This window comes from Pseudomonas sp. GL-B-12, assembly GCF_019955895.1.
Lineage (GTDB): Bacteria > Pseudomonadota > Gammaproteobacteria > Pseudomonadales > Pseudomonadaceae > Aquipseudomonas.
Genome location: NZ_JAHBCX010000037.1, coordinates 1 through 56,896, shown reverse-complemented (window position 1 = coordinate 56,896; position 56,896 = coordinate 1). Strand labels below are relative to the sequence as shown.

The following is a 56,896-nucleotide window of genomic DNA, read 5'->3' as shown; positions in this document are numbered from 1 at the left end:
GAAACCGACTGCGCCTTCAACGAGTTCGACGCCGATGCGGTGATCCGCGCGCTATTGCCGGCCATGCTGCCGGACGAACCCGAAGCCCTGAACATCCTGCGCAACGCCGCGCAAAACCGTGGTGAGTTCCAGCGTATCTTCGCCCTGATCATCGAACGCTGGCTGGCCGGCACCTATGACACACCGGGCCTGGAAAGCTGGCTGGGGTTTGTCGAGCGGGTGCAGGCCGGCTTGCATCGCATCCTCGACCAGGCCGACAACACCCAGAAAATCGCCGTGTTCACTTCCGGCGGTACCATCACCGCTCTGCTCCACCTGATTACGCAAATGCCTGCCCGGCAGGCCTTTGAATTGAACTGGCAAATCGTCAACACCTCGCTCAACCAGCTTAAGTTTCGTGGTCGCGAGGTGTCCCTGGCTTCCTTCAACGGTCATGCGCACCTGCAACTGTTGAAGGCCCCGGAACTCATCACGTTTCGCTGAGTCCGGACTATTGTGACCCTGGCTGTAATCACCCAGCTCTTATTACCCAAGAAAGGATCGAACCATGACCTCCGTAGCAGACGCCGTACAAGCAATGAAAGCCAAGTTCAACCCAGCCGCTGCTGCCGGTCTGGACCTGGTCTTCGGTTTCCGCATCGACGACACCAAGAACTTCTCGCTGATCGTCAAGAACAGCACCTGCGAACTGCAGGAAGGCGAGAACCCGGACGCCCAGGTGACCCTGGTGATGGACGGCGAAACCCTGGAAGGCATCGTCGACGGTTCGACTGACGGCATGCAAGCGTTCATGGGCGGCAAACTGCGCGCTGAAGGCGACATGATGCTGGCGATGAAACTGTCCGAGCTGTTCCCGTCGTAAGCACTTGGCTCCCGGCCTTCGGGAGCGTGCCTGCTGCAAACGAATCCCGCCCTTAGTGGCGGGATTCGTTGTTTTTGAATCCCGACCTGTGGCGAGTGGTACCAATGAGGTATCCGCTCTTACAATGCGAGCACTTACAACACCGGCCACCCCATGGACATCGACCTCGCCCGCACCTTCCTCGAAATCGTCCGCCATGGCAGCCTGGCTGCCGCCGCGGAAAAACTCCATGTCACCCAGACTGCGATCACCGCGCGGGTGCAAAAACTCGAGAGCCAGCTGGGCAGCACCCTGTTCGTGCGCAATCGTGCCGGCGCCCGCCTGACGCCCAACGGCGAAGCGTTTGTGGTGTACGCCAATCAACTGGTGCAAACCTGGGAAGCCGCGCGGCGTGATTTGCCGTTGCCCGAGGGTTTTCACGATGTGCTGCACATCGGTGGCGAGGTGAGCCTGTGCAACCCGCTGATGCTCGGCTGGGCCGGCGAAATCCGCAAAAACATCCCCAGCCACGCCCTGCGCATGGAAATCCGCGACGGCGAAAACCTGCTGCGCCAACTGGAGTTGGGCGTTCTGGATGCCGCGCTGGTGTATCAGCCCGAGTATTGGCCGCGCTTGCAGGTCGAACAGATTCTCGAAGAAAAGCTGATCCTCGTGCGCCTGGCCGGCAAGCCCGATCCTTATGTGTACATCGATTGGGGCGGCGAATTCCGACGCCAGCACGACGCAGCCCTGCCGGAAAAAGCCAAGGCCGCGCTGAGTTTCAATCTCGGCCCGCTGGGCTTGCAGTACCTTCTCGAAAACGGCGGCAGTGGCTACTTCCGCACCCGCGTCGTGCAGAGTTATCTGGAAAACGGCGCCCTGGAACGGGTGCCCAAGGCTCCGGAATTCAGCTATCCGACCTATCTGGTCTACTCGCGCGATCGTGACTCGCCGACACTGCAACGCGCCTTCGACCTGCTGCGCAAGGTCATCGACTCCGACGAAGACTGGTCGCAACGCTGGGATCCGCTGACCTGAGACCGGTTTGCACCGGATCATGGCCGTTGTGTCCTCAAGGTTCGGCCCGTCAAATCACCGGGATCGGCTAATCTGAAAGAGATAACAAAAACGACAGGTGATTGCAGTGAGGCAGACCACCGAAGGATTCCGCAGCCGTTACCGCGCCGACATTCATCCGCTCTACAACCCCTGGCTGCACGGCGCGTTTGTGCTGATGTTCGGGGCACTGGCGATCAGTGTCTTCTGGAGCAACGTACATCAGGTGCGGCCAGCAGAATGGCTGGCGGTGCCCGTCACGCTGCTGTTGTTCAACCTCGGCGTGTACATGGTGCATCGCCACCTGGGGCATCATAAAAAGAGCTTCGCCCGGCTGTTTTATGCCCGTCACGCAGTCGACCACCACAGCTTTTTCACCCCCGGCCACATGACCTACGACAGCGCCCGCGACTGGCGGGTGATCCTGTTTCCGGCGTGGCTGATCGTGCTGCACACCCTCGCCGTCGCCCTGCCCCTCTGGTGGCTGCTCAAGCATATCAATACCAACGTCGCCGGATTGGTCGGCGGCCTTCTTGTCCTCGGTTACCTGGCTTATGAAGTGTTTCATGCCTGCGAGCATCTGCCGTCGCGCAACCCGCTCACACGGCTGCCATGGATCCGCCAGATGCGCCGGCTGCACGAACTGCACCACCGCCGCGAACTGATGCAGGGGCGTAATTTCAACATCGTTTTCCCGCTGATGGACTACCTGTTCGGCACCCTGTATTGGGAGCCGGAACCTGCGCCGCTCAACCCGACGAGAACGCCCATGACCCGCATGCAGCATCAGGTTGTCATTGCCGGAAACCCGGTCCAGGTACTTGCCTACGCCAGCACCGTGACTCTTTGGCCGCAATGGCATCCGTCGTCGCTACGCATCGATGGTCCAAAAGGCCCGTTGTATGCCGGCGCACGTTTCGAGGAGGACATCCGTGCCGGCGGGCGCGACGGGCACTTGAGATGGAAGGTGGCGGAGTACCTGCCCGGACGGCGCTGGAGTGCTGAGGCCCGGGGTGATCACGGCCTGTCGCTGGTGGTGACCTATGAATGCGATGCCACAGGCGAGGACACCCGTTTCGTTCGCACCCTGGAATATCAATTCAACGGCCTGGCGATGCGCATTGCCAACCGGTTGTTGCTCAAGCGGCGCATCGATCGGGAATCGGCGGCGTCGATGCTGGCGTTGCGCGACATGGCGCAGAAGTATCTGGCGGCGACGGGGGTCGGCGCGTGAGCAGAACCTCCAAATGTCTGTTGCTGGCCATCGTCGCCGTCGGCGCCTTCCTGCTACTGATGCCGACCAAGGTGCGACCGGTGGCCTGGACACCTCAACCTGCGCCGTCCCTCACCAGCGGAATCTACGCCGACAATCAGCGGCTCAAGGGGGTGGAACGCGTCGGTGCCGCCGACATCGACGGGCCGGAAGCCTTGTTGCTGGAAAACGACACGCTCATCACCGGCCTGCACGACGGACGCCTGATCCGCACGAGCCTGGACGGCAAGACCACCAAAGTCCTGGCCGTTACCGGTGGCCGGCCACTGGGCCTGGCCCGGCATCCCAATGGTCTGCTGGTGATCGCCGATGCCGTCAAAGGCTTGTTGTCCCTCGACGCTCAGGGGCGTCTGGTGGCCTTGACCACAGAGGCCGGCGACGTTCCTTTCGGTTTTACCGACGATGTGGCCATCGATAAACCCGGTCACTACGCTTATTTCAGCGATGCTTCGAGCCGCTTCGGCTATGGCCACGACGGTGAGGCCGTGCTCGAACACGGCGGCGACGGTCGACTGCTGAGCTACGACTTCCAGACCGGCAAAACCTCCGTTGTGCTGGACAAGCTGGAGTTTGCCAACGGCGTGACCCTGGGACCGGACGATGCCTATGTACTGGTCAATGAAACCGGCGCCTACCGCATCAGCCGTTATTGGCTCAGCGGTCCGAAGGCCGGCACCCATGACCTGTTCATCGACAACCTGCCGGGGCTGCCGGACAACCTGTCGTTCAATGGCCGAGACCGCTTCTGGGTGGCACTGTATGCCCCCCGAAACGCCTTGCTCGATGGTACGGCGGCACATCCATTGGTGCGCAAGATGATCGTGCGGGCCATGACTGTCTTGCCCAAACCCGTGGAAAATCGCGGGTTTGCCCTGGGTCTGGACCTTGAGGGCAAAGTGATCGCCAACCTGCAGGACGGCAGCAGCGACAACTACTCACCGATCACCACGGTGCGCGAGTATGGGGACTGGTTGTATTTCGGTTCGCTGAAAGCACAGAACATGGTGCGATTGCCGTTGAGCAAGGCATTGCAATGAGCGGCACCACTATCTGAATACACTGAAGACCCAATGTGGGAGCGAGCCTGCTCGCGATGACTGAGGCACATTCAACAACACTGGTGACTGACCCTCCGCTATCGCGAGCAGGCTCGCTCCCACAGGGACAGCGTTCAGTTCACTGGGATATTCGGGCTGGGTCATGAGGCACCTCGTTGAGAGCCGTAACATCGGTCTCTGAGCATTCGAGGTGCCGGTTCTGGTTGCCGTTCCAACTTTCCGGCCACCGGTCGTCGGTGGCAGCACGCTGGGTCAGGATGTCGAGCCCAGTTGCTTGACGATCTTGTCCTTGACCAGCAGGCGAGCCTCCTTGAGTTTCCTTACGGTGTCATCGTTGGACTTGGCCTCCTCTGCTTTCACCACTTCGGCATCCGCCTGGGAATACTTGTTAAGCAGTGAATCCAGTAACGGATCCTTGGTGCGTTTCTGCTGGACTTCTTCCTTTGAGCGTTTCAGATCCTGATAAAGGTCATGGGGCACCGGCATGGAACACCTCCGTTTGTTGATCGGCAGCGAAACGCGATCAATTGCGTTCACCAACTATCAGAATGGCCTCGGTTAGCCCGTTCTGTCGACCATCTGTCAGACCAGCGGTGTCCGTTCGTCGTCCTATCTCAAATGCGATAAAACCTTGCCTTTACCGGCGCCTCCGCCGGTTTCAGCCGTTAAGCACCGTGCGCACCATTTGCCTGAGTGCTTCGGGATTGTAGGGTTTGCTCAGCAGGTGGGTGTCGGGGCTGAGTTGGTGATTGCGCGAGATGATGTCGCGGGTATGTCCCGAGGTAAACAGTACGGCCACCGGTGGTTCTTGCACTTTCGCCCAGGCCGCCAGGTCCGAACTCTTGATCAGGCCGGGCATGACCACGTCGGTGAATATCAGGTCCACCGCCAGCCCTTCCAGCAACATTTGCATGGCGACGTCACCGTTGGTGGCCGTGAGGATCTGATAACCCTCTTCGCGCAACAACTCCACCGCCGATACCCGCACCGCCTCATTATCTTCCACCACGAGGATGCGCTCGTGGCCACCCCGTTGCGGCACTTCAGGGTTCGGTGTTTCGCTGGGTGCCGAGCGCAAGGTGCGCGGGAAATACAGCTGCACCCGGGTGCCCTGCCCGACGTCGCTGACAATTTCGATATGACCGCCACTCTGTTTGACGAAACCAAACACCATACTCAAGCCCAATCCGGTGCCCTGGCCATCGGCCTTGGTGGTGAAGAATGGCTCGAACGCCTGGGCCAGCACCTGCGGCGGCATGCCGACGCCGGTGTCCGCCACGGACACCCGTACATAGTCCCCGGCGGCAATGCCCTTGCCGGCGCAAAATTGGCGACCCAGGACGATGTTGTCCGCGCAAAGATCAATGGTCCCCTCACCCTGCATGGCGTCCCGGGCATTGATCGCCAGGTTGAGAATGGCGTTTTCCAGTTGATTGCGATCGACAAACACATTCCAGGAATCCTCAGGCGCTGCCATGTGCACTTGAAGGGTTTCCCCCAAGGCACGTTGCAACAGCTCCGCCAGGCCATCGAAAATCTGCCGCAACGTGAAGACCGCGGGCGACAACGGTTGGCGACGGGCGAATGCAAGCAATTGCGAGGACAGCTTGGCACCGCGCTCGACCGCGGCAATCGACGCCGATACCCGGCGCTGCACATTCGGGTTATTCGGCTCATGGCGTGCCAACAGGTGCAGGTTGCCAGCGATCACTTGCAACAGGTTGTTGAAGTCATGGGCCACACCGCCAGTGAGGCCACCGATGGCTTCGAGTTTCTGTGACTGGCGCAGTTGCTCTTCCGCCGCCAGCCGCGCCTCGACCTCATCGGCCACCCGCTGCTCCAGGTTACGGGTGAACTTGAGCAGGGATTCTTCGGCGGTCTTGCGTTCGTGAATATCGATCAGCACGCCGGGGAAACGAAATGCCTCCCCTTGCTCATCGAATTCGCAGCAACCGCTGGCGAGCACCCAGAAGTAACTGCCGTCGGGACGCTGGATCCGGTACTCGACGTTGTAGGGTTCGCCAGTCTCGACCGACAGCGTGACCCGTTCCTGGACCCAGCTACGGTCGTCCGGATGGATCCGCCCTTCGACGATCTCTTGAGACAGGTTGCCCAAGTCTTGCCCGGGTGGATAAGAGAACGTGCGAGCGAATCGCTCATCACCCGACAGCACGTTGGTCTTGATGTCCCAGACAAAGGAGCCGAGCAAGGCACCGGCGTTCAATGCCAGGCGTACCCGTTCGTTATCCGCACGATAAGCGTCTTCAGCCACTTGTCGGCGTTGCTCGGATATCACCCGTTCCGTGGTTTCCACCACCATGGACATGACCCCGGCCGGACGTCCGTCATCGTCAGCCACCGGGCTGTAGTAGAGGTCCATCCAGACATCTTCCGGAACCCCATCACGCAGCAGCACCAGTTCTTTGTTGCGATAGGACAAGGTGCTGCCCGCCAGGCAGGTGTCGACTACGTGGCGATTGAATTCGGCGACTTCTGGCCAACCCAGCTCCACTGTAGAACCCAGCAGGTACGGATGACGCCCACCAGCAAACTTCGAGTAGGCGTCGTTGTAAATCATGTACCCGGACTGCCCCCAGAGCATCACCATCGGCAGCGGGGACGCGAGCATCAACTGCACCGCGCTGCTCAGGCTCTTGGACCATGAATCGAGCGGGCCAAGCTCGGTCAGGCTCCAGTCGAACGCACGAATGCGCCCGGCCATTTCGCCGTTCCACCCGGAGCACCCGTGGCTATCCTCTAGAAACTGCATGGCTTGGCTCTATCCCGGTAAGTTGCACCCGTTTGTTTCGAGCATCCTGCACACTATTCGCTTCATAGAGGTATAGCTGATTCTGAGGCTTCCTTGTCGAGCAGGGAATCAGTGGCCAGGAAACTGCAACCTACACCTCAATCAAGTGCTTGAGCGGGTTGTAACTGCTTTTCAGCGTGGCCGCGACATCCAGAATGGCCTTCTCGATACCATTCAAATGCATGCAGGTCAGCTCTATGGCCGCGCTCTGGTTCCCCGCTTCGATGTACTCGATCAGCCGCAGGTGTTCGTCGTCGCGGCAGACCTCGTGGCTGTCGTCATCCAGCGCGGCGGCATACAGCGATGCCCGGGAAATCAGCTTCTGGAACCAGTCGAGCAGCACCGGGTTGTTCAGGCTGCGGGCCAGTTTGATGTGGAACTCGCCGAGCAGATGGATCAGCCGTTCGTGATCACCGCTCTGATGCGCTTCATCTTCCAGCAGCAAGTGATCGCGCAGATCCTGGGTCACCGCGGTATCACGCCGACGACACAGCTCGCTGACGATACCGATCTCGATCAATCGCCGGGTTTCGAACAGCGAACGGATCTCTTCGTCACTCGGCAACGACACCGACGCACCTTTATTGGGCTCGGTGGTGACCAGTCCGTCGGCCTCCAATTGCTTGAGCGCGGCCCGAACGGACGTGCGGCTGACATTAAACAGCTCGGCCAAAGAGGCTTCGCCAAGCTTCATGCCCGGACGCAACGAGCGTTTGCTGATCGCTTCGTAAACCCCTTGGTAGACGCGGTCGACCGTGGTTTCCAGTTTCTTTTCCGTCATTCATCAACTCCTTGCGCCCTGTGCAACCGACCCTGGCGAATGAACAGCCATTGAAAAAGGGGCTTGCACGGGCAGATTAATCCGGGTATTTCTAAATTGCATCCAGATTTTGCATACAATAATTATAGGAATGCACCATTATGGGTCATCCAGTTGCAATTGAAGTGCGAAACGTCTCAAAACGATATTCAGACGATCCAGGGCTTGCTCCAGCCCTCGACAATGTTTCTGTCGACATTGCCGACAACGAATTCTTCACCCTGCTCGGCCCCTCCGGCTGCGGCAAAACCACCCTGCTGCGCACCATCGCCGGCTTCGAGCATGTCAGCGACGGTGAGATCCGCCTTGCGGGCGAGCCGGTCAACGATTTGCCGCCGTTCAAGCGTCGGGTCAACACGGTGTTCCAGAGTTACGCGCTGTTTCCGCACATGAGTGTTGCGCAGAATATCGCCTTCGGCCTCGAGATGCAGGGCCTTGATCGCAAACTGATCCCCCAGCGCGTCAATGAGATGCTCGCGCTGGTGCAAATGCAGCACCTGGCCAAGCGCAAACCGGCCGAACTGTCCGGCGGCCAACAGCAACGGGTGGCTCTGGCCCGGGCCCTGGCGCCGAAACCCAAAGTGCTGTTGCTGGACGAACCGCTGTCGGCCCTGGACCTCAAACTGCGCAAGGAAATGCAGGTCGAACTCAAGCGCGTGCAGAAAGAAGCCGGGATCACCTTCATTTTTGTCACCCATGATCAGGAAGAAGCCCTGACCCTGTCCGATCGCATTGCCGTGATGTCCGCCGGCAAGATCCTGCAAATCGGCACCCCCAATGAAATCTACGAGCGTCCGCAACACCAGTTCGTTGCGCAGTTCATCGGCGACATCAACTTCCTCCCCGGCCACCTCAAGCGCGGCCAGCAGAACGAAAAGCTCTTCGTGCCCAACGGCATGCCCGTGGAAATCCCCTGCCCGGCCCAGGGCTTTGACGGCAGCAAGGTGCAACTGGCGTTCCGCCCCGAGCGCTCGCAACTGGTCGAACCGACGCAGCCGCATCACCTGCGCGGCGTGATCGAGGCCGTGCTGTATGTCGGCACGGCCACGCTCTATCAATGCCGCCTGAACAACGACATCAAGGTCATGCTGCGCGAGAACAACGAAGGCCTGAACCACGGGCGGGTGGTGGGTGATCGCGTCGCGGTCAACCTGCCGCCCCACGCCTGCCTGTTGATGGAGGCCTGAGATGAGCGTCAGCAGCACGTCCCCAGCCCTCAACCGCGCGCTGTTGCTCAGCCCGGTGGTCCTGACCCTGCTGGCCCTGATCGCCATTCCGCTGGGCATCATGGGCTACATCAGCCTGCTGCCGCGCAACGTCTATGGCGGCGTCGACTGGCAGGCCAACTGGCAATTGCAAAGTTACGTGCAGCTGTTTTTCCAGGAAGGTTTCGACGGTGAACTGGAACTGAACTGGGTCTACGCCCAGGCACTGATCCGCTCGGTGTTCCAGGCCGGTGGCACCACGGTCCTGTGTTTCCTGTTCGGCTTTCCGGTGGCGTTGTGGATGTCGAGCCTGACACCTCGTCGGCGCAACCTGATGGTATTGCTGATCACCATCCCGTTCTGGACCAACTTGCTGATCCGCAACTACGCGTGGCTGATCATCCTGCGTGAACACGGCTGGGTCGCCCAGAGCCTCAACGCGCTGTTCCCGCAAGCCGGTGGCATCACCCTGCTCTATAACGACTTCGCGGTCAGCGTTGGCCTGGTCTACAGCTTCCTGCCGTTCATGATCCTGCCGATCTATTCGACCCTGGAAAAACTCGACTGGCGCCTGGTGGAAGCCGCCTACGACCTGGGCGCCAACCGTTGGCATGCACTACGGCGGATCATCCTGCCGCTGTCGATGCCGGGGGTGATTGCCGGTGCCTTGCTGGTGTTCGTGCCAAGCCTGGGCGCCTTCATTACCCCGGCGATCCTCGGGGGCGGCAAGACGCTGATGATCGGCAACCTGATCCAGCAGCAGTTCGGCACCGCGCGCAACTGGCCGCTGGGCAGTTCGCTGTCGTTCCTGTTGCTGGGGATCATGTTGCTGTCCCTGGTGCTCTACGCCCTCTATAGCCGCAATGCCGCCAAGACCCAACGCCCAGGAGCCCAAGAATGATCGCCCTGCACCTGAAGAAACTGCCCCTGACCCGTGAAGTCAGCCTGTTGATGCTGGCCTATCTGTACCTGCCGATTTTCGTGCTGATCGCCTACAGCTTCAACGCCAACCGCTCGGCGACGGTGTGGACCGAGTTCTCGTTCGCCTGGTACGGACGAATCCTGGCCAACCCGTCGATCCAGACCGCAGCGCTGAACTCGATCATCGTCGCCAGCATCGCCACGGTCTGCGCCACCGCGATTGCCCTGCTCGCGGCGCTGGCGACGTACCGGCCGTTCTACGGGCAGAAAATGGTCGAGGGCGGGATCAACCTGCCGTTGATCCTGCCGGAGATCGTCACCGCCGTGGCCACCCTGCTGTTGTTCATGGCACTGGGGATCAAGCTCGGTCTGCTGACGGTGATCGTTGCCCACATCGGTTTCTGCATTCCCTTCGCTTACCTGCCGATTCGAGCGCGGCTCAATGACCTGGACAAGAGCCTGCTGGAAGCGGCGAACGACCTGTACGCCAACCCGTGGCAGGTGTTTCGCCGGGTGACCTTGCCGCTGCTGTGGCCTGCGGTGCTGTCCGGTTCGGTGCTGGCGTTCGTGGTCAGCCTCGACGACTTCATCATGACCTTCTTCGTCGCCGGTCCCGGCTCGACAACCCTGCCGGTGTACATCTTCTCGGCGATCAAGGCCGGTGTGACGCCGGAGATCAACGCGATTTCAACGCTGATGCTGGTGATTTCCATCGTGCTGGTGGTGCTGGCCTTCTGGCTGGGACAGCGCGGCAAACAACAATGAGCGTGGAGACTTCTTTTATGAAAAAAAGCATGCGTTTCGCCGTTGCCGGCCTGGCCTTGAGTTGCTTCACAGCGTTCGGCTCCCAGGCCGCCGAGCCCAAGGAACTGTTCTTCTACAACTGGACCGACTACTACCCGGTCGAGCTGCTGGCCAAGTTCGAAAAGGAGACCGGCATCAAGGTCACCATGGACGGCTACGACAGCAACGAAACCCTGCTGGCCAAGTTGCAGGCCGGCGGTGCGGCGTATGACGTGATCGTGCCGTCGCAATCGATCATGCGCACCCTGATCAACCAGGACCTGCTGCTGGAAATCGACGCCTCGGCCCTGCCCAACTTCCAGTACGTCAAACCGGCGTTCCGCGACCCGAGCTTCGACCCGGGCCGCAAGTTCTCGGCACCGTACCTGTGGGGCACTACCGGGTTCTCCTATGACAGCGCCCGAGTGCCCGGCGGCATGCTCGACGACTCGTGGAAAGAGTTCTTCGAACCGCGCAAGGAGCTGCAAGGCCAGCTCGCCGCCCTCGACACCTCCAGCAGCGTGATCAACGCCGCCAGCCACTACCTGAATGTCGACGAGTGCAGCGAAAACCCGCAGGACGCCAAGCGCATCCTCGAACTGCTGCAAAAACAGAAACCCTTCCTGAAGATGTACAGCTCGGACAACACCGTCGACCGCATGGCCTCCGGTGAAGTGATCATGATGCAGAACTGGAACGGTTCTACAGCGCGGGCCACCTTGCAGAAGAGCACCATCAAGTACGTGTATCCGAAGGAAGGCCTGGCGATGTTCCAGGACAACTTCGCCGTACCGAAAAGCGCGCCACACCCCGGCAACGCGAAGATCTTCATCGACTGGATGATGAAACCGGAAAACGCCGCCGCCGTGTCCAACGCCATCGCCTACGACAACGGCATCCAGAGCGACAAGCTGATCGACGCCAAATGGCGGGTGATGGACGCCATCAACATGCCCGACGAATTCGCCTCGCGCCTGCGCCCGGAAAAGGAATGCAGCAACAAGGCGCGGGAGCTGCAGGACCGCATTTGGGCCAAGCTCAAGGGCTGATTGCCTGACTTGAAACCGAGTCGTGGCCTTCGCAGGCAAGCCAGCTCCCACAGTGATTTGTGCTGATCACACATTTTGTGAACACCCCCAAACCCTGTGGGGGCGAGCTTGCTCGCGATGAGGCCCGCCAAGACACCATTGAATTTGAGGTTTGTATGACCCAACCCCGCTGGCTGCGCAACGTGCGCCCCTACGGCACCGCCACCGAAGACCTGCTGATCGAAAACGGCCGCTTCACCCAACGCCGCCCGGCCTCGACCACCGAGCTGCTCGCCACCGACATCGACGGCCAGAACCAGTTGCTCACCCCCACACTGGTGGAAAGCCACGTGCACCTGGACAAAACCCTCTGGGGCCAACCCTGGCGCCCCAACAGCGCCGGCCCGACCCTCAAGGACTACATCGCCAACGAACGGCGCATCCTGCGCGAAGTCACCACCCCCATCGCACAACGGGCCGGTTCCCTGCTGGAAAACTGCATCGCCCGCGGCTCGCTGACCATGCGTTGCCACGTCGACATCGACCCGGAATTCGGCCTGCGGCATGTCGAGGCCATGCAGCAACTGCGTGAAACCTACCGCGACCTGATCGACCTGCAACTGGTGGTGTTCCCGCAGACTGGTTTGATCAGTCGCCCCGGCACCGCCGAACTGATGCGCGAAGCCATGGCCCTCGGTGTGGAGAACGTCGGAGGACTGGACCCATGCGGTATCGACAACGACCCCATCGCACAACTGGATTTCGTCTTCAAACTGGCCAGCGAGTTCGACCGTGGCATCGACATTCACCTGCATGACAAAGGTGAGCTGGGCCTGTGGCAGATCGCGCTGATCGCCGACTACACCGAGCGTTTCAGCCGTCAAGGCCGGGTGATGATCAGCCACGCGTATTGCCTGGGGATGTTGCGGTGGAGCCAGGTCAAACCGGTGGCCGAGCGCCTGGCGACGCTGGGTATTTCGCTGATGAGCTCGGCACCGGCCGATTGCGCGGTGCCGCCGTTCCTGGCCCTGCGCGAAACCGGCGTGAATGTATGCCTGGGCTCGGACGGCATTCGTGATGCCTGGTCGCCCATGGGCAACGGCGACATGCTGGAGCGGGCGATGTTGCTGGCGTTCCGTTTCGATTTGAACAAGGACGAAGAACTGGCGGCGGCGTTCGAGGCGGCGACCGTCAACGGCGCCCAGGCGCTGGGTTGCGAAGCCAATCGCCTGGAAATCGGCCAGCCGGCAGACTTCCTGTTGATGCCGGTGCAAACGGTGGGTGAGGCAGTGGTTTCGCGGCCGCTGCGTCAGGTCTATCGCACGGGCCGGTTGATTGCTGCGGGTGGTCGCTTGCTGGACAGCCGTTTGTGAAGCGCATCGGCTTGCGGGCCAGTTGCGTGGTCGGCTTCGACGGCACGCAGCATGTGCTGTGGCGCGATGGCGAAGTGGTGTTTGCCGGCTCGTGCATTGAGTTTGTCGGACGCGGTTATCCGGGCCCGGTGGATCAATGGATTGATTACGGCAACGCGCTGATCGGCCCCGGCTTCATCGATCTGGACGCCCTCGGCGATCTCGATTCCACGGTGCTGACCCTGGACAACGGCGACGAGCGCGCCATGGGCCGGATGTGGTCGGCGGAGTATCTGGCGCGTGGATCGCGGGAAAGCTACAGCCCCGAAGAAGAAGTCTTCAAATACCGCTACGCCTTCACCCAACTGATCCGCAACGGCATCACCACGGCCATGCCGATCACCTCGATGTATTACCGCGAGTGGGCCGAGACTTACGACGAATTTGCGGCGGTGGCAGATGTGGCTGCCGAACTGGGGCTGCGCACTTACCTCGGCCCTTGCTACATGAGCGGCATGAGCTACTGGCACGCAGATGGAACCCTGGCGCACCACTGGGACGAAAACCGGGGAATGGCTGGCCTCGATGCCGCCGAACGGTTTTTCCGGGATTTCGATGGCGCGCATAACGGTCTGATTCGCGGTGCGCTGCTGCCCGATCGCATCCAGACCTGTACCCCGGCGCTGCTGCAACGCACCGCCGCGCTGAGCCGGGAACTGAACGCACCGATGCGTTTGCATTGCTGTCAGGGCCTCGGTGAAGTGGCGATGGTCGAGCAACTGCGCGGCACCTCGCCACTGGGCTGGTTACAGCAGCTTGGGCTTTTGAACCCGCGCAGCCTGCTGCCCCATGGCATCTACACCCGAGGCGATGACGACCTGCAACGCGTGGTGGATGGCGGCGCCAGCCTGGTGCATTGCCCGGTGGTGTTTGCCCGGGACGGTGAGGCACTGAATTCGTTTGGGCGCTATCGGGCCAAAGGCATCAACTTCGCCCTGGGCACCGACACCTGGCCGGCGGACTTGCTGGACAACATGCGCCAGGGCTTGAACATCGCTCGCCTTATGGAAGGCGGTAACGACCTGACCAGCACTCTGGACCTGTACAACGCCGCGACCCTCGGCGGCGCCAAGGCATTGGGTCGCGATGATCTGGGCCGGCTGGCGCCGGGCTGCAAGGCCGATATCACCGTGTTCAACCTGCGCGGGATACACCTGGGGCCGCTATTCGATCCGCTGAAGAATCTTGTTCTGGCCGGCCGTGGCGATGACTGCATCGCCAGCTATATCGATGGTCGCTGCGTGATGCAGGACGGTCAAGTCCAGGGCATCGACTACCCCGCCCTGCAGCGCCAGGCCCAACGCCAATTCGAAAAACTGATGCGCAGCCACAGCGACCGGGCCATAGGCCAACCGGACTGGAAAAGCCTGTTCCAGCCGGCCATCCCGTTCGCCGACGACTACAGCGCACATGCGCCACTGAGCGCGATTGATCCACTTCTCTAGAGATTTCTGCCCATGCAAAGCTTCGACTTCAGCACATTGAGCCCACGGGACAAATACAAGATTCTGATCGGCAGCGTAGTGCCTCGGCCAATTGCCCTGGTCACCACCGTCGATGGTGAAGGCCGGATCAACGCGGCGCCGTTCAGCTTCTTCAATGCGCTGTCGGCCGATCCGCCCATCCTCGCCCTGGGCGTGGAAAACTACGGCGACCAAAGCCCCAAGGACACCACCCGCAACATTCAGCTCAACCAGGAATGCACCGTGAACATCGTCAGCGATGCCCTGGTGGAAGCCATGAACGTCTGCGCCGTGCCCTTCGCTCCCGGCTTCGATGAACTGACCGCCGCCGGCCTCACCGTCATTCCCGGCACCACGGTCAAATGTCCGCGCATCGGCGAAGCCCCGGTGGCGCTGGAGTGCCGTCGGATGATGGCGCTGTCCATCGGACAATCCCGGGAGATCATCTTCGGCGAAGTGCTGATGGCCCATGTGCGGGACGAACTGATCGATCCGAAAACCCTGTACATCGACCAGTTGGGGCTGGATGCGATCGGACGCATGGGCGGGCATGGCTATGCACGCACGCGGGATTACTTCGACTTGCCGACGCGTTCGTTGCAGGCCTGGACGGATGCACCGGGGGGTGGGGAGCGGTTTTGGCCGCTGGCCAAGAACTAGCCTGATTGCCTGCGTTGGTATCTGAAATCTGAGGTCGCACATTTTTCAGGTGCCAGCATTGCCGTCGTAGCCTCTCCCCCTTCAAATCCCCCTCTTGCTTCTCAGTACACCAGCCAAATCATTGGCACGACTAAAAACCGACAACCGTCATCAGGATCTCAATGACATGGATGCCCTTGAAAGATTGACGCCTCGCCATCAGACCCGAAGCAGTCGACTCACCCGCTTGCTCACCGCAACAGTTGCCACCGCCACGTTCGCCTTCCTGGGCACCGCCCAGGCGGCCAACCCAACCGATACCCCCTTGATGACCCGATCGATCCAGGCAGGCGACACGACCTGGTCGTATTACGAGGGCGCAAAAAACGGTCCGGTCCTGTTGCTGGTACATGGCTTTTCTTCAAGCAAGGATGCCTGGCGCACGCTGGGCGAGGATCTCGGCGCACGCTTTCACGTGATCATTCCCGACCTTCCCGGCTGGGGTGATTCGACGCGCCTTGCCGGCGAAAGTTATGACATTGATGCACAAGCCGCACGGTTCAATGATTTTCTGCTCGCGCTCGACCTGCGTGAAATCAATCTGGTCGGCCATTCCATGGGGGGCGCCATTGCCGGCGTGTTTGCCGCCCAAAAGCCGGAGCGTATTGCACGCCTGGTGCTGGTCAACCCGTTGGGATTGAGCTTTGTCGAAAACGATTTCGTCCGGTCATTGAATGGTGGTGACAACCCGTTTATCTACGATGACCGTGCCGGCGTAGAACGCACTGCCCGACTTGTCTATCTCAATCCTCCCCTGATGTCCGACCAGGAAGTGGAAAATGCGATTGCGAGCAATCAGCGCCAACGCAGCTTTATCGAGTCCACCCTGGCGCAGATCCGTCCACCGTCCCAATGGCTCGCGCTGGATCATCGGCTGGCGCAGCTCAGCATGCCGGTACTTGGCATCGGCTGCCGCGAGGATAAGGTGATCGATATCTCCGCCCTGGAGACACTGCAAATCGGTCTGCCCGATGATCGGGTCGGGCAGGTTGTCACCCTGGAAGGTTGCAACCACTTGCCCATGATCGAACGCCCTGTGGCAACGGGACAGTTACTCACCGACTTTGCTGCCGGGGCCCAGCTGCCTGAAGCCCTGTGACTCAATGAAAGTCCCGGCTCCGTACACTGATGCCATCGAGCAACGAACTCAGGTCACTCAAGCGTCCGGCAATCAGATGCCGGACCTCGCCCTCCTTCTCCCAGCGCCCATCGACCTTGAGCAACTGCGAGCCGACCAACACCTGGCGCTGCCGCTCGGCCAAGTCGCGCCACACCACCACGTTGACGTTGCCGAACTCGTCCTCAAGGGTGACGAACGTCACGCCGCTGGCGGTGGCCGGGCGTTGTCGGCCGGTGACCAGCCCGGCGATGCTGACCGGCCGACCGTGCTCGACGTCCAGCAACTCCTTCGAACTGCGGCAGCGCCGCGCCTTCAACTCACCACGCAACAGGGCCAACGGATGTGGCCCGAGGGTGGTGCCGACACTGGCGTAATCGGCTTGCAGGTCCTCGCCCACGGTGGGCTTTGGCAACGACACCACGTCCTCCTCCTGGCTCGGCAGGCCGGCAAACAGGCCCAGCTGCTTTTGTACCCCGGCCACTTCCCAGCGTGCCCGATGCCGGTCGCCGGCCAGGCCACGCAACGCGCCGGCATCGGCCAACTGCTCCTGGGCGCGGGCATCGAGTCGCGCCCGCTCGCCTAGGTCGGTGATGTCGGCAAACGCGCCTTTGGAGCGTGCCGCCTCGATGCGTCGGGCATCGTCCTCGCGAAAACCCTTGATCATGCGTAGCCCCAAGCGAATCGCCGGTTGCGCACCGGCGATCGGCTCCAGGCTGCAATCCCAGTCACTGGCACGCACGTCCACTGGACGAACCTGCAAATGATGACGCCGAACGTCCTGCAGAATCTGGTCCGGGCTGTAGAACCCCATCGGCCAACTGTTGATCAGCGCACAGGCGAAGGCCGCCGGCTCGTGGCATTTCAACCAGCAGCTGGCGTAGGTCAGCAAGGCAAAACTGGCCGCGTGGGACTCGGGAAAGCCGTAGCTGCCAAAGCCCTTGATCTGCTCGAAAATCTGCGCGGCGAACTCGGCGGTGTAGCCGTTTTTCTTCATCCCGGCGGCCAGCCGTTCCTTGTGCGGTTCTAGCCCGCCGTGGCGTTTCCACGCGGCCATGGAGCGACGTAGCTGGTCGGCCTCGCCGGGGCTGTAGTCGGCGGCGACGATGGCGATCTGCATCACCTGTTCCTGAAACAGCGGCACGCCGAGGGTGCGTTTGAGCACCACTTCCAGTTCCGGCGACGGATAGGCCTCCGGTTCTTCCTTGTTCCGTCGCCGCAGGTACGGGTGCACCATGCCGCCCTGGATCGGCCCCGGCCGAACGATGGCGACCTCGATCACCAGATCGTAAAACGTCTTCGGCCTGAGCCTCGGCAGCATCGACATTTGCGCCCGGGACTCGATCTGGAACACGCCAATGGTGTCGGCCCGACCGATCATTTCGTAGGTGGCCGCGTCTTCGGACGGGATGGTCGCCAGACTCAGGTCCAGGCCCCGATGCCTGCGCAGAAGATCGAAACATCGGCGAATCGCACTGAGCATGCCCAGCGCCAGGATATCGACCTTGAGCAGACCCACTGCATCGAGGTCATCCTTGTCCCACTGGATGATGGTGCGCTCGGCCATGGCGGCATTTTCCACCGGCACCAGACTGTCCAGCGGCTGCTCGGAAATCACGAAACCGCCGGGGTGCTGGGACAAATGCCGGGGGAAGCCGATCAGTTGTCCTGTCAGGCTCAGCACCCGGTGCAGCAACGGGCTCTCGGGGTCGAACCCGCCCTCGTGCAGACGCTCCACGGGCGGTGTTTCATCGCTCCAGTGACCGCAGCAATCGGCCAGGGCGTTGATCTGGTCCGGCGGCAAGCCCAAGGCCTTGGCCACATCGCGCACCGCACCGGCGGCGTGGTAAGTGCTGACCACCGCCGTCAATGCGGCCCGGGCCCGGCCATAACGCTGGAACACGTACTGCAAGACTTCTTCGCGGCGTTCATGTTCAAAATCGACGTCGATGTCCGGCGGCTCATTGCGCTCTTTGGAGAGAAAACGCTCGAACAACAGTGTGGTGCGATCCGGGTCGATTTCGGTGATGCCCAAGGCAAAGCACACCGCCGAGTTGGCGGCCGAGCCGCGCCCCTGACACAGAATGTGCTGGGTGCGCGCAAAGCGGACGATGTCGTGGACCGTCAGGAAATAGCTTTCATAGCCCAACTCCGCGATCAGTTGCAGCTCCTTGTCGATCTGCACCAGCACTTCGCTTTTCGGCCCTTTTGGCCAGCGCCACTCGATGCCTTCCTCGGTCAAATGACGCAGCCACGAGGTGGCCGAGTACCCTTGCGGCACCAGTTCGCGGGGGTACTGGTAACGCAACTGACCAAGATCAAAGGTGCAGCGCCGGGCGATGTTCAGCGTTTCTGCCAGCAAGTCTGGCGGATAAAGTGCCTGCATCACGTCGAGGCTGCGCAGATGGCGTTCGCCGTTGGGGTGCAGGCGCAACCCGGCATCGGCCACCGGCAGGTGATGACGGATCGCGGTCATGGTGTCCTGCAAGGCGCGCCGGCCGCGCGCGTGCATGTGCACATCGCCACTGGCCACAGGCGCAATGCGCAACTCCCTGGCCAGGCTCAGCAGATCGTTCAGGCGCCGGGCATCGTCCTGGCCGCGATGCAACTGCACCGCCAGCCACAGGCGCTCGGCGAAGACCTGTTTGAGCCAGCGGCCCTGTTCAAAGGCATCGACAGCGTCCGGCACCCACAACGCCAGCAATCCCGGCAACGGTTCGCTGAAGTCTTCGCGTAACACCTGATACTGGCCTTTCTGCGTGCGGCGCCGGGCGCGGGTGATCAATCGGCACAGCGCCTGATAGCCCTCGAGGCTCTCTACCAGCAGCACCAGTTTCGGACCGTTCTCGATGCGTATTTCACTGCCGATGATCAGCGGCAACTCCACGGACTTCGCCGCTTGCCAGGCGCGAACGATGCCCGCCAGGGTGCATTCGTCGGTGATCGCCAGGGCTTGATAACCCTGCTTTTTCGCGCGCTGGAACAGCTCGAGGGCACTGGAGGCACCGCGCTGGAAGCTGAAGTTCGACAGGCAGTGCAATTCGGCATATTCGCTGCTCATGCGAACCAGCCCTGCAACCACAGCGGGCCGTCCTCACCGACCGCCCGGTAGGCCCAGCCCTGTTGGCCGGCACGGGTTTCGATCAGGTAATAGTCACGGCGTACGTCGTCGCCGTCCCACCAGCCGGACTCGATACGCTCCGGCCCCATGAGGATGCGCGCCGAGCCCTGATGCACCGCCAGCGGTTCAGTCAGCAGCCAGCCCGGCCGTTTCACCGCGGCCGGCACCGCGCAAGGCTGGCTGTCGGCACTGGCCTGCCACGCACACTCGGGGCGGTGATCGGCCTGGAAGCGCAAGCCATGCACCGCGTCATCCCCCAGCCGTGCACGCAGGCGTTCGCGCAGTTGCTCCCAGGGCAAGGACTGCTGCGGGCGATCGTCGAACAGTTCCTGATGCTGGGGCACGAAGGTCGGCAAATCCTCGGCGCGCAGGCGAAAGCCGCGCACCGGCGCCTCGACCTGGACTTGCTCCAGCCGTCCCCGGGCCAGTTCGAAGAGCATCGCCGGATCGCGCTCGGCGCTGAGCAAGCCGACCTTGATGAGCGTATCCGGCAACCCGGCGTGTTCCAGATGCAGGTCGAAACGCTGTACGCCGCTGTCGCGACCGCTGAGGAATGCCGACAGGTCGCCGGTCAACCGGCGCAACGGAAACAGCAAGGCTTGATGGGACTGCACATCGAAATTGAGCTCGATGCGCACATCGAAGCGGTCCGGCGGCAGGTAGAACGCCAGCGCCAGCCGCCGCAACCCCGACAGGGCATCCAGATGCTTGAGCACCTGGGCCTCGAAACGCCGGGCCAGGCTATGCCGGGGCAGCGCCTGCACTTGGCTCAAGGTGCGCAAGCCCATGCGCGACAAGGCCGTGGCGACCGGTGCTTCCAAGCCGATCCGGTCAACGGGCATTTGCCCCAGGTGATGCTGCAAGGCTTGATCGTCCGGGACCACCAGACCGTCATAGGCGTTGGCCAGCACCCGCGCCGCCACCGGGTTGGGCGCGGCCACGATGCGGTGCCGAAACCCCAGTTCGCCGAGCTCACGGCGCAAAAGCGCTTCGAATTGCGGCCAGGCGCCGAACAAGCCGAGGCTGGATTCGATCTCGAACACCACGGCCCGGGGGTAATGCACGCTGACCTGGGAACTGAAGCGATAGGCCCAGGCGGCGAGAAACTGCTGCCAGTGTTCGATCTCAGCGGCGTCGTATTCGGCCGTGACAAAGCCTTTGCTCAAGGCCTGTGCCGCGCTCATGGACTGGCCGGGACGCAAACCCAGCGCCCGCGCCGCACCGTTGACGGCCTGCAGCACCCGGCGCTGGGCCGGGCCGGTCAGCAACGCCAGGGGTTCTTCGGGATCGGCGCGCTGACGCAGTACCGCGTCCAGCGCCAATTGCGGGAAAACAATGCAGACCCAGCGCATGGCAACCTCAATGCCCCACGGCGAAGGCAATCGGCGCCGAACGGGCCAGGCCGCCGCGGCACTTGAGCACGCGCAGTTGCGCCGGTCGGGCATCGATGGCAATGCGCAGGGCCGCCGGCGAAGGGTTGATCGCTTCACCGAGGGGACGATAGGCGAAGGCCAGGGTCTGGCCGGTTTCCGCCGCCACCTGCAAGCGACGCAAGGCGCGGTCATCGGCCTTGTGCGGCCAGCACAGCACCGCGCCGCAACTGCCCGAACGCAGGCATTGTTCCGCGGCCCACAGCGCATCGCGCTCGCTGGCCTGGATGATCGACAACTGACGCAGATCGACCCCGGCGCCCTGCCACGCCTGGGGATACGGCACATAAGGCGGCGCCACCAGCACGATGCGCTCGCCCGCCGCCGACAACCGTGCCAGCGTCGGCCACACCAGTTGCAACTCGCCCACGCCCTGCCCGGCCAACAGGATTTCCGTCAGCGCCGCCTCCGGCCAGCCACCGCTGGGCAACGCAGCGTCCAGCGCGGCATGCCCGGTGGGTTGCGGGCTGGCAGTCGGTGGCGCAGGCCGGCCCTTCCAGACCTGGCCGCCATTGAACAGCGTATCCAGCGCAACGACGGCACCCATCAGCCTTGCCTCACCAGGCCACAGAACACGCCTTCGATGGCCAGGTCCCGGTCGGCCTCGACAATGATCGGCTGGTAGGCCGGGTTGCGTGGCAGCAGGCGAACCACATCGCCGACACGCTCGAAGCGCTTGATGGTGACTTCGCCATCGAGTCGCGCCACGACGATCTGGCCATTAACGGCCTCGGGGCTGCGGTGCACGCCCACCAGGTCGCCGTCGAGGATCCCGTCCTCGATCATCGAATCACCCCGGACCCGCAACATGTAGTCCGGCACCCGCGAGAAGATCGAAGGATCGAGCAGCAAGCGGCTGTGCACCTCGGCATCGGCACCGATGGGCGCACCAGCCGCCACCCGGCCGAGTACCGGGATGTCCAGCAACTCGGGACGCGGCGGCGGCCCGAGCAGGCGAATGCCCCGGGCCTGATTCGGGTTGACCTCGATAAACCCGGCTTCGGTCAGCGCCAGCACATGCTTGCGCGCCACACTGCGGGAGGCGAAACCGAACGCCTCACTGATTTCAGCGAGGCTCGGAGGCTGACCGTGCTCGGCGATGCGATCGCGGATAAAGGTCAGGATGGCGGTACGGCGGGGAGTCAGAGTCGTCATGGAGTACATTTGTACTCTTTTGGCTTTTTCCTGGCAAGGACCGTGTAGGAGCGAGCCTGCTCGCGATAAGGCCAGCACAGTCAACATCGATATTGAATGTCAGTCTGCTATCGCGAGCAGGCTCGCTCCTACAGGGGTGAGTTGTGCCAGAGCAGGCCATCCTCCTGGTGTGCAACTCGATAGCCCGCAGACGTAAAACCAAGCACTCCTTACTCGAACAAAACGGACGATCAAAAAATAAGGCCTACCGTTCGTCGCCTTTCTAAAAAATTAGCATCTCTAGAAAATAAAAATCCATAAAAAAAGTACAAAACGCACATTTACTCCTACAGAAATATTCTACTCAACACAGCAAGATCATTTCTACTTGCCGAAAACTAAAACACAGTTTCAAAAAGGAATTCCACAGTTCCACGCTAGAAACTATCCACACCAAAGCAAAACCAAGCCACTAAGGTTCCTAACATCATGCAGGACGCATCTTAAAAACATGCAGGAATCCCCCTACGACACAAAATCCTCTCGCTTGCATCCAACAGTAAAATCAACTAATCCTTGCAGCACCACTTAATGCCAAGCGCCCCACAAATAAAAGCAAAATAAAAAACAACAAGCCTGAAAAAGTGACACTCAATGACTAAAAATATTTTACCCAGAGTTTTCTCCCTAACGTCAATATTCATAAAAGAACAATTAAAAGAACCCATCGCTTTTTTCTGGATCATGATATCACCTTGTGCGATGTTCTATTTTTTTGCAATAACCAGACAAGACCCCAACTATTTTTCGAGTAACTACATTACGATTTCGGCATGGTTTTATGCCTACATCTCTTCAAGTGTCGCATTATTCGGATTCGCCTTTTACATAATCGGAAGAAGGGAAAGCGGATTCACCCGTTCCTTTATTTACTCCAAGGAATCGAAACTGATTTTTCTTTTGTCGCACTTCATTGCCTACTCGTTAATATCGATATCTTATTGCGCAACCTTTTACTTAACGACCAAACTCCCATTTGGAAACTATGCCTTCAATGAATTACTGAATATCGCACTACGCTTTTACATCTGTTTTATCATGTTTTGCACTTTTGGGGCTGCATTTTCATTGTTGCCGATCAACTTTCAGAACTCGAACACTTTGCTTTCCATTTTCTCGTTCTGCATGTTGATCCTCGGAGTAATGAGTGCCAGCAGATCAAACCCCATCACCGACACTTTGAACCTCGCAAACCCACTGACACTTGCAAGCCAGATAATGGAACAAGATCTTGAATCCAACAAACTCATCACGACAGCAATAATTCTTTTATTTATTTCAGTACTGCACAGAACGTTCAAGCACCTGAGAATCAATCCCGTATGGAGCCGATACTGATGAAAAAATTCACGGCGCAGAGCATCGATTTCTCCTATACAGACAACCCCCTCTTGACCCAAGCATCTCTTGAGGTTGCTCAAGGCGACATTGTCGGCATTCTGGGACCAAATGGATCTGGAAAAACAACTTTTTTCGATATCGTCTGTGACCTTAAAAAAGCAAAGTCCGGTTTCATAAAAAACGACTTCAGTCACTTTTTATACCTTTCTCAAATCATCTCCACTCCCCCACCGTTGCGCATGCGTGACATCTTTAAAATGGTGACTGCGCTGTCATCAAGCGAGCCTATGACACAAGATAAAACCCTGAAAAAACTAAGTGCGTGGAGCCCTGCGATAGTCGATCGATACCAAGACATATGGAACAAAAAATCATCGCTATGCAGCTACGGAGAGACACGCTGGTTCTTTACTCTCTCTCTTCTTTCAATTTCTGCAGACTTCGTGATTCTCGACGAACCTACTGCCGGTGTAGATCCAGAATTTCGTCGCTATATTTGGCAATGCCTTCGCGGCGCCGCCAGGGAGGGCACAGCTATTCTGGTTTCCTCGCACAATGTTGATGAGGTAATTAACCATTGTGATTATTTTTATATGATTAGCCAGCAACGCTTCAATCGCTTTGCCAATGGTAGTGAGTTCATGCATCGGTATGGCGTAAAGACTGTGGACGATGCGTTTATCCGAGCCGTTACTGAACCTGTATTCGCAACATAAGCAACTGGAAGCGCACACGGGGGAGCTGCCGCAGACTGCGACAACTCCCGATGAGGAAAAGGATTCGATTCAGTCGGTAAGCCCAGCAAGATAAGCCCACGGATAAATCCCCCGCTCATGCCCATCGCTGAACACCAGTTGCAGTCCATACCCCTGCGAGTGCAACTCGATCACCTGAACCCGCTCATCCACCATCGGCGCCATCCCTCGCAGCCGAAACGCCCGGCACTGCGAGCACGGGCACTGGCGACGCAATTCGGCGTGTTCGAACACCTGTTTGCGACCATCCGGCCAATTCAGGCGCAACTGCTGTTTGCTGCGGGAATTGCCAATCGCCAGCGGGTTCATTGCAGTTGGCTCAAGGCAATGCGCACGGCCTTGCGCACTTCAGGGTCGCCGTCGTCTTGTGCGTCCTGCAATGCCGCAATGGCCCGTGGGTCGTTCAATTCGCCGAGGGCCAAGGCGGCTTCCTTGCGCAGGTTGCTGATGCGGTGGCCGAGGGTGTCGATCAGTGCGTCCAGGGCAGGTACAAAACGCAAGCGACCGAGGCTGCGGGTGGCGCGCAGGCGCACTTGCCAGTAATCGTCGCCCAAGGCGTCGATCAGGGCCGGGCCGGCGTCGAGGTGGCCGACCTTGCCCAGGGTGGTGGCGGCTTCTTCGCGGACTTGCCAGGCATCGTCGCGCAAGGCCTGGCGCAGGGCCGGCAGCACTTGTGCGTCAGACGCCAGGCCCAGCGCCCCGGTGGCGGCGCGTCGCACGTCGGTGTCCGGGTCAGCGCTGGCCAGCCGCGCCAGTGCCGGCAAGGCATCGAGTTGCTTGAGCCAGCCGAGCACGCCCACTGCCTCGCGGCGCACGCTGGCGCTTTCATCGTCCAGTGCCCGGGCCGCCGCATCGGCGGCATCGGGGCAACGCAACTCGCGCAACGCCCTGAACGCGGCAATGCGTACGCCGCTGTCGGCGTGCCCGGTCCACGGCAGAATGACCCGGCCCGCCGCTTCACTCTTGAGCAGGCTGAGGCTTTGCGCAGCGGCCACCTGCACCGCCGGGGATGGATCCGTCAGGGCCTGGCACAGTGCCTCAACCACCGGCTCGTCCTCCCAGGCTTCCAGCAACCGCGCGGCTTCGGCGCGAACGTCTGCAATCGGGTCTTCGGCCAGTCGATCGATCAACCACAGCAGGCCGTCCGGCTCCTCAAGATCGGCCAACTCGATCAGTGCGATCCGGCGCACACCGGGATCGTCATCGGTCAAGCGCGGTTGCAGGGCAAGAATGTCGTCGTTATCGGTTACTTCGAATAGTGAGGTCATAGGGCAAATCGCGGCAGTTTGTTTTCAGGGGGAAGTCCGAGCGGGTTCAGGCGTGGCAGTTGCCGACCGTCTTCGTGCCGCAGGAGTTCGAGGCAATGGCGCTTGAGGTGCGAGAATTCAGGGCGGGTCACCAGTTCCGTGCTGCGCGGCCTGGGGAAATCCAGGCGCAGGTCTTCGATGATTCGCCCGGGGCGCGAGCTCATGACCAGCAGGCGATCGGCGAGGAACAGCGCTTCGTCGATGTCATGGGTGACAAACACCACGGTGGTGCGGATGCGCGTCCAGATGTCCAGCAGCAGTTCCTGCATGTTCAACCGGGTCAGGGCGTCGAGGGCACCGAAGGGTTCGTCCATCAGCAACAGGCGCGGTCGATTGACCAGCACCCTGGCGATTTCCACTCGCTGCTGCATGCCGCCGGAGAGCTGATCGGGCCAGCGCCCGGCAAAACCTTCGAGGCCTACCAGCGCAAGGATTTCATCCGCCGCCTTGTGCCGTTCGAGCTTGCCGACACCGCGCATTTTCAAGCCGAACGCCACGTTGTCACGCACCGTGCGCCACGGAAACAGGGTGTGCTGCTGGAACACCATGCCGCGTTGCGGCGATGGCCCCGAAACCGGCGCGCCATCCACATTCAAGGTGCCGGTACGCGGTTGCAGGTGGCCGGCCAGGGCGCCGAGCAAGGTGGACTTGCCGCAACCGGACGGCCCGAGAATGCACACGAACTGTCCCGGTTCGATCTGGCAATCAAGGCCCTGTACCGCTTCGAAAGCCGCGGCCCCCTCACCCAGGCTGATCGACAGCCCGCGAACATCGATACGCCCTTCCATGTGTTGAAAAACGCTCATCAGGCTTTTCCTCGTGGTCGATGCCAGGGCGTGAACAGCCCGCCCAGACGCTTGATCAACAGGCTGCTGCCCATCCCGAGCACGCCGATCAGCAACATGCCGACCACGATGTCGGCGTAGTTCTGGATGGTGTAGGACTCCCAGGTGTAATAGCCGATGCCGAATTGACCGGAGATCATTTCCGCCGTCACCAGGCAGAACCACGAAGTGCCCATGCCGATGGCCAGGCCGGTGATGATGCTGGGCGCGGCACCCGGCAGAACGACCTCCAGCAGGATTGCCCGGCGCCCTGCCCCGAGGCTTTTCGCCGAGGCGATCAGCCGTGGGTCGACGCCTTCGACGCCATGCACGGTGTTGAGCAGGATCGGGAACAGTGCACCAGTGAAGGTGATGAACACCATCGACAGTTCCGACGAGGGAAACATCAGGATCGCCAGGGGAATCCACGCCACCGCCGGGATCGGGCGCAGCACTTCCAAGGGCGGCAGCAACAGATCTTCGGCCCATTTCGAGCGGCCGATGGCCAGGCCCAGGGCCACGCCGATGATCAGCGCCGCGAGGTAACCGGCGAATACCCGGCCGAGGCTGCTGCCCAGGTGCTGCGCGAGCTTGCCCGAGTCGCCGAGGCCGAGGGCGGCTTCAATGACCGCCACGGGTGTCGGGACATTGGCGAAGGTCACCAGGCCGAGGTTCCAGTGGTGGCTGGCGGCGAGTTGCCAGAATACGAGGCAGAGCAGCAAGGATGCGGCTCTTGGGATCCAGCGTGAATATGATCGGTACACAATTATTCCTCTCAACCCTGGATCTAGACACAAGCGGGCTTGCTCGCGAAAGCGGTGTTTCAGTCAACTCAGATGTTGAATGTTGAACCGCATTCGCGAGCAAGCCCGCTCCCACAGGGGATTGCGGTGTTACGACTGTTAGCGAACCGCCACGGCCTGCGCAGTGGCATCAGTGAAGTCGAGGACCTTGCCGCCCTGGGCCGTGGCGAACTGTTGGGCCTGACCTTTGAGCAGGAACGCACTCAGTTGCCCTTTGCCATCGGTGGCAAACCACGCCTGATCCGCCAGCAGCTTGATCCCGCTGTCGCTGGCCTGGGCGTACACCGCGCGGATGCTCTTGCCTTCCTGCTTGAGGCTGGCCAGCGCGGCAAACGCCGCTTGCGCCGAGGCGTACTGACGGACTTTCGGCTCGCCGCGCACCCAGATTTCCGCCACATGGCTGAAGTCGGTGATGGCTTTGCCGCTGGTGGCATCGACGGCCTTGAGCGGCGTCTGCCCGTAACTGGCCAGTTGCGCGCTGTAGTCCAGGTTCGAGGCCTTGAAGGCGGCGCGGATGTATTGGTCGTCGATGAAGGTGTTGAGATCCAGACCGCGATCGGCCTTCTTCAACAACTTGAGGGTATCGATGGCTGTGCCCACGGCCTGACGGTATTCCGGCTTCCAGCTCAGGTCGCGGGTCTGCACACCGAGGGGGCCATGGAACAGGTAATTGACCTCGGCATCGACCCCGGTGACCTTGGCGATCAATTCGCTGTACTTCTCCGGCTCAGCCGCCAGCAGCTGGTTGGCTTCGATACTCGCCCGCAGGTAAGCGACGACGATTTCCGGGTACTTCTTCGCATAGGCCTGATCGACCAGCGCACCGTGGAAGGTCGGCGCGTTGGCCTGGGAACCGTCATAAATCTTGCGGGCGAAACCACGGCTGGGGAACAGTTCGGCGAATGGCACGAAGTCAGCGTGAGCATCGATCTTGCCGGCCTGCAACGCGGAGCCGGCGACTTCCGGCGGCTGGGCAATGATGTTCACGTCCTTGAGCGGGTCCCAGCCCTGGGCCGCGACGGCGCGCAGCAGCATGCCGTGGGCGGTGGAAGCGAACGGCACGGAAATGGTCTTGCCCTTGAGCTCTGCCAGCGACTGCACGCCCGATGCGCTTGGCACCACGATGCCGTTGCCGCTGCCCTTGATACTGCCCGACAGCACGCTGATGAACAGGCTGTGCTTGCCCGCCGTTTCGAACGCCACGCCGTTGAACGCGCCGGGGAAATCGGCCATGGCGCCGAAGTCGAGTTTGCCGGCCACCATTTCGTTGGTCAGGGGGGCGCCGCTGGTGAAGTTTTTCCACTGCACCTCGTATTGGGCGTCTTTGTAGGGGCCATCGTGGGGCAGGTATTTTTCCAGCAGCCCGAGTTCGCGAATCAACAATCCGCCGGCGGCGCAGTTGATGGTGGTGTCCTGGGTGCCGATGGCAATGCGGATGGTTTCGGCCGAGGCCGACAGGGTGAATGAAGCCAGTACCAGACCGGCCAAAGCTGCACGCAACATCATGAGTGTTTCCCCTCGAATCATTTATTGGATGTTCGTCTCCGCCACGATCAGGGCGCGGTGGGAAACGAGGGGTGTCTTGAATCAGGCGTCCGGTGGTGCCGGATGGCGTTTTGTTGTCTGGGCTGGCCTCTTCGCGAGCAAGCCCGCTCCCACATGGACAGTATTTCAGCGCAGCAGGTACGGGATCTCGACTTTCACAGCGCCCGTCGGGCAGTCCTTTTCACAGGGCATGCAGTACCAGCATTCATCGAACGCCATGTAGGCCTTTTGCGTGGCCGGGTTGATCGCCAGCAGGTCCATCGGGCAGACGTCGACGCACACGGTGCAGCCTTTGTGGGCGATGCATTTGTCCTCATCGACCGTGACGGGTGCGTTGGAGCGGAAGAAGATTTCCTGGGGTTGGTAAGCCATGTTCGGTCTCTCTTTTGTTGTCGGTATCAAGCCGCATCGGCACCGACCCGCAACCGGTCGTAAGCCTGCATCTCGTCGGCATCCAGCGGGATGATGTAAGGCTCGACGGCTTTCTTGAAACTGCTCATCAAACCGTTTTCGTCTTTCTTCAGGTGGCAATGGCAGAACCAGTCGCGGTCGTTGCGTTGCGGGTGATCGACGCGATGGTGGTAAAGCCCCCAGCGGCTTTCGGCGCGAAACAATGAAGCGCGGGCGGCCATTTCGGCGCAGTCGCGGATCATGCTGACTTCCATGGCGCGCATCAGCTCGTGGGCGTTGTGGGCCTTGATCTGGTCGAGATCGCGCTGGATGTCGCTGAAGCGTTGCAGGCCGATCTGCATCTTCTTGGTCACTTTCGGCGGTTGCAGGTAGTCGTTGACGAAGCGTCGCAGCTTGTATTCGACCTGGGCCGGTGGCAGGCCGTGTTCACGGTCCAGCGGTGCGTAAACCCGCTGTTTTTCGGTTTCGATCTGCCGGGCATCCAGCGCTGAAAACTCGCGCCCGGCGACAAAATCCGCTGCGTTGTGGCCAGCGAACCAGCCATAGGTGAACGCGCCGAGCATGTAGTTGTGCGGCACGGCAGCCATGTCCCCCGCCGAGTACAAGCCCTTGACCGAGGTCTCGGCCTTCTCGTTGACCCACACCCCCGAGGCCGAATGCCCGCTGCAAAAGCCGATTTCCGAGATGTGCATCTCGACCATCTGCGTGCGGTAGTCGGTGCCGCGATTGGCGTGGAACTGGCCGCGACTCGGACGCTCGTTGCTGTGCAGGATCTCTTCGATGTTCTGGATGGTTTCCTCGGCCAGGTGATCGAGTTTGAGGAACACCGGGCCATTGCCGCTTTCCAGCTCCTGGTGGAATTCCCACATCATCTGCCCGCTCCAGTAGTCGCACTCGATGAAGCGTTCGCCCTTGTTGTTGGCGGTGTAGCCACCCAAGGGGCCGGTGACGTAGGCGCAGGCCGGGCCGTTGTAATCCTTGATCAACGGGTTGATCTGGAAGCATTCCAGGTTCGCCAGCTCGGCCCCGGCGTGGTAGGCCATCGAGTAGCCGTCGCCGGCATTGGTCGGGTTTTCGTAGGTGCCCATCAGGTAGCCCGAAGACGGCAACCCCAGGCGTCCGGCGGCACCGCAGGCGAGGATCACCGCCTTGGCCTTGATCACATGGAAGTCAGCGGTTCGGCAATCAAAGCCCATCACGCCGTTGACCGCGCCCTCTTCATCCGTCAGCAATCGGGTGCAGACCAGGCGATTGGTGATGCTCACCCGTGCGCGCTTGAGCTGGCGGTACAGAACCTTTTTGATGTCGTGCCCTTCCGGCATCGGCAACACATAAGCGCCCATGTGGTGGACCTTTTTCACCGCGTAGTCGCCGGTTTCGTCCTTCTCGAATTTCACTCCCCAGCGGTCCAGTTGCTCGATGGTCTCGAAGCTGTGGGTGGCATAGGCGTACACCGCGGCCTGATTGACGATGCCGTCGTTGGCGATGGTGATTTCCTTGGTGTATTGCTCAGGCGTCGAGTGGCCGGGAATGATCGCGTTATTCAGGCCGTCCATGCCCATGCTGATCGCACCGCTGCGCTTTACGTTGGCCTTGTCGATCAACAACACCCGCAGGTCGCGGTTGCGTTCCTTGGCCTTGATCGCCGCCATGGGGCCGGCGGTGCCGCCACCAATGACAACGATGTCGTATTCCTGCTCCAACGTGCTGCGCGTCATGCCTGCTCCCCTTTTTGCCGGTCGATCCGCAGGCGGTACTGGAAGGCATCGCCACGGTAGTAAAGGTGTTCGAAGTCCAGCGGACGACCCTCGATATCGTGGGTCAAGCGTTCGATGCGCATGATCGGCGAGCCGGGTTCGACGTTCAGCGCCCGAGTCAGGTCGCTGTCGGCCAGTACCGCATCGATGGCCAGGTCGGCGTGCCCCAGGGCCAGGCCGCAGTCGTTTTCCAGGATCTGGAAAATGTCGCGGGTGACCAGGTCGGCTTTTTCCAGGCGCTCACCAACGGCCTTGGGCAGGTAAGTGATTTCCAGGGAAATCGGCTCGCGATTGATCAGGCGCACCCGTTTGATCTGCGCCACGACCTCGCCTTCGGCCACCTGCAAACGCTCGGCGACGAGCTTTTCGGCGGCAATGAACTTGAAGCTGCGCAGGCGGTTGATCACCTCATAGCCGCGACCGGTCATGGACTCGGCCAGGCCTTGCAGGGTGCTGACGTTCTGGAAGGTTTTCGGCTTGGCGACGAAGGTGCCCTTGCCGTGGATCTTGAAGATCAGCCCTTCCTTTTGCAGGTCACCCAAGGCCTGGCGCACCGTGATGCGGCTGACCTTGAACAACGCGCCAAGTTCGCTTTCGGAAGGCATCTGGCTGTCTTGGGGGTATTCGCCGTCGAGGATGCGGGTGCGCAGCACGTCTCGCAGCTGGGTGTGCAACGGGACGCTGCTGATGGATAGAACGTTATCGGTCATGGCAGATCACTTGTTATAACGAGTTATGACGTGATCTTAGTGAGGTTATGACACGCTTGAGAAATACCGAATGCGCATAAGGTTAGAAGTGCGAAGCAAGAACAATTGTGGGAGCGGCGGTGCGGCGATCCGACTTGCTCGCGAAGGCGGTGTGTCAAACAACATTGGCGTCGACTGACACTCCCTCTTCGCGAGCAAGCCCGCTCCCACAAGGGATTATGTGTGGTCTGAAGAATCAGTGCCGCTTGAGGATCTGGTCCATCACCCAATCGGTCTTCAGCGCCTGCTCGGCCACCGCCGGGTGCTGCGCTTCGCCACGAATATGCGCATTCATGCCCAGGACGTGGTGCCACTGAATGTGTGCGTGATGCTCGATGTTCAGGCTGAGGCGTTCATCGGCGTGCAGCTCGATCGGGTGCTCATCGAACACTGAAAAAGTGATCCGGCCTGTACTGCCAATCACTTCGACCCGGTCTTCGCGACGGTCTGCAACGAAGTTCCAGCAGCCCATGCCCAGTGCCCCGCTGGAAAACCGCCAAGTGGCGCTGACGGCATCTTCGGCCGCGTACAAACCGGCCTGACGTGCGGTGAACCCGGCGACTTCGACGATATCGCCGAACAGGTACTGAAACAGGTCCAGGCCATGGCTGGCCAGATCCGCAAAGTAGCCACCACCGGCAATCGCCGGATCGGTGCGCCAATTTTCACTGCCGTTCCGGTCCGCTGCCGACGGGGCTTTGGTGAGGGTCCAGCTCAAGTGCCGGACCTCGCCGATCCGCCCCTCTTCCAGCCATTGCCGCACTTGCCGGAAGCGTGGCAACGAACGTCGGTAATAGGACACGAACAGGTGCAGCCCGGCATCGGCAAACACCTGCTGCATTTCACGACTTTGCCCGGCATTCAACGCCATCGGTTTTTCGACGCAGCAATGCTTGCCGGCGGCGGCCACCTGCAAGGCATAGGCGTGATGGCTGTCGGGTGGCGTGGCGATGTACACCGCGTCGACTTCGGGATCGTTGATCAGCGCCTGCGCATCAGTGTAGACCCGCACGATGCCGTGGCGCGCGGCGTAGTCGGTGACGGCTTCAAGGCGCCGGCCCATCACCGCCACCAACGCCGATCCGGGCGCTTTGTAGAAGGCCGGCGCGCTTTTGCGTTCAGCGACGCTGCCACAACCGATCATGCCCCAACGCACCAGGTTCATAGGCTCTCCTTGCTACTCAGACGATGCGCAATGCGCGCAGGTCCAGTCGACCGTCCTTGAGCGGCGGGCACCAGTAGTAGCCACCGGTGATCGGACGGCTGATGCGGTACAGACCGTCGGTGATGCCGTCTTCCAGGCCACTCATACGGCGCAGTTGGGCTTCGAAGGCATCGAGGGAAAAACCGAAGGCCAGGAACATCAGGCCAGCGCGGTCACCTTCGATCCACGGCATCGAACGGCGCACCACGAAGGCTTCAGGCGCAAAGCTTTCCTGGGCGGTGCGTTTGACGTGGGCGGAAACCGGCGCGTCGTCGATCTCTTCGTTATCGCTCAAGCGCCGGCCCATGATGTTGTCTTTTTCATCCGCCGACAGCCCATGGAAACCTTTCAAGTCATGCTGCCACTGCTGGATCGCGGCAAAGCTGCCACCCACCGTGCCGTCCGCGCCCTCACCCACCAGGGCGGCGGCCACGGCGGCTGCGTCGTGGGGGTTCTCGGTGCCGTCTTCGAAGCCGGTCAGGTCATGGCCGTTCATATGGCGGAAGGTTTCGTTCATCTGCACCAGGCGCAACGCCGGGGCCAGTGCCGCTTCGATGGCGTTGCTGCGGTTGAGCAACTCACCACGGTCTTCACCGTGCAGCCAGCACCAGAGCGCGTGTTGGGTCGACGGATTGTCGACACCGACCCCAGCCAGTGCCGGGAAAGTACGCAGGCCTTCGATCTGCCCATCCAGCGCCTTGACCAGGGATTCGCCGAAGCCGACGACAGCCGATTTCCCGTCCACCAGTTGCATCAAGTTGTCGAGTGCAGCCGGCAGTGCCGCGGCGGATTCGAGGGCGAAGAACATATGGCGGGCTTGAGGCGGAACGGGGGTGGCGAGAATGCCCGGCTGGTAATGGCTCATATGAACTCCTTGAAAAAGAGCATGGAGTTTAACCGGAGTACGAGGGTTTGTGTGCCGTCAGAGGCCAGGAACCTGTGGTGAGGGGGCAAGCCCCCTCTCCACAAAAAGATCAGACCACGCTGGGGCTTTCGTTACGGAACGCACTCGGGCTCATGCCGGTCCAGCGCTTGAACGCCCGGCGAAAGCTGCGCACGTCGCTATAGCCGACTTCCTCGGTGATGCGTTCGATGGACATGTCCGGGTTGGCCAGCAGGCTCATGGTGCGGGCCTGGCGCACTTGTTCCAGCAGCGTTTCAAACGTCAGCGCGTGTTCGGTAAGGCGGCGGCGCAAGGTGCGGCTACTCATGTTCAGGTCGCCGGCGATTTTCTCGATGTGGCTGCCCTCGGTCAGGTCCCGGGCAATCGCCCGTTCCACCGCCTGGATCAGATCCATTTTCTGGTGCACCTGCGCGGCTTCCAGTTCGAGCAATTTCACGGCCTGACGCAGGGCCAGGGAATGGTGATTGGGCAAGTGAACGTCCAGCCAATACGCATCGATCACCATGCGGTTTTGCAGGCAACCGAAACGCACGTCCGGCCCGAGCAGGCGCGAATATTCGCCGAGATAGTCCGGCGCGGCATGCATGAACTCCACGGCCATCGGCTTGAAATCCGCCCCGACCAGCGCCCGGCCGTACACCAGCAAGCTGGCGAAAAACTCCTCGACCGCGAACAACTGCACGTCGGCGAACGGCAAGCGGCATTCAGCGTCGACAAACACCCGATCCCCCGCCTCCTCCACACTCGACACGACAATGCCGCCAGAGGTGTGTTGATGGCGAATGCCCAACTCGAAGGCATCGCGCAGGGTCTTGCACAGCGACAACACATGCCCCAACAACCCCAACGTACCGAGCACATTCTGCGCGCCGACCCACAAGCCCAATCCCTGATTGGGCAAGGCCTTGAGCGCGCGCTGAATCATGGCCACGGCCTGGCGATAGGAAATACGCTGCGCCGGGTCCTGCAGGTCTTCAAAGGTAAAACCCAACCCTCGGCACAGGCTCTCGGGGTGGATGCCTTTTTGTTCGGCGACTTCGGCCAGGGTCTGCAGGAGAAACGGCGACACCAGCGCCAGTTCAAAGGTGGGATCGGTCACTTTCATTTGCATGGGGCCATACATTCCGGGTCGAGCTGCATTCTTATTTTTGTAACCGGTTATGTCGAAGGAAGTTAGCACAGGGTGCAAAGGCTGTCCGCAGAAGTCCCCCTAAATGGCCGCCAATACCCTGCCTTGCAGGGCGCAGACAGCTTATTTCTATGTTGCGGCCCTCGTATGGATGCCGGACAGCCCGCTAACAATAATAATGAGTACACCCATGATCCCGACCCGCACGACACTTCCCCTACTGGTCATTGGCCTGGCCGGCGTCTGCGCCCTGCAACCGGCACTGGCCACCGAGGCTGGCGTGGACAACATCGGCCCCGGCACCGACGGTTTTTTCATGTTGCCGCTTTCGCCCGACAGCCTTCCGGACAACATGGTTGCGTTCAACCTCTACTACAACCACTACAAAGCCACGAAACTGAACATCAGTTCGCTCGGCGGCAAGGTGCCGAACGTCGAGATCGAGTCCACGGCGGTCGTTCCGCGCCTGGATTACCTCAGCCCGGTGCGAGTGTTTGGCGGCCGGCTGGCCGGCTACATCGCGCAGCCCTGGCTCAAGCAGGAGGTCGCAGTGTTCGGCTTGCAGGACACCCGCGAAGGCATGGGCGACACCACGGTCGCGCCGATCATTCTCTGGGACATGGGCAAGAACCTGACCCTCGGCGCCGCCATTGAAATCACCGTGCCGACCGGCGAGTACAGCGTTGACCGCCTGGCCAACACCAGCAACAACTTCTACACCTACAAACCACTGTTTTCCTTCACCTGGCTGCCGACGGACAGCACCGAGGTGTCGATGAAGACCACCTACAGTTTCAACGAGAAAAACAAGGACACCGATTACAAGTCGGGGCAGATTTTCCACTTCGACTATTCGGCCAGTTTCAAGATCACCGACGACCTGATGCTCGGGTTGAACGGCTACTACCTCAAGCAAACCACCGACGACAAACAGTTCGGCCACACCGTGCAGTTCAATGGCCAGGACGTAAATGACGGGGTTCGCGGACAGGTGTTTGCGATTGGTCCGGCGCTACACTGGACCTTTCTCAAATACGCCAGCGCGGAGATTCGCTGGGCCAAGGAATTCGACGTGGAAAACCGGCCTGAAGGGGAAATGCTTTGGGCGAAGGTCAGTATTCCCTATGCGTTTTGACTGACCCCTTCGCGAGCAGGCTCGCTCCCACACTCTGGAATGCATTTCCCTGTGGGAGCGAGCCTGCTCGCGATAGCGGTTTAACAGACTCAGAATCTTCCTCAGGAATACACCGACCAGCTATCCACAATCTTCCCACCCCGAACCGCCAGCAAATCCCCGAACTGCAACAACACCGACTCCGTCTGGGTCGGGCGCAAGAACACCTGATCCTCAATTGTCAGCCCCACCGCCGCCGAACCATTGACCATTTCCTGGTTCGAGCTGCGGCCATACACGCCATTGTTCTGCAACCCCGCTGGCGATTCGAACTCCGCCATCCAGTTCCCGCCATAGATAAAAAACGTCTCGCGCTGATTGGTGTCCCACCAGGAAAACAGCCTGGACTTGTCATCCAGCGCCGGAATATTCACCGCCCCGGTGTTTTTCAACACCGGCGTGGCGATATAAGCGGCCGGCACATGCTCCACCAGTGACGGCAAATCATAATGAGTGGGCTTGAGCAGCCCCGTCCCTACCGACACCTCGCTGCTGAGCTGTTCGTGTTCATGCATGCGATAGCTCGGGCTGCCGGCCGTGTTGAGGGTCAGCCCTTCGCGCCACAAACCAGGGTATTGCTGGCGAGTGAAGTCGACGCAGCGGTGGTAAATCACCATCACCTTGGCAAACAGCTCCTCGGGCGAGCCCAGAATCCCCGGCACGCCCATGCCCACGAACGGGTCGTAGCCCATGAACCCGGCAAATTCCAGGTGCTGCGGGTGCTGGCTGATCAGCGCCAGCATCTGCCCGAGTATGCCAAGGTCGCTGACGCCACCGCGATGCAGCCCGACATCCAGTTCGATGTTCACCCGCATTCGCGTGCCCAGCCCTTGAGCCAGGGCAAGGTATTGCTGCAGGCGCTCCGGTGTATCGAGCAACCATTGCAATTGCTTCGAAGGGTCGAAAGGCCCCTTGTGCGACTGATAGAACAGCTCGGCCGAACGCACCGGCAGCGGCTTGCCCAACAGAATATCGGCCCCGGGAAACTGCACCGCATCATGGTTGAGAAAGGGTTGGTGAAACGACATCAGCCGTTGGCTGCCGGCGCGCTGGGCGATGTAGGCCAGGAGCCCCGGTGCCGGCAGTGACTTTTCCACCAGGCGCAGGTGTTTGCCGGCGCGCTTGACCGATTGCATCACCACATCGATGTTGTGATCCAGCCGATCAAGGTCGATCAACATCACCGGTCGCATCGGGCCGTGGTCCTTGAGTTCGCGGTTCAGCATACGGAAGTAATCGCTGTACGGTGCGCCTCGGTCACCCGGCCGCAGCCACGCCCCGACCCCCACCAACAAGGCGCCGACACCCGCGGTGCCAAGCAAGAAATTGCGGCGATTGACGGCCATCAGTTCACCCCCAGAATCGATGACAAATGCGCATTGAGAAATTTGCCGCTGGGGTCGAGCGCCTGCCGCACCTGGATGAATTCCTGCCAGCGCGGGTACAGCGGCTGCAGGTTTTTCGCGTTCAGGGTATGCAACTTGCCCCAGTGTGGCCGGCCGTTGTACTTCCAGAAAATCGGCTCGATGGCGGCGAAGAAGTTGTGATGATCCATCTGGTAATGCTGGTGGACCGAGATCGAACAGCTGTCGCGGCCTTCGAACATGCTCAGGGGAATGTCGTCGGCCTTGACGTACCGGTATTCAATCGGAAACCAGGTGCGCAGGTCCTTGTCCTGGATCAGCTTGAGGATTTCGCGTAAACAGGCCGGGCCGTATTCGGCCGGCACGGAATATTCCATTTCGTTGAAACGTACCGTGCGCACGTTGGCGTAGATGTCGAACGAGTCACCCACCCGGTCATCGAAACTGGCCAGGTGGCGCAGGTTATTGAGCATGGTGCGGCGCAGGTCCGGGAAGTCGCTGGCGTATTTGTCGATCTTCTCGATCAGCGTGACAAACTCGTTGCCGCCCTCCTCATCCGCCGGCACCGGCGGTGTGGCCGGGTCGGTGGTTTCGTTCAGGGCGATCGACAAGGCGTAGTCGGAATGGGTCACCACAAGCATTTCCCAGTGCTGGTTTTCCCGGGTGTTCTTGTCCAGGTCTTCCAGTAACTCTTCGGTCTTGGCGATCCACTGTCGCTCCCGCAAGCGATACGCCGAGCGGTTTTGTAGACGAATTTTCGTGGCCACCCCGAGTGCGCCTAGCGACACCCGCGCCGCGTTGAACACCTGCGGATGACGCGTACTGTCGCAGTCCAATACCTCGCCGCTGGCGGTCACCAACTGCAAGCCACAGACATGCGCCGAATACGATTGAAAGTTCTTGCCGGTACCGTGGGTCGAGGTCGAGATCGCGCCCGCCAGGGTCTGATAATCGATGTCAGCCATGTTTTGCAGGGCCTGGCCGATGTCCTTGAGCGGCGTGCCCATGCGTGACATCGGCGTACCGGCGGCGAACTCGGCCTGCAGCGTTTTCGCATCGTGATCGAGCAAACCGGTGAAATAGCTCAGCGACAGCAAGGTGCCGTCGGTGGGCACCAGCGCGCTGAAGGAGTGCGCTGAGCCTACCGGACGAATCTTGCCGGGGGCCTGGCGCACCACTTGCGTCAACTCATCCAGGTTCTTGGGCGCCAGCCGCGCCGCCGGCAGGCAACTCTGGCCGCCCGACCAGTTGCGCCAGGGAATCAGGCGTGGCGCGCGCAGCAGTTCGGCCAGTGCCGGTGTTGAGCCGAGCACGGTAAAGGCGCCAATGACGCTCACCCGCTGCAACAACTGACGCCGAGTCAGGTCCATCGTCATGAATCGCACCCTGCCGTTCTTGTTATTGGATTTGCTGGCCGGACATAAAGGCAATCAGCGCCAGGAACTGTTCTTGCGAACACTGCATGCACATGCCCATCGGCGGCATGCCGTTGTAACCGTTGATCGCGTGGTCGAGCAGCGTGTCGGCGCCCTGCAATACCCGTGGTTGCCAGGCCTTGATGTCGCCGGTCAGCGGCGCCCCGGCCGCCGGGTTGGCGTGGCAAAGCTTGCAGCTGTTGTCGTAGACCTGCGCCAGCTCTGCGTCGGCGGGCCGCGCGGCACCTGCTTCGCTGCGGGTCGGCGGTTTGTTCGGCTCTTCGCCGCACGCTGCCAGCAACGCCGCAAAGACACACCCCGCCAAGGCCAAACAAAGGCTAGGCTTTTCAGTTAATCGGCTTGCCTGCATGGCTGTCCTCTCATTGGCTGCCCGGCCAGCCGGGTGCAGCTTTTTTTTGTTGTGATCAAGGAGAGTCAACATTAAGGCACCCCGCGTGGGCGGGTTGAGGGCATTGGGGGCCAACAAGGGGAGCTTCTGAGGCCATGACGGCAGGCATCGAAAAGTCCTCGGACATCACACTGTGCGGAAAAACGCTGAGATGAGTCATGACAAGCGTTGCTGAGGTCTGCTAAAACGATTCATCAGTGCATCAGCCAATCCAGAGGGGTAGCGACATGACCACAGCCAATATTCTCCAGAACCTGTTCCCAAGCCCCGCCGACATCCCGGAAAAGTACCGACTTGATGGCCCGACCGAGCAACGTGAGTACCTGGTCGATGGCCAACTCAGAACCTGGAATGGGCCGCTGGCCCAGGTCCGCAGCCCGGTGTACCTGGCAGGCCCGAATGGCGACGAGCAAGTGATCCTCGGCAGCACGCCGCTGCTGGATGCCGACACCGCGTTGACCGCCCTCGACGCGGCCGTCCGCGCCTACGACCGCGGCCAGGGATTGTGGCCGACCATGCGCGTGGCCGAGCGCATCCAGCACGTCGAAACCTTCCTCAGGCGCATGCGCGAGCAGCGCGATGCCGTGGTCAAGTTGCTGATGTGGGAAATCGGCAAGAACCTCAAGGACTCGGAAAAAGAGTTCGACCGCACCTGCGACTACATCGTCGACACCATCAACGCGCTGAAAGAACTCGACCGCCGCTCCAGCCGTTTCGAACTGGAACAGGACACCCTCGGCCAGATCCGTCGTGTGCCGATAGGCGTCGCCCTGTGCATGGGGCCTTACAACTATCCGTTGAACGAAACCTTCACCACGCTGATCCCGGCGCTGATCATGGGCAACACCGTGGTGTTCAAACCGGCCAAACTCGGCGTGCTGCTGATTCGCCCGCTGCTGGAAGCCTTCCGCGACAGCTTCCCGATCGGGGTGATCAACGTCATCTACGGCAGCGGCCGCGAGACGGTCAGTGCGCTGATGGCCAGCGGCAAGATCGATATCTTTGCCTTCATTGGCACCAACAAGGCCGCCAGTGACCTGAAAAAACTCCATCCCAAACCCCACCGCTTGCGCGCAGCGCTGGGCCTGGATGCAAAAAACCCGGGCATCGTCCTGCCGGAAGTGGATCTGGACAATGCAGTCAGTGAAGCGGTGACCGGCTCGCTGTCGTTCAATGGACAGCGCTGCACCGCGCTGAAGATCCTGTTTGTCCACGAAGACGTGGTCGAGTCCTTCATCGACAAATTCAATGCCAGGCTCGCCAACCTCAAACCCGGCATGCCCTGGGAAACTGGCGTAACCCTGACGCCACTGCCGGAATCGGGCAAGGTCGACTATCTGCATGCACTGGTGGCGGACGCTGAGAGCAAGGGCGCCAAGGTGGTCAACCCCAACGGTGGCGAGGCTCGTGCGTCGTTTTTCTACCCGGCGGTGCTGTACCCGGTCACGCCGCAGATGCGGGTTTATCAGGAAGAACAGTTCGGCCCGGTCATCCCCATCGTGTCGTACCGTCATCTGGATACCGTGATCGACTACGTGCTGGAGTCGGACTTCGGCCAGCAATTGAGCATCTTCGGCACCAACCCGGTGGCGGTCGGCCGGCTGGTGGACACCTTCGCCAATCAGGTCGGGCGCATCAACCTCAATGCCCAGTGCCAGCGCGGCCCGGACACCTATCCCTTCAATGGCCGCAAGAACTCGGCCGAAGGCACCTTGTCGGTACATGACGCACTGCGGGTGTTTTCGATCCGCACATTGGTAGCCACCAAGTTCCAGGAGACCAACAAGGACCTGATCAGCGAGATCATCAGCGGCCGCAGTTCGAGCTTCCTGACCACCGACTACATCTTCTGAGGAGAGCCAGCCTGAGTACATCCAGAGCCCATCGGCTGCCACCCTTGCTGCGCCGACTGCTGCGTCCGTTGCTGGACCCGTACCGGCGCTACCGCCATGCCCGGGTGATCCACGCGGTGCGGGTGTCGCTCGGGTTGCTGGCGACGATCCTGCTGACCACCGGGATCAATCTGCCCCACGGTGAGTGGGCGTCGGTGACGATGCTGGTGGTGATCGGCGGCTTGCAGCACCACGGCAACATCGGCAAGAAAGCCGCCGAGCGCGCCATCGGCACCCTGATCGGTGCCGGTGTCGGCTTGGTGCTGGTGGCACAACAGGCCTGGCTCGGGATGCCCTGGCTGACCTATTTCGCGATGTCGGTGGTCTGCGGGTTTTTCTCGTATCACGCCATCGGCAAGGGTGGTTACACCGCGCTGCTATCGGCGATTACCGTGTTCATCGTTGCCGGGCACGGCGACAACCCGGTCACCGATGGCTTGTGGCGCGGGGTGGATATCCTGATCGGCATTGCCCTGGCCCTGGCGTTTTCCTTCGCCCTGCCGCTGTACGCGGTTTATTCCTGGCGCTACAACCTGGCCGATGCGCTGCGTGATTGCGCGAAAATCTACGGGCGCATCATTGACGGCCAGGCCATCACCGCCGACGAACACCTCAAGCTCATGACCCGCCTGAACGCGGCGATGGTGCAACTTCGCTCACTGATGCCATCGGTGTCCAAGGAAGTGAAGATTTCCATGACCGAACTCGATGCCCTCCAGCGCAACCTGCGCATGTGCGTCAGCACCCTGGAAATCCTCGGCAATACCCGACCGGATGCCAATGACCCCGAGGCGATGTCGCTGATGCAAACGGCATTGAAAGCCGAGCATCGGCAGATTCGCGTGCATTTGATCGGCATGGCCCGGGCGTTGAAATCAGGCGCCGCCCAGCGGCTCAATCGGCCCGTGGATGTGCCGCTTGTCAGCCTCGATGCGCCGGTCTACAACACGCTGGACGGCTATCGTTTATTGACTCAACAACTAGCCGCCAACGTCGGCGAGATGCGCCAGCGACTGGCCAGTAACGCGTCGCGCTGGAACATCTGACGCCTGGGTCGCGGATTACGGCGTCACCGTGCGCCGAAACTTCAGTGACCAGCCTTGTTGCATGCCGGCAGCGGCCAGCAGAATCGCCGCAACGCCGATCCATTGCAGTGGCTCCAGGCGATGGCCGAAGGCAAACCAGTCGACGAAAATCGCCGCGATCGGATAGATGAAGGACAGCGCGCCCGTCAGCGCAGTCGGCAGTTTTTGAATCGCGCCGTACAACAACACGTACATCACGCCGGTGTGCACCATACCCAGCGTCACCAGGCTGGCCCACGCGCTCGGCGCCTGCGGCAATACCGAAAGATTCGCGAATGGCGCGAGCAACAACACGCCAGTGCTGACCTGAATCAGCGCGATCAAATGCGGCGGGGTGCCCGTCAAACGCTTGATGATCAACGCGGCAATCGCGTAGAGAAACGCCGCGCCCAAGGCCAAGGCAATGCCCATCAGGTAATCGCCGCCGCTTTCGCCCTGGCTGCCATGGGCGCTGACAATCGCCAGCATCCCGAGAAACGAAACGCCCAGCCAGGTCAGTTTCTGCGCGGTGATCTTTTCGTTGAGGAACAACGCCGCCAGCCCGACCAGCATGAACGGCTGGACGTTATAGACGGCGGTGCCGATGGCAATTGACGCCCGGGAATAGGACGCGAACAACAGCACCCAGTTGCCGACAATCGCCACACCGCTGAGCACAGCCAGCAGGAACGTGGTGCGGGTCAGAATGCCGGGGCGCAGAAAGCCGAAAGCCGCGCAAATCAGCAGCAAGGTAACGGCACCGAACAGGCAGCGCCAGAACACCACATCCAGCACCGGTTGCCCGGACACCAGCACGAACCAGCCGATGGTGCCGGAGATCAGCATGGCGGCCGTCATTTCGAACGAACCGCGGCGTAGGGATTTGTCCATCATCAGACTCCTGTGTTTGTGGCCAAAGTATGCCAATGCACCCAGGCGCTACTCCAGAGCAAAAAGCAGGCTAAACTCTGGATCTGCCTTTTTTATCAAGGCTGTTTCGAAAAACTGCCTAACAGAGGATTTCGCCATGACCGATGACATCGACCAGCTGCTGATCACGGCGCTGATGGAAGACTCGCGACGCTCGCTCAAGGCCCTGGCGCAAATCAGCGGCCTGTCCTCCCCCAGTGTTGCCGAGCGTTTGCGCCGCCTGGAAGAACGCGGCGTGCTCAAGAGCTACACCGTAGAAATCGACCCGAAATGCTTTGGCTATCAACTCCAGGCCATCGTGCGCATTCGCCCATTGCCGGGGCAGTTGCAGGAAGTGGAACGGCAAATCATGGCCATTCCCGAATTCACCGAATGCGACAAGGTCACCGGCGACGACTGTTTCATTGCGCGCCTGCATGTGCGTTCGATGGAACAACTGGACACCCTGCTCGACCGCCTCAACACACACGCTGAAACCAATACGGCGATCGTCAAGAAAACCCCGGTCAAGCGCCGGTTGCCGCCCATGGCGTGAGTGATATTTGTTTCAGCCTGAAGTAAATTGACGGTTTCCGGCGAAGGATTGACGGCATGAAAACTCTGGCAATGCTGCTCGTGGCAATGATGCTTGCGGGTTGCGGCACGATTCAGACGGTTGTACGCAGTGACGAAGTGGCCGCAAAAAGCCTCAAGGACCACAAGAGTTATTGCGGCGCGGTACCACGAATCTACAGCGGCGTGACCTACGACTTTTGCACGCTGAATGCGCCCCTGGAAAAAGGCCGCGATGAGCAGGTACATGATAGTGCCCCTGCCATTGTGCTGATCGACGTGGTCATCTCCGGCGCACTCGATACCTTGTTACTGCCCTACACCATCTACCGCCAGCAAGCCGATGGCAGCATTGTCATTGCAGAGTAATCCTGAATTTCTGGTAATAAAAAACCCGCCTAGGCGGGTTTTTTACTCAGTGCCGACGATCAGTCATCACGGCCCATGATGCCGAACAGCTGCAACAGGCTGATGAACAGGTTGTAGATCGATACATACAGGCTGATGGTAGCCATGATGTAGTTACGCTCGCCGCCATGAATGATGGCGCTGGTCTGGAACAGAATGCAGACCGAGGAGAACAGCACGAAACCTGCACTGATCGCCAGTTGCAGGCCGCTGATCTGGAAGAACATGCCCGCCAGCGTCGCACCCAGCAGCACGAAGAAGCCCGCCGTGATGAAACCGCCGAGGAAGCTCATGTCCTTGCGGGTAATCAGCACATACGCCGACAGACCGCCGAACACCAGCGCCGTCATCGCGAAAGCCGAGCTGACCACTTCAGCGCCGCCTTGCATACCCAGGTAACGGTTAAGAATCGGGCCAAGCAGGAAACCCATGAAACCGGTCAGGGCAAATGCCGACACCAGGCCCCAGGCCGAATCACGGAGTTTGTTGGTGAGGAAGAAAAGACCGTAGAAGCCGATCAGCACCACGAACACGTTCGGGTAGCCAACACGCATCTGCTGGGCAACGAAAGCCATTACACCGCTGAATGCGAGGGTCAGGGCGAGCAAGCCGTATGTGTTGCGCAGGACGCGGCTAACCTCTAGCTGCTCAGCCTGCACGCTGTTATTAACTGCGTAATCCTGTTCGCGCATGGCGACACTCCTGTTGGTTTGAAACGTTCAGTCGCAAAGATCATAACAGACGCCCTGTAACAAGCTATGCAGAGAGTTTGACAGTGTGTTTCATTCAGGTATTATGGCGCCCGCAACGCAAACGGAGGTGTGGCCGAGTGGTTTAAGGCAACGGTCTTGAAAACCGTCGACTGTAACAGGTCCATGAGTTCGAATCCCATCGCCTCCGCCATCTTTATACGACAAAGCCCTGATTATTCAGGGCTTTGTCGTTTCTGGGGTTTGGCGAAAATCTCGCCGCTCGACAAGCGTTCCATAATTTTCTCAAGAAAATTGTAGCTTCCGCTAAATTGACCAGCCCGACAGCGATCAGCTCTTCGTGTCAGCCCTGTCATATCGTCGTCACATCCACCCATCACAATGGGATCAGCCAAATGGATTTGGCCCATCTACAGAAAGCCCGGCCGACGCCGGGCTTTTTCATTACTACGATATGCTTTTCACGAAACGCTCACAAGATGGAGCGCAGATTGGATGCACAAAAGGATTTGACCCCAAACAGAAGGCCCGCCATTGCGCGGGCCTTTTGCTGCCTGCATTGAGCGCGTGACGAACCGATTTCAACTGTGATTCAACCGGGCGATTTCAATCCTTCACAAAGTGAAACTGGCGGCCAGAAGCAGAACCGACAGCGAACCCGGCCGATACGCAGTGGTCATATCAGCTGATGGCAGCGCAAATGATCAGTGGCCCCGGGCCAAGGTCGCGGACCAAGGTCGCAAACCAACTACAATCACGAGCGATGCTTGCGATTCACACACTTCAGGGTGCGCCGGATAACCTCAGTGGGTTCGGTTCCTGCGTGATGCAGGCGCTTTCCGCTGCTCTGATCCAATGCTCCCTCAGCGGAGTACGCAAATGACTCAATCAATGCGGTTCTTCCTCTCGTTCTTCCTCGCGACGGCAACATTGGCATCGGCAGGTTTCCTGAACAATGCCGGAGCGGCCACCGCCGAGGATCTGAATACCGACGCTCGACAAGCGTTGCAAACGCTCTACAAGACCCATCCATTTTCCGAAACCATCTCGCACCAAGCCAAGGCGGTGCTGGTTTTCCCGAACATCATCAAGGCGGGACTTGTGTTCGGCGGCAGCTATGGTGAAGGCGTTTTAATGAAGGGCACGAAAGTCGAGAACTACTACAACTCCGTCAGCGGTTCATGGGGGCTGCAGGCCGGCGCCCAGTCGTACGGCTATGCGGTTTTCCTGATGACCGATAAAGCCGTGAAATATGTAGCCGAAACCAAGGGCTGGGAAATCGGTGTGGGGCCAACGGTTGTCGTGGTTGATGAAGGGGCTGCGAAGAACCTGTCCAGCTCGACGCTGAAAGACGACGCCTACGCGTTCATCTTCGACCAGCAAGGATTAATGGCGGGGGTCAGTATCGAGGGAACGAAGATTTCTCTGATCAAACGCTGAAGTCAGCCGCTTGATTGGCCATCGGGAGCGTGATGACAGCCTATGCCAACCCGGATGGGTTTTCCCGTTTAGGCTAGGCTGTCCTCACTCCTGGCGCACAGACGCACCTGATGATTGGGAAGCTATCTGGACGAGCAAGGCTGTTTCGACCGTTCATTGATACAGGTCTAAACATTGAACGAGCGAATCCTGATAATGATTTTTCAGTTTTTAGGTAGGCCTTAAATGACTTCACAGCTCTTCCAGGTTCACGGCCTCGTGAGTTTTACCCTCGCCATTCTCCTGCTTTTTCTCGGCAAGACCCTCGTCCAGCACAACGCCTTTCTGCGTCAATACTGTATCCCCGAATCGGTGGTTGGCGGTTTCGTCTGTGCAGCGGTTACGTCCTTGCTTTACTTCGGTCTGAAGATCCAGATCGAGTTCGATCTGCAAGTTCGCGACACCCTGCTGCTCTATTTCTTTGCCGGCATTGGCTTGAAATCGGACATGCGCCAACTGCTCAAGGGTGGGCGCCCGCTGCTGATCCTGCTGTTACTCGCCGCTGTGTTCATTCTGCTGCAGAACTCGCTGGGCATGGGTGTGGCCGAGGTTTTTGGACTTGATCCCAAGGCGGGCTTGATGGTGGGCTCCATTTCCCTCACGGGTGGGGTAGGCACCACCCTGGCCTGGGCACCGCTTTTCGTCGAAAAACTGGGCATCAGTAACGCGCACGAACTGGGCATCGCCAGCAACACCGTCGGCCTGATTGCCGCCTGCGTCATCGGCGGCCCAATCGCCAACCAGCTGATACGCCGTTATCAACTGACGCCGTCCAGGGATGCGGAGCTGGAAGTCGGCATTCTCGAGCAACAACCGAGCAAGGCGCTGGACTACTACGACGTGCTCTGGGCCTGGATGTGGCTCAACCTGACCCTGATGGCCGGTTACGGGCTCAACCTGGTGCTGGTCGATGCCGGCGTCACCCTGCCAAAATTTGTAAGTTGCCTGTTCGCGGGCATCGTCATTCACCACCTCGTTCTCGCCTTTGTGGGTTATCAACGACTGAAAACCTGGAGCGGTGCCAGCCTGGGTCTGTCGCTGATCTCCGATATCTGCCTGGGCATGTTTTTGACCATGGCCCTGATGGGGCTTCAGCTATGGCAGCTCAACGGTGCGCTGATGTTCATTCTGTGCGCATTGACCCTGCAAATTCTGCTGACGGTCACCTATACGTATTTCGTGGTCTTCCGCTTTATGGGGCGCAATTACGAAGCCAGCGTGATTGCTTCCGGATTCGGCGGGATTGCCCTCGGTTCCACGGCGACGGCCATCGTCAACATGTCGACCGTGACGCAAAAGTACGGCGCGGCGCACCAGGCCTTCCTGATCGTACCGCTGGTGTGTGGCTTTTTCATTGACCTGGTCAATGCCGTGATCATCAGCATGTTCAGTGGTCTATAGCGCTACGATTGGTCCTGAAAATGGCATAATCGCAACTGGCTCATAACAGGTGCGCATAAATGACCGTCGAAAGCTACGACCAACTGGCGATCTTCTCGGCCGTGGCACAAGAGCGCAGTTTCACCCGTGCCGCCGCCAAGCTGGGCATGTCGCAACCGGCCTTGAGCCGGGCCATGCGCCAGCTGGAGGATCGACTGGGCGTCAGGCTGCTGTCGCGCACCACGCGCAGCGTTTCACCGACTGAAGCCGGTGAGCATCTGCTGCGAGTGATCGCCCCCAGGTTCGAAGAAATCGACACCGAGCTGGCCTTGCTCAGCGAATTTCGAGACAAGCCGGCGGGCAAATTGCGGATCACGGCCGGCGAGCATTCAGCGATCACGATTCTGCACCCTGTGCTCGCAAAATTGCTGCCGGACAATCCCGACCTCAGCATCGAAATCATCGTCGACTACGGTTTGACTGACATCGTGGCGGAAGGCTTCGACGCCGGCGTCCGCTTGGGTGAACAGGTCGCCAAGGACATGATCGCGACACGCATCGGTCCCGACATGCGCATGGCGGTTGTCGGTTCTCCGGCGTATTTTGCCCGATACTCAAAGCCAGTCGTCCCGATCGATCTGATGCAGCACAACTGCATCACCCTGCGCATGCCGACTTACGGTGGGCTGTATCTGTGGGAGTTCGAGAAAAATGGCCAGGAATTGAAAGTCCGTGTCGAAGGCCAATTGGTGTTCAACAACATTGCCATGCGCCTGGAGGCCGCCCTTCAGGGCTTGGGCCTGGCCTATATGCCGGAGGACCTGGTGCGCGAGCATATCGCGCTGGGCCGGTTGATCCACGTGCTCGCGGACTGGTGCGAGCCGTTCTCTGGCTACCACCTCTATTACCCGAGCCGGCGCCAGAGCTCGCCGGCCTTTACCTTGCTACGCGAAACCCTGCGCTATCCGGGCTGATTGGCCTGGGTGGCGTCCAGCGCCTCGGTTGCCCGTTTGGCTGCATCGGTATCACCCTGATCGGCCAGTAGCCGGGCCAGCTGACGCAATTGCGCAACGGTCAGACCGACCCGCAGGCTGGCGGCCATGTGCGAGCGCAGTTGCGACTCTACCCCGGGCGTGGCGGCCAGCGCGGCGACGGTAGCCAGCTCCCGGCTTTGCCAGTCAAGGTTGTCGCGCTCGAAAATGTCGCCGAACAAATGCGCTTGCAGGTACCGGTTGATGACAGGGACGAAGTCGAACAGCGGACCCTGGACAGGCGCCCCGGCAATGCGCGTCTGGTTGGCCTTGCCGACCGCCAGTAACTCATCGCCGACGGGAATGACGCGACCGGGCTCGCGCCCCGGCTCGTCCTGAACGCCGCGATGTTCACGCGCTTCAACCACTTTCATCAACTCGCCCAGTGCATTGAGGCTGCGCGGAAAGCCGCTGTAGGCGTAGAGCTGCACCAGTATTTCCTTGGCCTCGTTGACCGTCAGCCCGGCATCCAGCCCCTGGTTCAAGGCTGTATTGAGTCGAGGAATATTGCTCGTGGCCATGGCGGCGGCAATCAACGGGATGGCCTGTTGTCTGGCGGACAGTGTCTCTGAGGCCGGTTGAGCCACTGTTTGCGGCGCAATGGCCCCGCGGGGGCCGTACTGGGCATCGGTCACTTTCTCCAGCCACTGCACGTTTTTGCCATCCACCGCCCCGGTCACGGCCAGATGCGTCATGGCGCTGGCAGGCGCCGCCCCATGCCAGTGCTTGACACCCGGCGGGCAGACAATCACATCGCCGGGATGGATTTCCTGCACGGGCTTGCCCCACTCCTGCGTCAGGCCCACACCAGACACCACCACCAATCGCTGGCCGGCAGGATGGGTGTGCCAGGCCGAACGTGCGCCCGGCTCGAAGGTGACGTAAGCGCCGGACGCATTGATCTCGCCCGTGGCGGAAAACAACGGATCGACGCGCACCTGCCCGGTGAAATATTCAGCAGGTCCGGTGGCCGAAGCCTGGCTGCCTGCCCGGCTGATCTGCTGGGCGGCGCGGGGCTCACTGATATTGTCTGCCCCGGCGGCACCGGCGAAAGGAGCCGCGGCGCACACCGCGATGCCCAAAAGAGTGTTCTTCATACTGGCGGATCCTTCAGATCAGAGGGTTCGAGCGTAGAACGCATTCAACTGGTCAATGGCGACGTCCACATACTCAGGCACCCAATAGGTTTCGATATGGGTCGCACCATCGATCGTGAACAGTTTCTTGTCCCGGGTTCCGGTGGCCTTGGCGAACGCCTGCTCTGACATGTACAGGCTGTCGGCCTTACTGCCGGCGATCATCAGCAACGGCTTGTCGATCAATTCGATCTGATCCGTGGCATCGAAACTCATCAGGTCCAGCAGACTGCTCTGGGTGTACCTGAAGGTCGAATTCGGGTGGGCGTGGGTCTTGCCGTAATACTCGAAGCCCTGCCGGTACAGATCAAACGGCAACTTGGCGATCTGCTCATCGGTCAGTTTGGCATCGCCGACATAGAGCACCTCCCCGCCCGCCGCTTCCTGTGCGCGGGCAGCCGAAGCCTGTTGCAAGCGCTCCTGAATCGTCGACAGTTGCGAGTCCCGGTAACCATTGCGGCGTACCAGCCCGGAGTTGAACATGCTCACGGTCGCGATCGACTGGAAGCGCTTGTCGGTTTGCGCCGCCTTCAACGAATAGCCTCCGCCGCCGCAGATACCGAGCAAGCCCAGTCGCGTGCTATCGACGCCGGGATAGCTGGCGATGAAGTCCGCCATGCCATGGATGTCCTCGATGCGCAACGCCGGCTTGTCGATGTTGCGCGGCTGGCCACCGCTGGCGCCCTGATACGCCGCGTCCGCCGTGATCGTGATGTAGCCCTGATCAGCCAGGCGCTGGGCGTACAGACCGGCGACCTGCTCCTTCACCCCGCCATTGGGATGCGCCACGACGACGGCCGGATATTTCTTCCCCGCGTCATAATTGGCCGGGGTGTAGACGTTGGCGGCAATGTCCAGGCCATTGAGTTTGTAGGTGACCGGGTGGATGTTGACCTTGCCCGGCTCGTTCTTCACCAGCGCGCCAGCGTAGGCCAAGGTGTACGGATTCTGTTTGTAGTTAGTCTGCCGCCTCGGCTTCAACGCCGGACATACCGATCATGGCGGCCATGAGAGTGGCCTTTATCGTGGTTCGCATCATGTGAATACTCCTGACATTTCCAGTTTCCAAGGGGGCGCGGCAGCGATTGCCATGCTCGTTATCAATCCAGGTTTTTCTCGGCGAGAAACTGCGAAACCAGATCCGCGATCTCGACGTTGTTCAGGTCCGAAAACGGGAAGTGGCTGTTGCCCCTGATACCGATCTCGGGCAAGTGAATGAGCCGAACGTCACCGCCATGGCGGTTCACCGTGTCTCGCCACAGGCGAGCCATTTCAAGCCGGGCACGCCAGCTGTCCTGTGCAGGCAAACGAACCGGTTTGTCCGGGATGTTGTCGCCGTAGAACATCAGAATGGGGATGTGGGTCAGCGCGTCGAACTGCGCCTTCGATACGACCTGTGCCGAGAGCGTGTCGAACGCACTGGGAATCGGCGCCGGAACCTCGCCTTCCGGGAACACGAAGCTGCTTCCCGGCTCGAACGCCACGATGGCCCGCACATTGCGGCTCTTGATCGCCGTCAACCAACCGGGGCCACCGCCCTGTGAATGAGTGAACAGGATGGTCGGCCCGGTCTTTTCCAGCAGCGCGGATACGCCATCGGAGGCGACTTCAATGTCGTAAGGACCGGTGTTGGGCGTCATCGAACGGAAGAATTGCTCCAGCGCCTGCGGCCCACGGGGAAACTGACTGCCCTCGAAGATCTCTGGCCACAGGCCGATGCGGAACTGGTTGAACCACAGTTGCTCGTCCGGCACAGGCTTGATCGTCGCTTCCACCAGGCCGCGCCCCGCGTCGCCACGGCGCGGTTGGTCGATCAGGTAAGTGGAGAAACCGCGCCGCAGGAAGATGTTCTGAAACCCTTCCCGGCCATCGGCCGTGGTTTCCCAGGACTTTGCCGATTGCCCTGCGCCATGCCACATGACGATGGGCAACGGGTGAGTGTCGACCGGCACCTGATAGAAGGCATACACATGGTCCCCATGGTAGGTCTGGCCATCAGGCAGCATCGGCTTGTAGGGATCAAAACGCCCCGGCTGGGTGATCAGCCCTCCGCCGGCCATCAGGCTTCCCTGCTCCTTGATGACTAGCGGGCCAAGCTCGCTACGCTCGTCAGCCTCTACGAACGCACCGGCGGTCAGGGTGAAACAGAGCGTACCCGCCTTGATTGCTGCGTGCGCGCACTTGCGGATGGAGTCCTGGGTCATGAGTTGCTCTCGACTGGTCATCGAAGAGATGCAACTTACCTTTCAGGTATTAATTTATGAATAGATGCAATCGGATAGCACTGATACCAAAAACACATAACTCAGTTGATTGAGGCAAAACCCGGCCAAAGGTGGATGATGTCCTGACAGGGGCCTAATCTTAATAGGCACGACCTTGAATACGCCTCTTGCTACAGGGGAACCGAGATGACGGGAAAAACTGCGCGCCAATACTCGCCATGGATCCTGCTTTCCCTGCTCGCCATCGACCTGGCACTGACAGCGGGATGTTCAGGCAAAGCCACCACGGCTCGCTATTCAGCCCCAAACACTGGTTCAACCTGCTACGCAAAAGCCCTCCCCACTGTCGGCGAAGGTGGCCTCGCCTGGGCGGACACCTTGGACATGGCTCGCCAGAAATCCCTGGATAATTGCGCCCGTTATGCAGGCCGATCCGGCGGCACGCCGAATACCTGCCACGTGGTGATGGCGGAATGTAAGCATTGATAGAGCGGTCTTTCATTTCTGCGCCGCTTTTGCATTACTGTGCGACAGATCCCACTTCAGGGGCTCCCGTTTCACACGCTCGCGGTGTTAGTTTTGAAATGTTTCTGATCAACCGATCAGATATTTCTTACAAACCGCCTGCAAAGGAATGCCCCCTGCAATGGATTTTTCACTCAAGCACCTGGCTGCGACCACCCTCATGCTCGCCAGCCTTTCGTCGTTCACCACCGCTGCCCACGCCAACATCACCCCGCAACAAAGCGCGATCATCCTCAAGACCTTCAGCGATGCATCGGTCAAGGATTTCAGGCAGTTCCTGGGAAGTCTGGCCAAGAGCGATATCGCCAAAACCGACGACCTCGGCCCGGCCATCCGTGCGTTCCAGGGCAACAAGACGCTTACCGCCGGGCAGCAAAATGAAATCCATCGCCTGCTTGGCCTCTATGCCCGGGTGAAATACGGCAGCGCGGCCACCGAAACCTTGAAGGAGCTGGTGGCCATTCCGACCGTGCGCGTGGACGGTGTTGACCAGCACGACAATCCTGAATTCCTCAAGATTGCCGAGAAGATCAAGGGCCTGGCCCAGGCGTTCAACCTGAACTTTCGCAACATCGACAACCGCGTCTACGAGATCTCCCTGGAAGGCAGCGGCGATGAAGTCGTGGGCATTCACGCCCATGCCGATGTGGTGCCGGTGACGCCGGAGAACTGGGTGCTGCAGGACGGCACCCGCCTCGACCCGTTCAAGGTCACCCTGATCGGCGATCGCATGTATGGCCGTGGCACCGAGGATGACAAGAACGGCATCGTGGTGGCGCTCTACGCCATGAAGATCATCAAGGAAGAGCAGCTGCCGCTGGCCCGCAACTTCAAGCTGCTGGTGGACACCACCGAAGAGACCAGCGGCGATGCCATCCCCTACTACTTCGAACGCAACCCCACCCCCAACTACAACCTGGCGCTGGATGGCGGCTACCCGGTGGTGATCGCCGAAAAAGGCTACGGCACGGTCATGGCCAGCTTCGCCAAGCGCACTGCGCAAGGCAAAGGTGCGGAAATCACCTCGATGACTGGCGGCCTGGCCACTAACCAGATTCCGTCGACATCGGTCGCGACCCTGGTGACCGACAAGCCCGCGGAACTGGCCGCCAGCCTGCAAAAGGCCGGCACCGAATATGCCAAGCGCAACGGCGGCAACTTCGAGGTCGCCGCCAAGGTCGACGGCAAGGACGTCAAACTGACGGTCACCGGTGTGTCCGCCCACTCCTCCGAGCCCGAGTCCGGCGTCAACCCGGTGGCCAGGATGCTCGACTTCATCAATAGCCTCAACGGCAAGGTCGCGCTCAAGCACAACCAGATCACGGACGCCGCCCGCTACGCCGCCGACAACTGGGGGCTGGACTACCTGGGTGGCAAGTTGGGGGTCGGTTTTTCCGATGCGTTCATGGGCCCGCTGACCACCTCCCTGACCTATGTCGGGATAGATGACAAAGCCTTCAAACTCGCGGTCAACCTGCGCGTGCCGAAGGGCAAGACGCCGGAGGTGCTCAAGTCCGAAATCGCCGCAAAGCTGGACGCCTGGAGCAAGAAGACCAGCATCGCACCGGCCTTCGACCTGTCGATTACCGAACCGATGTACCGCAACCCCGAGGGTGAATGGGTCAAGGCCTTGCTCGCCGTGGCCAGCGAAAACCTCGGCATGGAACACAAATTCGACACCTCCGCCGGTGCCACGTCCGTGCATGAACTGCCCAACGGCGTGCAATTTGGCCTGGCCATGCCGAACGTCAAATACACCGGCCACAACGACAACGAGTTCAAGACCACCGAGCAGTTCCTGCTGGACTTGCAGATCGTGACCGAGATGATGGGCCGCATCGGGCAATTGCCGAAACTTTGATGCCCTATCGGACCCGCCCTTCTGGCGGGTCCAACTCCAAACCTGTGGCGAGGGAGCTTGCGCCCTTCGGGTAAAACCGGGGAGGCACCTGAAGTTGGCTATGGGACTTGGGGCACCCGCCACGACATTGCACAGCGGCTACCGGGTTCAAAGCCGCAGCCATACTCTTGTACCAGAATCTCCGCCAAGAGCTTTTCCAGGGTTGCCCCGGCGTTATGCTCAAACCCTAACCGCCGGTAAAAGGGCGCGTTCCACGGCACCTCTGTGAACGTCGTCAGCGTCACAGAAGCCAGCTGATTAACCCGCGCATATTCCATCGCCGTTTCAACCAGTTTTCGCCCCCAGCCCTGCCCCTGCACAGACTGTTTGACCGACAGCTCATAGAGATGAAGGTCGCTGCCGTGGCGTTCTGCGCTCAGGAAACCTTGGGGCCGACCCTCGGCATCGACAGCCACCCAGCACGTCGATAGAACGATCAACTGCCTGTGACGATCGACTGTCATGGTGGCAGCGTCCGCCAGCCAGCTCAGTTCATCGATTGAGCGGAATGCTTGAGCGGCGCTACGTTCAATACGGGGCAACAACTGGGCATCTTCGGGTAAAGCCAGGCGAATGTGTGCAGGCATGATTTCTCAAGACAATGGCTTGCTTGCCTGGAATTCTACGCTGCCTGAGACGCGTGTGAGGACTGTCGGAAACACGATTCGAATGTCCAGCCCCGATCGGCGACGCCGCAGTGCTCACCGAGCTTGAGCCCGAAGTAAAAGCGTCAGCAATTGCCCTTATATTGTTGGTGAATAGTCTGTTTGAGGTGTTACCGACGGCTGACCTTGATTGACTATGACGCTAGGGATTTTCGGTCATCCGGATGGACCAGGCAGCACGACCGCGGCTCCATCCATCAACCGCAACGAGGAGTTTGATAGCTATGGAAAAAGTCATCTATCTGCTGTGGCGTGATACTCAAGTCAGTCCTGATACCTTCGCCCATCGCCTGCGCAGTGAGGTCGCCGGGCAATTGCAGGCACTCGGTGCCCGTCATGTGCAATTGAACCTGGCCGATGCCGATGTGCAGCCTGCAGCCGGCCTGCGCCAGGAAAACAACCGGCCATTGCCCGATGGCAGCCTGTCGCTGTGGCTGGACAGTGCCAACGGGCCGGCTCGTCGCCCGTTCGACCACTTGATCAGCGCGGCAACGGCGCGCATGGCCACCTACCTGGTCTGCGAGTCGGTCGCCATCGCCAATACCCGCTTCCCTGCAACGCCCGGCGAGCGCACCACGGGTTTGCCCAGCTGGCCCTGCTGACCTGCCCTCCACGCCTGACCCCCGAGGCCTGGCTGGACATCTGGCGCAACCATCACACGGCGGTGGCCGTGGACACGCAAGCCAACTTCCAGTACGTGCATAACCTGGTGGTGTCGGCACTGACGCACGGCGCCCCACGGATCGACGCCATCGTCGAGGAATGTTTTCCGCCAGCGGCCATGACCGATCCCATGGCCTTTTTCGATGCGGTGGGCGACGAAGCGAAATTCCAGCGCAGCCTGGCCGTGATGATGGAAAGCTGCAGCCGCTTCATCGATTTCGACAGGATCAACGTGCTGCCCACCAGCCAATACTGCCTGTAGGACCGGGAAATCGTCATGCGTGAAGCCGGATAATCCAGACCTGGCCCTTGATTATCGAGCCTCAAGCGCTTTACGCATGAAAACCGCGCACCTCGAAGCAAAAGTGCTGTAGATCTGCGCCACTCACGCTAATTCACTGCATAGCGTGCCCGCTGGCGGTAATGATCACTGCGGCTGCAGCCATTAACTCCAGCGGTTATTTGGGTGAGGAGCATTCGTTCTATTGGGCTTGGTACAGGTAGCTAATCTACTGAACTTGAGAGGGAGCAACCTTCAGAAAGGCGAAAGCATATGGACGAAAACTTGATCGAAACCGACTACCTGATCATAGGGGCTGGCGCGACGGCCATGGCTTTCGTCGATACGCTACTCAAGGAAACCAATGCATGCATCATGATGGTGGATCGACACGACCGACCTGGCGGGCACTGGAATGATGCCTACCCGTTCGTCCGATTGCACCAGCCCTCGGCCTTCTATGGCGTCAACTCACGCGAACTGGGCAGCGGAACGAAAGACCAGGCGCAACTGAACGAGGGCTTGTATGAGCTAGCCTCCGGCGCCGAGGTGGTGAGCTACTTCGACCAGGTGATGAATCAGCAGTTTCTGCCGTCAGGTCGAGTCCGTTACTTCCCCATGTGCAACTACACCGGCGACCGCATTGACGATCACCGCTTTACCTCGCTGGTCAGCGGCGCAAACCATCAGGTCCGGGTGCACAAAAAGGTGGTGGACGCCACCCATGCCCAGACG

Annotated in this window: 54 protein-coding genes, 1 tRNA gene and 1 pseudogene (1 of these 56 cut by a window edge); 28 read left to right on the top strand and 28 right to left on the bottom strand. The window is 60.3% G+C overall.

Annotated features, from left to right (window positions below; all coding sequences use genetic code 11):
- From KGA85_RS20705 to KGA85_RS20685, 5 genes are all read left to right on the top strand, one after another.
- On the top strand, positions 1-483 hold the 3' portion of the coding sequence (locus tag KGA85_RS20705; RefSeq protein WP_223456923.1) for a histidine phosphatase family protein. It extends 228 nt beyond the left edge of the window; 483 of the gene's 711 nt are visible here — the last part of the coding sequence; its start codon lies beyond the left edge, outside the window; the stop codon is at positions 481-483.
- Positions 484-547: 64 nt separating this feature from the next.
- Entirely contained in the window at positions 548-862 is a 315-nt protein-coding gene (locus KGA85_RS20700) for an SCP2 sterol-binding domain-containing protein (RefSeq protein WP_007976511.1), read from the top strand.
- Positions 863-1,015: 153 nt separating this feature from the next.
- The gene (locus KGA85_RS20695) at positions 1,016-1,879 is read left to right on the top strand and encodes a LysR family transcriptional regulator (protein WP_223456925.1); all 864 of its coding nucleotides are present in this window, start codon (positions 1,016-1,018) and stop codon (positions 1,877-1,879) included.
- Positions 1,880-1,985: 106 nt separating this feature from the next.
- A complete protein-coding gene (locus KGA85_RS20690) occupies positions 1,986-3,131 on the top strand; it encodes a sterol desaturase/SRPBCC family protein (RefSeq protein ID WP_223456927.1) in 1,146 nt (381 codons plus the stop codon).
- The gene (locus KGA85_RS20685) at positions 3,128-4,207 is read left to right on the top strand and encodes an SMP-30/gluconolactonase/LRE family protein (RefSeq protein ID WP_223456929.1); all 1,080 of its coding nucleotides are present in this window, start codon (positions 3,128-3,130) and stop codon (positions 4,205-4,207) included. Before KGA85_RS20690 ends, KGA85_RS20685 begins: the two co-directional genes overlap by 4 nt.
- A gap of 273 nt (positions 4,208-4,480) precedes the next feature.
- Here KGA85_RS20685 and KGA85_RS20680 read toward each other — a convergent pair whose 3' ends face one another.
- The 3 genes from KGA85_RS20680 to KGA85_RS20670 form a co-directional block, all read right to left on the bottom strand.
- Positions 4,481-4,714, bottom strand: coding sequence for a DUF465 domain-containing protein (locus KGA85_RS20680; protein WP_046038510.1), 234 nt, complete (start codon positions 4,712-4,714; stop codon positions 4,481-4,483).
- 172 nt (positions 4,715-4,886) lie between these two features.
- Positions 4,887-6,998 carry a PAS domain-containing sensor histidine kinase gene (locus tag KGA85_RS20675; protein ID WP_223456931.1) on the bottom strand — a complete coding sequence of 704 codons (2,112 nt, stop codon included), beginning with the start codon at positions 6,996-6,998 and terminating at the stop codon, positions 4,887-4,889.
- A gap of 130 nt (positions 6,999-7,128) precedes the next feature.
- Complete coding sequence (locus KGA85_RS20670; RefSeq protein WP_150755745.1) at positions 7,129-7,818, bottom strand: GntR family transcriptional regulator; 690 nt, start codon at positions 7,816-7,818, stop codon at positions 7,129-7,131.
- A 140-nt stretch (positions 7,819-7,958) separates the two neighbouring features.
- On the opposite strand from KGA85_RS20670, the gene KGA85_RS20665 reads away from it, so the two are divergent.
- From KGA85_RS20665 to KGA85_RS20630, 8 genes are all read left to right on the top strand, one after another.
- Positions 7,959-9,044 carry an ABC transporter ATP-binding protein gene (locus KGA85_RS20665; RefSeq protein WP_223456937.1) on the top strand — a complete coding sequence of 362 codons (1,086 nt, stop codon included), beginning with the start codon at positions 7,959-7,961 and terminating at the stop codon, positions 9,042-9,044.
- 1 nt (position 9,045) lies between these two features.
- On the top strand, positions 9,046-9,963 hold the full coding sequence (locus KGA85_RS20660) for an ABC transporter permease (RefSeq protein ID WP_223456939.1): 918 nt from the start codon (positions 9,046-9,048) through the stop codon (positions 9,961-9,963).
- Entirely contained in the window at positions 9,960-10,748 is a 789-nt protein-coding gene (locus tag KGA85_RS20655; protein ID WP_007995935.1) for an ABC transporter permease, read from the top strand. Before KGA85_RS20660 ends, KGA85_RS20655 begins: the two co-directional genes overlap by 4 nt.
- Before the next feature lie 17 nt (positions 10,749-10,765).
- Positions 10,766-11,815, top strand: coding sequence for an extracellular solute-binding protein (locus KGA85_RS20650; RefSeq protein ID WP_223543348.1), 1,050 nt, complete (start codon positions 10,766-10,768; stop codon positions 11,813-11,815).
- Positions 11,816-11,970: 155 nt separating this feature from the next.
- Entirely contained in the window at positions 11,971-13,167 is a 1,197-nt protein-coding gene (locus KGA85_RS20645; protein ID WP_223543347.1) for an amidohydrolase family protein, read from the top strand.
- Complete coding sequence (locus KGA85_RS20640) at positions 13,164-14,651, top strand: amidohydrolase family protein (protein WP_223456944.1); 1,488 nt, start codon at positions 13,164-13,166, stop codon at positions 14,649-14,651. The genes KGA85_RS20645 and KGA85_RS20640 overlap by 4 nt, the downstream gene beginning before the upstream one ends.
- A gap of 12 nt (positions 14,652-14,663) precedes the next feature.
- The gene (locus KGA85_RS20635; RefSeq protein WP_223532156.1) at positions 14,664-15,329 is read left to right on the top strand and encodes a flavin reductase family protein; all 666 of its coding nucleotides are present in this window, start codon (positions 14,664-14,666) and stop codon (positions 15,327-15,329) included.
- A gap of 166 nt (positions 15,330-15,495) precedes the next feature.
- Positions 15,496-16,467 carry an alpha/beta fold hydrolase gene (locus KGA85_RS20630; protein WP_223456950.1) on the top strand — a complete coding sequence of 324 codons (972 nt, stop codon included), beginning with the start codon at positions 15,496-15,498 and terminating at the stop codon, positions 16,465-16,467.
- A 1-nt stretch (position 16,468) separates the two neighbouring features.
- Here KGA85_RS20630 and KGA85_RS20625 read toward each other — a convergent pair whose 3' ends face one another.
- The 5 genes from KGA85_RS20625 to KGA85_RS20605 form a co-directional block, all read right to left on the bottom strand.
- Entirely contained in the window at positions 16,469-19,567 is a 3,099-nt protein-coding gene (locus KGA85_RS20625) for an error-prone DNA polymerase (RefSeq protein ID WP_223543346.1), read from the bottom strand.
- Complete coding sequence (locus tag KGA85_RS20620) at positions 19,543-20,958, bottom strand: Y-family DNA polymerase (protein ID WP_223456953.1); 1,416 nt, start codon at positions 20,956-20,958, stop codon at positions 19,543-19,545. Before KGA85_RS20620 ends, KGA85_RS20625 begins: the two co-directional genes overlap by 25 nt.
- Before the next feature lie 7 nt (positions 20,959-20,965).
- Positions 20,966-21,583: a translesion DNA synthesis-associated protein ImuA gene (gene imuA, locus KGA85_RS20615; protein ID WP_223543345.1), complete on the bottom strand. Its 618-nt coding sequence runs from the start codon at positions 21,581-21,583 to the stop codon at positions 20,966-20,968.
- Positions 21,583-22,200: a transcriptional repressor LexA gene (gene lexA / locus KGA85_RS20610; RefSeq protein WP_223543344.1), complete on the bottom strand. Its 618-nt coding sequence runs from the start codon at positions 22,198-22,200 to the stop codon at positions 21,583-21,585. Before lexA ends, imuA begins: the two co-directional genes overlap by 1 nt.
- A gap of 539 nt (positions 22,201-22,739) precedes the next feature.
- Positions 22,740-22,916 carry a hypothetical protein gene (locus KGA85_RS20605; protein WP_223456955.1) on the bottom strand — a complete coding sequence of 59 codons (177 nt, stop codon included), beginning with the start codon at positions 22,914-22,916 and terminating at the stop codon, positions 22,740-22,742.
- Between the two features lie 651 nt (positions 22,917-23,567).
- Here KGA85_RS20605 and KGA85_RS20600 point away from each other — a divergent pair.
- Positions 23,568-24,287 carry an AAA family ATPase gene (locus KGA85_RS20600; RefSeq protein ID WP_223456957.1) on the top strand — a complete coding sequence of 240 codons (720 nt, stop codon included), beginning with the start codon at positions 23,568-23,570 and terminating at the stop codon, positions 24,285-24,287.
- A gap of 69 nt (positions 24,288-24,356) precedes the next feature.
- Here the strand turns inward: KGA85_RS20600 and KGA85_RS20595 are convergent, their stop codons facing one another.
- The 11 genes from KGA85_RS20595 to KGA85_RS20545 form a co-directional block, all read right to left on the bottom strand.
- Positions 24,357-24,635, bottom strand: a complete 279-nt coding sequence (locus KGA85_RS20595; RefSeq protein ID WP_223456958.1) for a DUF971 domain-containing protein — start codon at positions 24,633-24,635, stop codon at positions 24,357-24,359.
- Positions 24,632-25,594: a HEAT repeat domain-containing protein gene (locus tag KGA85_RS20590; protein WP_223456960.1), complete on the bottom strand. Its 963-nt coding sequence runs from the start codon at positions 25,592-25,594 to the stop codon at positions 24,632-24,634. Before KGA85_RS20590 ends, KGA85_RS20595 begins: the two co-directional genes overlap by 4 nt.
- Positions 25,591-26,439, bottom strand: coding sequence for an ABC transporter ATP-binding protein (locus KGA85_RS20585; RefSeq protein WP_223456962.1), 849 nt, complete (start codon positions 26,437-26,439; stop codon positions 25,591-25,593). Before KGA85_RS20585 ends, KGA85_RS20590 begins: the two co-directional genes overlap by 4 nt.
- Complete coding sequence (locus KGA85_RS20580) at positions 26,439-27,221, bottom strand: ABC transporter permease (protein WP_150755759.1); 783 nt, start codon at positions 27,219-27,221, stop codon at positions 26,439-26,441. Before KGA85_RS20580 ends, KGA85_RS20585 begins: the two co-directional genes overlap by 1 nt.
- 138 nt (positions 27,222-27,359) lie before the next feature.
- Positions 27,360-28,766, bottom strand: a complete 1,407-nt coding sequence (locus tag KGA85_RS20575; protein WP_223456964.1) for an ABC transporter substrate-binding protein — start codon at positions 28,764-28,766, stop codon at positions 27,360-27,362.
- A gap of 165 nt (positions 28,767-28,931) precedes the next feature.
- On the bottom strand, positions 28,932-29,177 hold the full coding sequence (locus KGA85_RS20570) for a ferredoxin family protein (protein ID WP_003180418.1): 246 nt from the start codon (positions 29,175-29,177) through the stop codon (positions 28,932-28,934).
- A gap of 26 nt (positions 29,178-29,203) precedes the next feature.
- Complete coding sequence (locus tag KGA85_RS20565) at positions 29,204-30,934, bottom strand: fumarate reductase/succinate dehydrogenase flavoprotein subunit (protein WP_223532154.1); 1,731 nt, start codon at positions 30,932-30,934, stop codon at positions 29,204-29,206.
- Complete coding sequence (locus KGA85_RS20560; RefSeq protein ID WP_223543343.1) at positions 30,931-31,683, bottom strand: GntR family transcriptional regulator; 753 nt, start codon at positions 31,681-31,683, stop codon at positions 30,931-30,933. Before KGA85_RS20560 ends, KGA85_RS20565 begins: the two co-directional genes overlap by 4 nt.
- A gap of 235 nt (positions 31,684-31,918) precedes the next feature.
- Positions 31,919-32,887: a Gfo/Idh/MocA family protein gene (locus KGA85_RS20555; RefSeq protein ID WP_223532152.1), complete on the bottom strand. Its 969-nt coding sequence runs from the start codon at positions 32,885-32,887 to the stop codon at positions 31,919-31,921.
- Positions 32,888-32,903: 16 nt separating this feature from the next.
- The gene (locus tag KGA85_RS20550; RefSeq protein ID WP_223456972.1) at positions 32,904-33,791 is read right to left on the bottom strand and encodes a Dyp-type peroxidase; all 888 of its coding nucleotides are present in this window, start codon (positions 33,789-33,791) and stop codon (positions 32,904-32,906) included.
- A gap of 109 nt (positions 33,792-33,900) precedes the next feature.
- Positions 33,901-34,941, bottom strand: a complete 1,041-nt coding sequence (locus tag KGA85_RS20545; protein WP_223456974.1) for an AraC family transcriptional regulator — start codon at positions 34,939-34,941, stop codon at positions 33,901-33,903.
- 208 nt (positions 34,942-35,149) lie between these two features.
- Between KGA85_RS20545 and KGA85_RS20540 the strand changes: the two genes are divergently transcribed.
- Positions 35,150-36,094: a transporter gene (locus tag KGA85_RS20540; protein WP_223456982.1), complete on the top strand. Its 945-nt coding sequence runs from the start codon at positions 35,150-35,152 to the stop codon at positions 36,092-36,094.
- A 101-nt stretch (positions 36,095-36,195) separates the two neighbouring features.
- On the opposite strand, the gene KGA85_RS20535 is transcribed toward KGA85_RS20540, so the two are convergent.
- The 3 genes from KGA85_RS20535 to KGA85_RS20525 all read right to left on the bottom strand — a co-directional run bounded on the left by KGA85_RS20535 (position 36,196) and on the right by KGA85_RS20525 (position 39,282).
- Positions 36,196-37,404, bottom strand: coding sequence for a DSD1 family PLP-dependent enzyme (locus KGA85_RS20535; protein WP_223457024.1), 1,209 nt, complete (start codon positions 37,402-37,404; stop codon positions 36,196-36,198).
- A 74-nt stretch (positions 37,405-37,478) separates the two neighbouring features.
- Positions 37,479-38,873: a D-arabinono-1,4-lactone oxidase gene (locus KGA85_RS20530; RefSeq protein ID WP_411741677.1), complete on the bottom strand. Its 1,395-nt coding sequence runs from the start codon at positions 38,871-38,873 to the stop codon at positions 37,479-37,481.
- Positions 38,874-38,895: 22 nt separating this feature from the next.
- On the bottom strand, positions 38,896-39,282 hold the full coding sequence (locus KGA85_RS20525; RefSeq protein ID WP_223456984.1) for a c-type cytochrome: 387 nt from the start codon (positions 39,280-39,282) through the stop codon (positions 38,896-38,898).
- Between the two features lie 266 nt (positions 39,283-39,548).
- Between KGA85_RS20525 and KGA85_RS20520 the strand changes: the two genes are divergently transcribed.
- The gene (locus tag KGA85_RS20520) at positions 39,549-41,174 is read left to right on the top strand and encodes an NADP-dependent glyceraldehyde-3-phosphate dehydrogenase (protein ID WP_223543342.1); all 1,626 of its coding nucleotides are present in this window, start codon (positions 39,549-39,551) and stop codon (positions 41,172-41,174) included.
- Between the two features lie 44 nt (positions 41,175-41,218).
- Complete coding sequence (locus tag KGA85_RS20515) at positions 41,219-42,259, top strand: FUSC family protein (protein ID WP_223456987.1); 1,041 nt, start codon at positions 41,219-41,221, stop codon at positions 42,257-42,259.
- A 15-nt stretch (positions 42,260-42,274) separates the two neighbouring features.
- Here the strand turns inward: KGA85_RS20515 and KGA85_RS20510 are convergent, their stop codons facing one another.
- Positions 42,275-43,168: a DMT family transporter gene (locus tag KGA85_RS20510; protein ID WP_223456989.1), complete on the bottom strand. Its 894-nt coding sequence runs from the start codon at positions 43,166-43,168 to the stop codon at positions 42,275-42,277.
- Positions 43,169-43,304: 136 nt separating this feature from the next.
- Between KGA85_RS20510 and KGA85_RS20505 the strand changes: the two genes are divergently transcribed.
- Together KGA85_RS20505 and KGA85_RS20500 are read left to right on the top strand one after the other, a co-directional pair.
- Entirely contained in the window at positions 43,305-43,742 is a 438-nt protein-coding gene (locus KGA85_RS20505; RefSeq protein ID WP_223456991.1) for an Lrp/AsnC family transcriptional regulator, read from the top strand.
- A gap of 56 nt (positions 43,743-43,798) precedes the next feature.
- Entirely contained in the window at positions 43,799-44,128 is a 330-nt protein-coding gene (locus tag KGA85_RS20500) for a YceK/YidQ family lipoprotein (RefSeq protein ID WP_223456993.1), read from the top strand.
- Between the two features lie 59 nt (positions 44,129-44,187).
- Here the strand turns inward: KGA85_RS20500 and KGA85_RS20495 are convergent, their stop codons facing one another.
- Positions 44,188-44,859: a Bax inhibitor-1/YccA family protein gene (locus tag KGA85_RS20495; protein WP_223456995.1), complete on the bottom strand. Its 672-nt coding sequence runs from the start codon at positions 44,857-44,859 to the stop codon at positions 44,188-44,190.
- A gap of 123 nt (positions 44,860-44,982) precedes the next feature.
- Here KGA85_RS20495 and KGA85_RS20490 point away from each other — a divergent pair.
- The 4 genes from KGA85_RS20490 to KGA85_RS20475 all read left to right on the top strand — a co-directional run bounded on the left by KGA85_RS20490 (position 44,983) and on the right by KGA85_RS20475 (position 48,710).
- Positions 44,983-45,070, top strand: a tRNA-Ser gene (locus KGA85_RS20490).
- A gap of 686 nt (positions 45,071-45,756) precedes the next feature.
- Positions 45,757-46,317 carry a YSC84-related protein gene (locus tag KGA85_RS20485; protein WP_223456997.1) on the top strand — a complete coding sequence of 187 codons (561 nt, stop codon included), beginning with the start codon at positions 45,757-45,759 and terminating at the stop codon, positions 46,315-46,317.
- Positions 46,318-46,542: 225 nt separating this feature from the next.
- Positions 46,543-47,757, top strand: a complete 1,215-nt coding sequence (gltS, locus tag KGA85_RS20480; RefSeq protein WP_223456999.1) for a sodium/glutamate symporter — start codon at positions 46,543-46,545, stop codon at positions 47,755-47,757.
- Positions 47,758-47,816: 59 nt separating this feature from the next.
- Positions 47,817-48,710, top strand: coding sequence for a LysR family transcriptional regulator (locus tag KGA85_RS20475; RefSeq protein ID WP_223457001.1), 894 nt, complete (start codon positions 47,817-47,819; stop codon positions 48,708-48,710).
- Here the strand turns inward: KGA85_RS20475 and KGA85_RS20470 are convergent.
- The 3 genes and pseudogenes from KGA85_RS20470 to KGA85_RS20460 all read right to left on the bottom strand — a co-directional run bounded on the left by KGA85_RS20470 (position 48,698) and on the right by KGA85_RS20460 (position 52,107).
- Positions 48,698-49,864, bottom strand: coding sequence for a cupin domain-containing carboxymuconolactone decarboxylase family protein (locus KGA85_RS20470; RefSeq protein WP_223457009.1), 1,167 nt, complete (start codon positions 49,862-49,864; stop codon positions 48,698-48,700). The genes KGA85_RS20475 and KGA85_RS20470 overlap by 13 nt on opposite strands.
- 18 nt (positions 49,865-49,882) lie before the next feature.
- A pseudogene (locus KGA85_RS20465) lies at positions 49,883-50,942 on the bottom strand (alpha/beta hydrolase).
- 61 nt (positions 50,943-51,003) lie between these two features.
- Entirely contained in the window at positions 51,004-52,107 is a 1,104-nt protein-coding gene (locus KGA85_RS20460; protein ID WP_223457012.1) for an alpha/beta hydrolase, read from the bottom strand.
- A gap of 207 nt (positions 52,108-52,314) precedes the next feature.
- Here KGA85_RS20460 and KGA85_RS20455 point away from each other — a divergent pair, with 207 nt between their 5' ends.
- Both KGA85_RS20455 and KGA85_RS20450 read left to right on the top strand, forming a co-directional pair.
- Entirely contained in the window at positions 52,315-52,614 is a 300-nt protein-coding gene (locus KGA85_RS20455; RefSeq protein WP_223457014.1) for a hypothetical protein, read from the top strand.
- A gap of 160 nt (positions 52,615-52,774) precedes the next feature.
- Positions 52,775-54,514 (top strand): dipeptidase, encoded by a 1,740-nt coding sequence (locus KGA85_RS20450; protein WP_223543341.1) that lies wholly within the window; start codon positions 52,775-52,777, stop codon positions 54,512-54,514.
- Between the two features lie 98 nt (positions 54,515-54,612).
- On the opposite strand, the gene KGA85_RS20445 is transcribed toward KGA85_RS20450, so the two are convergent.
- Positions 54,613-55,140 carry a GNAT family N-acetyltransferase gene (locus KGA85_RS20445; RefSeq protein WP_223543340.1) on the bottom strand — a complete coding sequence of 176 codons (528 nt, stop codon included), beginning with the start codon at positions 55,138-55,140 and terminating at the stop codon, positions 54,613-54,615.
- Positions 55,141-55,442: 302 nt separating this feature from the next.
- Here KGA85_RS20445 and KGA85_RS20440 point away from each other — a divergent pair, with 302 nt between their 5' ends.
- The 3 genes from KGA85_RS20440 to KGA85_RS20430 all read left to right on the top strand — a co-directional run.
- Positions 55,443-55,820, top strand: a complete 378-nt coding sequence (locus KGA85_RS20440; RefSeq protein ID WP_223457020.1) for a hypothetical protein — start codon at positions 55,443-55,445, stop codon at positions 55,818-55,820.
- A 68-nt stretch (positions 55,821-55,888) separates the two neighbouring features.
- Positions 55,889-56,143, top strand: coding sequence for an EthD domain-containing protein (locus KGA85_RS20435; RefSeq protein ID WP_317848745.1), 255 nt, complete (start codon positions 55,889-55,891; stop codon positions 56,141-56,143).
- Between the two features lie 291 nt (positions 56,144-56,434).
- A partial coding sequence (locus KGA85_RS20430; RefSeq protein ID WP_223543339.1) for an NAD(P)-binding protein occupies positions 56,435-56,896 on the top strand: 462 nt, incomplete at its 3' end.

What these genes read in the sequence shown, in the direction of transcription:
- KGA85_RS20700 (WP_007976511.1), top strand. Translation starts at nt 548, where the DNA reads ATGACCTCCGTAGCAGACGCCGTACAAGCAATGAAAGCCAAGTTCAAC.
- KGA85_RS20695 (WP_223456925.1), top strand. Translation starts at nt 1,016, where the DNA reads ATGGACATCGACCTCGCCCGCACCTTCCTCGAAATCGTCCGCCATGGC.
- KGA85_RS20680 (WP_046038510.1), bottom strand. Translation starts at nt 4,714, where the DNA reads ATGCCGGTGCCCCATGACCTTTATCAGGATCTGAAACGCTCAAAGGAA.
- KGA85_RS20675 (WP_223456931.1), bottom strand. Translation starts at nt 6,998, where the DNA reads ATGCAGTTTCTAGAGGATAGCCACGGGTGCTCCGGGTGGAACGGCGAA.
- KGA85_RS20670 (WP_150755745.1), bottom strand. Translation starts at nt 7,818, where the DNA reads ATGACGGAAAAGAAACTGGAAACCACGGTCGACCGCGTCTACCAAGGG.
- KGA85_RS20665 (WP_223456937.1), top strand. Translation starts at nt 7,959, where the DNA reads ATGGGTCATCCAGTTGCAATTGAAGTGCGAAACGTCTCAAAACGATAT.
- KGA85_RS20660 (WP_223456939.1), top strand. Translation starts at nt 9,046, where the DNA reads ATGAGCGTCAGCAGCACGTCCCCAGCCCTCAACCGCGCGCTGTTGCTC.
- KGA85_RS20655 (WP_007995935.1), top strand. Translation starts at nt 9,960, where the DNA reads ATGATCGCCCTGCACCTGAAGAAACTGCCCCTGACCCGTGAAGTCAGC.
- KGA85_RS20650 (WP_223543348.1), top strand. Translation starts at nt 10,766, where the DNA reads ATGAAAAAAAGCATGCGTTTCGCCGTTGCCGGCCTGGCCTTGAGTTGC.
- KGA85_RS20645 (WP_223543347.1), top strand. Translation starts at nt 11,971, where the DNA reads ATGACCCAACCCCGCTGGCTGCGCAACGTGCGCCCCTACGGCACCGCC.
- KGA85_RS20635 (WP_223532156.1), top strand. Translation starts at nt 14,664, where the DNA reads ATGCAAAGCTTCGACTTCAGCACATTGAGCCCACGGGACAAATACAAG.
- KGA85_RS20630 (WP_223456950.1), top strand. Translation starts at nt 15,496, where the DNA reads ATGGATGCCCTTGAAAGATTGACGCCTCGCCATCAGACCCGAAGCAGT.
- KGA85_RS20620 (WP_223456953.1), bottom strand. Translation starts at nt 20,958, where the DNA reads ATGCGCTGGGTCTGCATTGTTTTCCCGCAATTGGCGCTGGACGCGGTA.
- imuA (WP_223543345.1), bottom strand. Translation starts at nt 21,583, where the DNA reads ATGGGTGCCGTCGTTGCGCTGGATACGCTGTTCAATGGCGGCCAGGTC.
- lexA (WP_223543344.1), bottom strand. Translation starts at nt 22,200, where the DNA reads ATGTACTCCATGACGACTCTGACTCCCCGCCGTACCGCCATCCTGACC.
- KGA85_RS20605 (WP_223456955.1), bottom strand. Translation starts at nt 22,916, where the DNA reads ATGATCCAGAAAAAAGCGATGGGTTCTTTTAATTGTTCTTTTATGAAT.
- KGA85_RS20600 (WP_223456957.1), top strand. Translation starts at nt 23,568, where the DNA reads ATGAAAAAATTCACGGCGCAGAGCATCGATTTCTCCTATACAGACAAC.
- KGA85_RS20595 (WP_223456958.1), bottom strand. Translation starts at nt 24,635, where the DNA reads ATGAACCCGCTGGCGATTGGCAATTCCCGCAGCAAACAGCAGTTGCGC.
- KGA85_RS20590 (WP_223456960.1), bottom strand. Translation starts at nt 25,594, where the DNA reads ATGACCTCACTATTCGAAGTAACCGATAACGACGACATTCTTGCCCTG.
- KGA85_RS20585 (WP_223456962.1), bottom strand. Translation starts at nt 26,439, where the DNA reads ATGAGCGTTTTTCAACACATGGAAGGGCGTATCGATGTTCGCGGGCTG.
- KGA85_RS20575 (WP_223456964.1), bottom strand. Translation starts at nt 28,766, where the DNA reads ATGATGTTGCGTGCAGCTTTGGCCGGTCTGGTACTGGCTTCATTCACC.
- KGA85_RS20570 (WP_003180418.1), bottom strand. Translation starts at nt 29,177, where the DNA reads ATGGCTTACCAACCCCAGGAAATCTTCTTCCGCTCCAACGCACCCGTC.
- KGA85_RS20565 (WP_223532154.1), bottom strand. Translation starts at nt 30,934, where the DNA reads ATGACGCGCAGCACGTTGGAGCAGGAATACGACATCGTTGTCATTGGT.
- KGA85_RS20560 (WP_223543343.1), bottom strand. Translation starts at nt 31,683, where the DNA reads ATGACCGATAACGTTCTATCCATCAGCAGCGTCCCGTTGCACACCCAG.
- KGA85_RS20555 (WP_223532152.1), bottom strand. Translation starts at nt 32,887, where the DNA reads ATGAACCTGGTGCGTTGGGGCATGATCGGTTGTGGCAGCGTCGCTGAA.
- KGA85_RS20550 (WP_223456972.1), bottom strand. Translation starts at nt 33,791, where the DNA reads ATGAGCCATTACCAGCCGGGCATTCTCGCCACCCCCGTTCCGCCTCAA.
- KGA85_RS20545 (WP_223456974.1), bottom strand. Translation starts at nt 34,941, where the DNA reads ATGCAAATGAAAGTGACCGATCCCACCTTTGAACTGGCGCTGGTGTCG.
- KGA85_RS20540 (WP_223456982.1), top strand. Translation starts at nt 35,150, where the DNA reads ATGATCCCGACCCGCACGACACTTCCCCTACTGGTCATTGGCCTGGCC.
- KGA85_RS20530 (WP_411741677.1), bottom strand. Translation starts at nt 38,873, where the DNA reads ATGACGATGGACCTGACTCGGCGTCAGTTGTTGCAGCGGGTGAGCGTC.
- KGA85_RS20525 (WP_223456984.1), bottom strand. Translation starts at nt 39,282, where the DNA reads ATGCAGGCAAGCCGATTAACTGAAAAGCCTAGCCTTTGTTTGGCCTTG.
- KGA85_RS20520 (WP_223543342.1), top strand. Translation starts at nt 39,549, where the DNA reads ATGACCACAGCCAATATTCTCCAGAACCTGTTCCCAAGCCCCGCCGAC.
- KGA85_RS20510 (WP_223456989.1), bottom strand. Translation starts at nt 43,168, where the DNA reads ATGGACAAATCCCTACGCCGCGGTTCGTTCGAAATGACGGCCGCCATG.
- KGA85_RS20505 (WP_223456991.1), top strand. Translation starts at nt 43,305, where the DNA reads ATGACCGATGACATCGACCAGCTGCTGATCACGGCGCTGATGGAAGAC.
- KGA85_RS20500 (WP_223456993.1), top strand. Translation starts at nt 43,799, where the DNA reads ATGAAAACTCTGGCAATGCTGCTCGTGGCAATGATGCTTGCGGGTTGC.
- KGA85_RS20495 (WP_223456995.1), bottom strand. Translation starts at nt 44,859, where the DNA reads ATGCGCGAACAGGATTACGCAGTTAATAACAGCGTGCAGGCTGAGCAG.
- KGA85_RS20485 (WP_223456997.1), top strand. Translation starts at nt 45,757, where the DNA reads ATGACTCAATCAATGCGGTTCTTCCTCTCGTTCTTCCTCGCGACGGCA.
- gltS (WP_223456999.1), top strand. Translation starts at nt 46,543, where the DNA reads ATGACTTCACAGCTCTTCCAGGTTCACGGCCTCGTGAGTTTTACCCTC.
- KGA85_RS20475 (WP_223457001.1), top strand. Translation starts at nt 47,817, where the DNA reads ATGACCGTCGAAAGCTACGACCAACTGGCGATCTTCTCGGCCGTGGCA.
- KGA85_RS20470 (WP_223457009.1), bottom strand. Translation starts at nt 49,864, where the DNA reads ATGAAGAACACTCTTTTGGGCATCGCGGTGTGCGCCGCGGCTCCTTTC.
- KGA85_RS20460 (WP_223457012.1), bottom strand. Translation starts at nt 52,107, where the DNA reads ATGACCCAGGACTCCATCCGCAAGTGCGCGCACGCAGCAATCAAGGCG.
- KGA85_RS20455 (WP_223457014.1), top strand. Translation starts at nt 52,315, where the DNA reads ATGACGGGAAAAACTGCGCGCCAATACTCGCCATGGATCCTGCTTTCC.
- KGA85_RS20450 (WP_223543341.1), top strand. Translation starts at nt 52,775, where the DNA reads ATGGATTTTTCACTCAAGCACCTGGCTGCGACCACCCTCATGCTCGCC.
- KGA85_RS20445 (WP_223543340.1), bottom strand. Translation starts at nt 55,140, where the DNA reads ATGCCTGCACACATTCGCCTGGCTTTACCCGAAGATGCCCAGTTGTTG.
- KGA85_RS20440 (WP_223457020.1), top strand. Translation starts at nt 55,443, where the DNA reads ATGGAAAAAGTCATCTATCTGCTGTGGCGTGATACTCAAGTCAGTCCT.